Annotated in this window: 52 protein-coding genes and 3 pseudogenes (1 of these 55 running past the window's edge); 20 read left to right on the top strand and 35 right to left on the bottom strand. The window is 69.6% G+C overall.

Annotated features, from left to right (window positions below; genetic code table 11):
• Positions 1 to 993 carry the 3' portion of an FAD-dependent oxidoreductase gene (locus tag BJF85_RS09870; protein ID WP_075846751.1) on the top strand. 177 nt of this gene lie to the left of the window's left edge, so only the last 993 of its 1,170 coding nucleotides appear in the window; its start codon lies off the left edge, out of view; it ends in the stop codon at positions 991 to 993.
• A 364-nt stretch (positions 994 to 1,357) separates the two neighbouring features.
• On the opposite strand, the gene BJF85_RS09865 is transcribed toward BJF85_RS09870, so the two are convergent.
• The gene (locus tag BJF85_RS09865) at positions 1,358 to 1,780 is read right to left on the bottom strand and encodes an ArsR/SmtB family transcription factor (protein ID WP_369822134.1); all 423 of its coding nucleotides are present in this window, start codon (positions 1,778 to 1,780) and stop codon (positions 1,358 to 1,360) included.
• A 158-nt stretch (positions 1,781 to 1,938) separates the two neighbouring features.
• Here BJF85_RS09865 and BJF85_RS09860 point away from each other — a divergent pair, with 158 nt between their 5' ends.
• Positions 1,939 to 2,919, top strand: coding sequence for a cation diffusion facilitator family transporter (locus tag BJF85_RS09860; RefSeq protein WP_222844500.1), 981 nt, complete (start codon positions 1,939 to 1,941; stop codon positions 2,917 to 2,919).
• 307 nt (positions 2,920 to 3,226) lie between these two features.
• Here BJF85_RS09860 and BJF85_RS29925 read toward each other — a convergent pair.
• From BJF85_RS29925 to BJF85_RS09845, 3 genes and pseudogenes are all read right to left on the bottom strand, one after another.
• Positions 3,227 to 3,633 (bottom strand): annotated as a pseudogene (locus BJF85_RS29925) (DUF305 domain-containing protein).
• A gap of 413 nt (positions 3,634 to 4,046) precedes the next feature.
• Positions 4,047 to 5,168, bottom strand: coding sequence for a cell wall metabolism sensor histidine kinase WalK (locus BJF85_RS09850; RefSeq protein ID WP_075846749.1), 1,122 nt, complete (start codon positions 5,166 to 5,168; stop codon positions 4,047 to 4,049).
• The gene (locus BJF85_RS09845; protein ID WP_255375520.1) at positions 5,165 to 5,833 is read right to left on the bottom strand and encodes a response regulator transcription factor; all 669 of its coding nucleotides are present in this window, start codon (positions 5,831 to 5,833) and stop codon (positions 5,165 to 5,167) included. The genes BJF85_RS09850 and BJF85_RS09845 overlap by 4 nt, the downstream gene beginning before the upstream one ends.
• Before the next feature lie 142 nt (positions 5,834 to 5,975).
• On the opposite strand from BJF85_RS09845, the gene BJF85_RS09840 reads away from it, so the two are divergent.
• Positions 5,976 to 6,599, top strand: coding sequence for a CueP family metal-binding protein (locus BJF85_RS09840; protein ID WP_255375519.1), 624 nt, complete (start codon positions 5,976 to 5,978; stop codon positions 6,597 to 6,599).
• Between the two features lie 223 nt (positions 6,600 to 6,822).
• Complete coding sequence (locus BJF85_RS09835) at positions 6,823 to 7,224, top strand: four-helix bundle copper-binding protein (protein WP_075846745.1); 402 nt, start codon at positions 6,823 to 6,825, stop codon at positions 7,222 to 7,224.
• Between the two features lie 290 nt (positions 7,225 to 7,514).
• On the opposite strand, the gene BJF85_RS28845 is transcribed toward BJF85_RS09835, so the two are convergent.
• Positions 7,515 to 7,706: a hypothetical protein gene (locus BJF85_RS28845; RefSeq protein WP_222844499.1), complete on the bottom strand. Its 192-nt coding sequence runs from the start codon at positions 7,704 to 7,706 to the stop codon at positions 7,515 to 7,517.
• Positions 7,707 to 8,305: 599 nt separating this feature from the next.
• Positions 8,306 to 8,713 carry a RidA family protein gene (locus tag BJF85_RS09825; protein ID WP_075846743.1) on the bottom strand — a complete coding sequence of 136 codons (408 nt, stop codon included), beginning with the start codon at positions 8,711 to 8,713 and terminating at the stop codon, positions 8,306 to 8,308.
• A 361-nt stretch (positions 8,714 to 9,074) separates the two neighbouring features.
• On the opposite strand from BJF85_RS09825, the gene BJF85_RS29920 reads away from it, so the two are divergent.
• The gene (locus tag BJF85_RS29920; RefSeq protein WP_255375518.1) at positions 9,075 to 9,197 is read left to right on the top strand and encodes a hypothetical protein; all 123 of its coding nucleotides are present in this window, start codon (positions 9,075 to 9,077) and stop codon (positions 9,195 to 9,197) included.
• A gap of 112 nt (positions 9,198 to 9,309) precedes the next feature.
• Here BJF85_RS29920 and BJF85_RS28840 read toward each other — a convergent pair whose 3' ends face one another.
• From BJF85_RS28840 to BJF85_RS09805, 7 genes are all read right to left on the bottom strand, one after another.
• Positions 9,310 to 9,627 carry a zinc-binding dehydrogenase gene (locus tag BJF85_RS28840; protein WP_222844498.1) on the bottom strand — a complete coding sequence of 106 codons (318 nt, stop codon included), beginning with the start codon at positions 9,625 to 9,627 and terminating at the stop codon, positions 9,310 to 9,312.
• An 8-nt stretch (positions 9,628 to 9,635) separates the two neighbouring features.
• On the bottom strand, positions 9,636 to 10,130 hold the full coding sequence (locus BJF85_RS28835) for an alcohol dehydrogenase catalytic domain-containing protein (RefSeq protein ID WP_222844497.1): 495 nt from the start codon (positions 10,128 to 10,130) through the stop codon (positions 9,636 to 9,638).
• A 163-nt stretch (positions 10,131 to 10,293) separates the two neighbouring features.
• Positions 10,294 to 10,719 carry a cupin domain-containing protein gene (locus BJF85_RS09815; RefSeq protein WP_075846741.1) on the bottom strand — a complete coding sequence of 142 codons (426 nt, stop codon included), beginning with the start codon at positions 10,717 to 10,719 and terminating at the stop codon, positions 10,294 to 10,296.
• A gap of 146 nt (positions 10,720 to 10,865) precedes the next feature.
• Positions 10,866 to 11,975 (bottom strand): cation-translocating P-type ATPase, encoded by a 1,110-nt coding sequence (locus BJF85_RS28830; protein WP_222844496.1) that lies wholly within the window; start codon positions 11,973 to 11,975, stop codon positions 10,866 to 10,868.
• Positions 11,972 to 12,667: an HAD-IC family P-type ATPase gene (locus BJF85_RS28825; protein ID WP_222844495.1), complete on the bottom strand. Its 696-nt coding sequence runs from the start codon at positions 12,665 to 12,667 to the stop codon at positions 11,972 to 11,974. Before BJF85_RS28825 ends, BJF85_RS28830 begins: the two co-directional genes overlap by 4 nt.
• Positions 12,625 to 12,861, bottom strand: coding sequence for a hypothetical protein (locus tag BJF85_RS28820; protein ID WP_222844494.1), 237 nt, complete (start codon positions 12,859 to 12,861; stop codon positions 12,625 to 12,627). Before BJF85_RS28820 ends, BJF85_RS28825 begins: the two co-directional genes overlap by 43 nt.
• Positions 12,862 to 12,952: 91 nt before the next feature.
• Positions 12,953 to 13,186, bottom strand: coding sequence for a heavy-metal-associated domain-containing protein (locus tag BJF85_RS09805; RefSeq protein ID WP_075846739.1), 234 nt, complete (start codon positions 13,184 to 13,186; stop codon positions 12,953 to 12,955).
• Between the two features lie 162 nt (positions 13,187 to 13,348).
• Between BJF85_RS09805 and BJF85_RS09800 the strand changes: the two are divergent.
• A pseudogene (locus BJF85_RS09800) lies at positions 13,349 to 13,606 on the top strand (cyclic nucleotide-binding domain-containing protein); the annotation flags it as partial.
• A gap of 42 nt (positions 13,607 to 13,648) precedes the next feature.
• Here the strand turns inward: BJF85_RS09800 and BJF85_RS09795 are convergent.
• A protein-coding gene (locus BJF85_RS09795; RefSeq protein WP_139320556.1) for an IS3 family transposase occupies positions 13,649 to 14,829 on the bottom strand; the annotation gives its coding sequence in 2 pieces (ribosomal slippage) (positions 13,649 to 14,542 and positions 14,545 to 14,829; 1,179 coding nt in all).
• On the opposite strand from BJF85_RS09795, the gene BJF85_RS27215 reads away from it, so the two are divergent.
• From BJF85_RS27215 to BJF85_RS28815, 5 genes are all read left to right on the top strand, one after another.
• Complete coding sequence (locus BJF85_RS27215; RefSeq protein WP_139320555.1) at positions 14,822 to 15,523, top strand: hypothetical protein; 702 nt, start codon at positions 14,822 to 14,824, stop codon at positions 15,521 to 15,523. The two genes, BJF85_RS09795 and BJF85_RS27215, sit on opposite strands and share 8 nt — an antisense overlap.
• Positions 15,520 to 16,275, top strand: coding sequence for a TatD family hydrolase (locus BJF85_RS09780; RefSeq protein WP_075846734.1), 756 nt, complete (start codon positions 15,520 to 15,522; stop codon positions 16,273 to 16,275). Before BJF85_RS27215 ends, BJF85_RS09780 begins: the two co-directional genes overlap by 4 nt.
• Before the next feature lie 901 nt (positions 16,276 to 17,176).
• Positions 17,177 to 18,445 (top strand): helix-turn-helix domain-containing protein, encoded by a 1,269-nt coding sequence (locus tag BJF85_RS09770; protein WP_083666184.1) that lies wholly within the window; start codon positions 17,177 to 17,179, stop codon positions 18,443 to 18,445.
• Positions 18,446 to 18,600: 155 nt separating this feature from the next.
• Positions 18,601 to 19,914 carry a fatty acid desaturase gene (locus BJF85_RS09765; protein ID WP_222844493.1) on the top strand — a complete coding sequence of 438 codons (1,314 nt, stop codon included), beginning with the start codon at positions 18,601 to 18,603 and terminating at the stop codon, positions 19,912 to 19,914.
• Positions 19,830 to 20,525 carry a 2Fe-2S iron-sulfur cluster-binding protein gene (locus BJF85_RS28815; protein WP_369822135.1) on the top strand — a complete coding sequence of 232 codons (696 nt, stop codon included), beginning with the start codon at positions 19,830 to 19,832 and terminating at the stop codon, positions 20,523 to 20,525. The genes BJF85_RS09765 and BJF85_RS28815 overlap by 85 nt, the downstream gene beginning before the upstream one ends.
• 14 nt (positions 20,526 to 20,539) lie before the next feature.
• Here the strand turns inward: BJF85_RS28815 and BJF85_RS09760 are convergent, their stop codons facing one another.
• Both BJF85_RS09760 and BJF85_RS09755 read right to left on the bottom strand, forming a co-directional pair.
• Positions 20,540 to 21,262 carry a trans-aconitate 2-methyltransferase gene (locus BJF85_RS09760; RefSeq protein WP_075846731.1) on the bottom strand — a complete coding sequence of 241 codons (723 nt, stop codon included), beginning with the start codon at positions 21,260 to 21,262 and terminating at the stop codon, positions 20,540 to 20,542.
• The gene (locus tag BJF85_RS09755; protein WP_369822133.1) at positions 21,259 to 22,146 is read right to left on the bottom strand and encodes a saccharopine dehydrogenase NADP-binding domain-containing protein; all 888 of its coding nucleotides are present in this window, start codon (positions 22,144 to 22,146) and stop codon (positions 21,259 to 21,261) included. Before BJF85_RS09755 ends, BJF85_RS09760 begins: the two co-directional genes overlap by 4 nt.
• Before the next feature lie 205 nt (positions 22,147 to 22,351).
• On the opposite strand from BJF85_RS09755, the gene BJF85_RS09750 reads away from it, so the two are divergent.
• Complete coding sequence (locus BJF85_RS09750; RefSeq protein ID WP_075846792.1) at positions 22,352 to 23,269, top strand: NAD(P)/FAD-dependent oxidoreductase; 918 nt, start codon at positions 22,352 to 22,354, stop codon at positions 23,267 to 23,269.
• A gap of 13 nt (positions 23,270 to 23,282) precedes the next feature.
• Here the strand turns inward: BJF85_RS09750 and BJF85_RS09745 are convergent, their stop codons facing one another.
• The 17 genes and pseudogenes from BJF85_RS09745 to BJF85_RS09675 form a co-directional block, all read right to left on the bottom strand.
• Positions 23,283 to 25,256 (bottom strand): condensation domain-containing protein, encoded by a 1,974-nt coding sequence (locus BJF85_RS09745; protein WP_075846729.1) that lies wholly within the window; start codon positions 25,254 to 25,256, stop codon positions 23,283 to 23,285.
• 2 nt (positions 25,257 to 25,258) lie between these two features.
• Complete coding sequence (locus tag BJF85_RS09740) at positions 25,259 to 26,368, bottom strand: trans-aconitate 2-methyltransferase (protein ID WP_075846727.1); 1,110 nt, start codon at positions 26,366 to 26,368, stop codon at positions 25,259 to 25,261.
• 1 nt (position 26,369) lies between these two features.
• Positions 26,370 to 27,722 carry a class I SAM-dependent methyltransferase gene (locus BJF85_RS09735; RefSeq protein ID WP_158056862.1) on the bottom strand — a complete coding sequence of 451 codons (1,353 nt, stop codon included), beginning with the start codon at positions 27,720 to 27,722 and terminating at the stop codon, positions 26,370 to 26,372.
• Positions 27,712 to 29,148, bottom strand: coding sequence for an ABC transporter ATP-binding protein (locus BJF85_RS30900; protein WP_083666178.1), 1,437 nt, complete (start codon positions 29,146 to 29,148; stop codon positions 27,712 to 27,714). Before BJF85_RS30900 ends, BJF85_RS09735 begins: the two co-directional genes overlap by 11 nt.
• Positions 29,145 to 29,948, bottom strand: coding sequence for an ABC transporter permease (locus tag BJF85_RS09725; RefSeq protein WP_222844491.1), 804 nt, complete (start codon positions 29,946 to 29,948; stop codon positions 29,145 to 29,147). The genes BJF85_RS30900 and BJF85_RS09725 overlap by 4 nt, the downstream gene beginning before the upstream one ends.
• Positions 29,935 to 30,816: an ABC transporter permease gene (locus BJF85_RS09720; protein WP_222844490.1), complete on the bottom strand. Its 882-nt coding sequence runs from the start codon at positions 30,814 to 30,816 to the stop codon at positions 29,935 to 29,937. Before BJF85_RS09720 ends, BJF85_RS09725 begins: the two co-directional genes overlap by 14 nt.
• A 32-nt stretch (positions 30,817 to 30,848) precedes the next feature.
• Complete coding sequence (locus BJF85_RS28810) at positions 30,849 to 31,349, bottom strand: hypothetical protein (RefSeq protein ID WP_255375517.1); 501 nt, start codon at positions 31,347 to 31,349, stop codon at positions 30,849 to 30,851.
• On the bottom strand, positions 31,307 to 32,236 hold the full coding sequence (locus BJF85_RS28805) for an ABC transporter substrate-binding protein (protein ID WP_222844489.1): 930 nt from the start codon (positions 32,234 to 32,236) through the stop codon (positions 31,307 to 31,309). The genes BJF85_RS28810 and BJF85_RS28805 overlap by 43 nt, the downstream gene beginning before the upstream one ends.
• Positions 32,143 to 37,062 carry an SDR family NAD(P)-dependent oxidoreductase gene (locus BJF85_RS29905; protein ID WP_255375516.1) on the bottom strand — a complete coding sequence of 1,640 codons (4,920 nt, stop codon included), beginning with the start codon at positions 37,060 to 37,062 and terminating at the stop codon, positions 32,143 to 32,145. Before BJF85_RS29905 ends, BJF85_RS28805 begins: the two co-directional genes overlap by 94 nt.
• Positions 37,063 to 37,097: 35 nt before the next feature.
• Positions 37,098 to 38,981 (bottom strand): annotated as a pseudogene (locus BJF85_RS28790) (type I polyketide synthase); the annotation flags it as partial.
• Complete coding sequence (locus BJF85_RS09700; RefSeq protein ID WP_075846719.1) at positions 38,978 to 43,030, bottom strand: non-ribosomal peptide synthetase; 4,053 nt, start codon at positions 43,028 to 43,030, stop codon at positions 38,978 to 38,980. The pseudogene BJF85_RS28790 and the gene BJF85_RS09700, both read right to left, overlap by 4 nt.
• Positions 43,031 to 43,130: 100 nt before the next feature.
• Positions 43,131 to 43,871, bottom strand: a complete 741-nt coding sequence (locus BJF85_RS09695; RefSeq protein WP_222844488.1) for a Chromate resistance protein ChrB — start codon at positions 43,869 to 43,871, stop codon at positions 43,131 to 43,133.
• Positions 43,872 to 43,928: 57 nt separating this feature from the next.
• Positions 43,929 to 45,224, bottom strand: a complete 1,296-nt coding sequence (locus tag BJF85_RS09690; RefSeq protein WP_083666177.1) for an MFS transporter — start codon at positions 45,222 to 45,224, stop codon at positions 43,929 to 43,931.
• Positions 45,225 to 45,256: 32 nt separating this feature from the next.
• A complete protein-coding gene (locus BJF85_RS28785) occupies positions 45,257 to 45,622 on the bottom strand; it encodes an acyl-CoA dehydrogenase family protein (protein ID WP_255375524.1) in 366 nt (121 codons plus the stop codon).
• Positions 45,619 to 46,473: an acyl-CoA dehydrogenase family protein gene (locus BJF85_RS09685; RefSeq protein WP_222844487.1), complete on the bottom strand. Its 855-nt coding sequence runs from the start codon at positions 46,471 to 46,473 to the stop codon at positions 45,619 to 45,621. The genes BJF85_RS28785 and BJF85_RS09685 overlap by 4 nt, the downstream gene beginning before the upstream one ends.
• A gap of 31 nt (positions 46,474 to 46,504) precedes the next feature.
• Positions 46,505 to 46,969 carry a hypothetical protein gene (locus BJF85_RS09680; protein WP_075846717.1) on the bottom strand — a complete coding sequence of 155 codons (465 nt, stop codon included), beginning with the start codon at positions 46,967 to 46,969 and terminating at the stop codon, positions 46,505 to 46,507.
• Positions 46,966 to 48,087, bottom strand: a complete 1,122-nt coding sequence (locus BJF85_RS09675; RefSeq protein ID WP_158056860.1) for a type I 3-dehydroquinate dehydratase — start codon at positions 48,085 to 48,087, stop codon at positions 46,966 to 46,968. Before BJF85_RS09675 ends, BJF85_RS09680 begins: the two co-directional genes overlap by 4 nt.
• Positions 48,088 to 48,511: 424 nt before the next feature.
• Here BJF85_RS09675 and BJF85_RS09670 point away from each other — a divergent pair, with 424 nt between their 5' ends.
• Together BJF85_RS09670 and BJF85_RS09665 are read left to right on the top strand one after the other, a co-directional pair.
• Complete coding sequence (locus BJF85_RS09670) at positions 48,512 to 50,578, top strand: NADPH-dependent 2,4-dienoyl-CoA reductase (protein WP_075846784.1); 2,067 nt, start codon at positions 48,512 to 48,514, stop codon at positions 50,576 to 50,578.
• Between the two features lie 123 nt (positions 50,579 to 50,701).
• Positions 50,702 to 51,265: a GNAT family N-acetyltransferase gene (locus BJF85_RS09665; RefSeq protein WP_075846713.1), complete on the top strand. Its 564-nt coding sequence runs from the start codon at positions 50,702 to 50,704 to the stop codon at positions 51,263 to 51,265.
• Positions 51,266 to 51,288: 23 nt separating this feature from the next.
• Here BJF85_RS09665 and BJF85_RS09660 read toward each other — a convergent pair whose 3' ends face one another.
• The gene (locus BJF85_RS09660; RefSeq protein WP_255375515.1) at positions 51,289 to 52,230 is read right to left on the bottom strand and encodes a zinc-binding dehydrogenase; all 942 of its coding nucleotides are present in this window, start codon (positions 52,228 to 52,230) and stop codon (positions 51,289 to 51,291) included.
• 142 nt (positions 52,231 to 52,372) lie between these two features.
• Here BJF85_RS09660 and BJF85_RS09655 point away from each other — a divergent pair, with 142 nt between their 5' ends.
• The 6 genes from BJF85_RS09655 to BJF85_RS09635 all read left to right on the top strand — a co-directional run bounded on the left by BJF85_RS09655 (position 52,373) and on the right by BJF85_RS09635 (position 57,138).
• Positions 52,373 to 53,302 (top strand): DUF998 domain-containing protein, encoded by a 930-nt coding sequence (locus tag BJF85_RS09655; protein ID WP_255375514.1) that lies wholly within the window; start codon positions 52,373 to 52,375, stop codon positions 53,300 to 53,302.
• On the top strand, positions 53,299 to 54,168 hold the full coding sequence (locus BJF85_RS09650) for a hypothetical protein (protein ID WP_075846711.1): 870 nt from the start codon (positions 53,299 to 53,301) through the stop codon (positions 54,166 to 54,168). Before BJF85_RS09655 ends, BJF85_RS09650 begins: the two co-directional genes overlap by 4 nt.
• Positions 54,169 to 54,279: 111 nt before the next feature.
• Entirely contained in the window at positions 54,280 to 55,452 is a 1,173-nt protein-coding gene (locus BJF85_RS09645) for an acyl-CoA dehydrogenase family protein (protein WP_075846709.1), read from the top strand.
• Between the two features lie 13 nt (positions 55,453 to 55,465).
• Positions 55,466 to 55,756 (top strand): hypothetical protein, encoded by a 291-nt coding sequence (locus tag BJF85_RS29900; protein WP_255375513.1) that lies wholly within the window; start codon positions 55,466 to 55,468, stop codon positions 55,754 to 55,756.
• Positions 55,696 to 56,643, top strand: coding sequence for an acyl-CoA dehydrogenase family protein (locus BJF85_RS09640; protein WP_255375512.1), 948 nt, complete (start codon positions 55,696 to 55,698; stop codon positions 56,641 to 56,643). The genes BJF85_RS29900 and BJF85_RS09640 overlap by 61 nt, the downstream gene beginning before the upstream one ends.
• Positions 56,644 to 57,138, top strand: a complete 495-nt coding sequence (locus BJF85_RS09635) for a GNAT family N-acetyltransferase (RefSeq protein ID WP_075846707.1) — start codon at positions 56,644 to 56,646, stop codon at positions 57,136 to 57,138.
• On the opposite strand, the gene BJF85_RS27210 is transcribed toward BJF85_RS09635, so the two are convergent.
• Positions 57,065 to 57,671, bottom strand: a 607-nt coding sequence (locus BJF85_RS27210; RefSeq protein WP_187346894.1) for an HNH endonuclease signature motif containing protein, incomplete at its 5' end; no start/stop codon positions are given. The two genes, BJF85_RS09635 and BJF85_RS27210, sit on opposite strands and share 74 nt — an antisense overlap.

Genomic DNA, 57,671 nt, shown 5'->3' with positions numbered 1-57,671 from the left:
CTTCCCGATGGTGGGGTCGTGCCTACTGCCGATACCGTACGCGCCATCGACCCGCGAACCCGAGAGGTTCGTCTCGACTCCGGCGAGAGGCGAGCCTTCGACGCGCTCGTCATCGCCAGCGGAAGCCGGCCTCGCATCCTTGATGAGGAGATCATCGGCCGCGACGAGGCCGTGCGTACAGGTCGCCTGACCACTCTGCATTCGATGGCCGACGGCGTCCGTGTACGTGACCGCCTAGCCCACGCCTCCCCGGCGCGGGTGCTGATCCTCGGTGGCGGCCTGGTCGCTTCGGAGACCGCGTCACTGCTCACCGATGCGGGCCACGACACCGCCCTCATCGCCCGCTCACTCGTACCGGGCGCGAGCGCGATCGGCGAACCCGCCGCCCGGCGGCTGCTCGACCTGCATCAGCCCCAGCACGCCGCCTACCTCGGCCGAAGCGCGCGTTCGATCCGCACTCACTCCGATCGCGTCGCCGTCGTCCTCGACGATGGCACTCGCGTAGAAGGCGATCTCGCGATCGTCGCTCACGGCACCGCGCCTACCGCGCCGGCTCCCTGGACCGGACCCGAGGGCATACCTGTCGACAGTCACCTACGGTCTCTGCATGCCCCGGACCGGCGCATTTACGCCGCCGGAGGCGTGGCGGTGCACCACTATCCCGGGCACAGCGCTTATCGGATCGACCACTGGGACGATTCGACCGCCCAGGGAGCGCACGCCGCGCAGGCGCTGCTGCACGATCTCGGCATGGCCGCTGACCCCCGCACATACCTGCCGGTCTCCACTTTCTCCGTGCGCATCCACGGGCACACCCTCATTGGTGCCGGCCACCCCGCGCTCGGCACAAGCACACGTATCGTCTCGGCCGATCCGCTGCTGGTCGTCCATCAACTTGGCGAAGTTCCCGTCGCACTTACCGGGATCGACGCGACCCGCCTCGTTCACGAGTATCTTCCCGAGCTGCACGCACAGGTGGCGGCACGGCGGTGACCAAAAGTTGGCAACGATTGTGAACACTGGATGATCGGAGTTCCTGATCCAGTGTTTCTCCGCCCCGCGATGAGTCCGAGGCCAAGGGCGTCCGGAACAGTATCCTCGCGGTGGGCGAGGATGAAGACGCGGAGGGGATGGTCAGCTGCTTGCGAGCCAGCGTTGAGCGTCCTGCTGGTTCGCGAACACAACAGAGTCCCCTTCGCTGCCCTCGGGCACAACGCAGGTGCAGCCATCCACCAGTGGAGGGACACGCTGTTCACGTAGCGAGGTGGCGATGCCGTTCGCGAGTCCGAGCGGATCGTCGAAGCCGCGGTGTCGGAGCCTCCAGCGACACCTGGCCGCGAGGACCGAGTTCGGCACCCTATGGCTTCCTTGGCTCTCGGCGCGAGGTCGTCAATTGAGGATCGCGCGAAGCGCCGGGATCTGCGGTGCGAGTGCCGTAGCTGTGGGGGTCCTCTCCGGCGGCAGCCCCGGTGACGTGCTCGGCGTGGGAAAGGGCCTCGGCGAGAAGGCGATGCACGTGCGAGTCCGTAGCGGAGTAGTACGCGAACGTGCCTTCACGTCGGCTCTCCACCAGACCCGCAAGGCGTAACTTGGACAGATGCTGGCTCACCGCCGTTGGCGCGGCGCCAACGAGTTCGGCCAAGACATTGACGCTGGACTCGCCCTCAAACAGCGCCCACAGGATCTTTACCCGGGTGGGATCGGAGAGCATACGGAAAGTCTCCGTGGCGATCCCGGCGTGCTCATCGTCGGGCACAGGACGTACAGGCTCATCATGCACCGTGTCAGTATATCGCAACCTTGTTACCTGCGTAGGTGCGTAGGTACGATGGAAGGGTGGAACCGATATACGACGCCGATGACCATGGCCGAGGGCGTCGCCAGCCTCATGACGACGACGGCGTTCACGAACTCCGCCACCCGCACGTTCACGGTGGAGTGTGGGTCCGGGTCAAGCACGCCCTGGTACCGCACAGCCATGACCACACCGAGGCGATCCAGACCGCCGATGAGGCGACATCGGTGGGAATCCGCGCCGCCTGGATCAGTCTCGCCGGGATGGGCGCCACGGCGCTGCTACAGATCGTCATCGTGTGGCTCAGCGGATCGGTTGCTCTGCTGGCCGACACTCTGCACAACCTCGGGCATCTGGCCACAACGATCCCGTTGATCATCGCCTTCCGCCTCGGCCGCCGCGCCCCCACGCGGCGCTACAGCTATGGGTTCCGCCGGGCCGAGGACCTCGTTGGCCTCCTGATCGGTGCGGTGATCGCGCTCTCCGCCGGGCTCATCGTGTGGGAGTCGTTCCAGGCGCTGGCGACCCAGCGGGACATGACCCACCTCGGCTGGGTGCTCGCCGCTTCCCTCGTCGGGGCGGCCGGCAACGAAATCGTGGCCATCTATCGCATCCGGGCCGGGCGACGCATCGGCTCGGCGGCTCTCATCGCCGAGGGCCAGCACGCCCGCACCGATGCCTTGACCTCACTGGCGGTCGTCATCGGGGTCACTGGCGCCTGGGTGGGCGTGCCGTGGGTGGACCCGGTCATCGGCTTGGTCATCGCCGTCGTCATCGTGGCCGTGCTCATCAGCTCGATGCGCACGGTGGTGCGGCGGCTCATGGACGGCATCGATGCCGGCACCTTGGACCTGGTGGAGGCCACCGCGGCTGAGGTGTCGGGGGTCGTGTCGGTGGACCGGGCACGCGCCCGGTGGATCGGCCACCGCCTCGAAACCGATCTGGACATCGCGGTCGACCCCGCCCTGACCGTCGCGGCCAGTCACGGCATCGCCCACGGCGTCCATGACCGGCTGCGCCGACACGTCCCCCACCTGGATTGGGCCTCCGTGCACGTCAATCCGGCAAAGATGGCCCAGACACCGGATCAAGACACGGGCGCGCCCCCGCCCGCCAAGGGTTGACCCGCAGCTGGCACGCAACCGTGAGCGCACACGATTCGAGAGTATGCCGGAGCGAAACCTGATCCCACAGAACCGCTTCACCCCAAAGCTTGGACAAGAACGGACCCCGTCCTGCTGAGGGATCAACGCCTCGTGTCCATTGCACAGGGCTACGCCCGCGCCCAGTGGAACCTTCGACCCGGTGGCCCAGACTCCGCTGGGTTTACTGCGGAGGTCAGACGGTGGGGCGCTGCATTCGGCAGGCTCTTCGCTGATCTCTGGCTCAGCACCGACTTTCGCCGGGCAATCGGCTTCGAGCGCCACTCCTTCACAGGGTGGCGAGCAAGTCTTCCATCTCGCTGATCTCGGCTTGCTGGTCGTCGATGATCTGCTGCGCCAGCTCAAGCGCCTGGGGATTCTCTCCGTCATCTAGCTGGGTCTGGGCCATCTCGACCGCGCCTGGTGGTGGGCGATCATCAGTTCCAGGAAGCGTCGATCGAACTCGGTGCCGGACAGGCCTTCGAGTTCGGCCATGGCCTCTTCCTGGCTCATTCCCTCCATGTCCATCCCGCCATGGTCCGTATGGTCCATGCCATCCATCGGCATGGTGTCCTCACCCCACGCTTCCAGCCAGGAGGTCATCTGCTCGATCTCCGGTCCCTGGGCCGCAGAAATACCCTCGGCCAGGGGCCGGACCTCCTCCGAGGCGGCCTTCTCAACGGCCAGGTCGGCCATCTCGATGGCGCCCTCATGGTGGACGATCATCATCTGGGCGAACATGGTGTCGGCATCGTTGTGCGCCTGGTCGACCTGCCCGTCCGATGTTGTCGTCCCGGGAGTAGAGGTCGTCGTCTCGGAGGTGGCCGCCCCCGGAGTTTGGGCCGGGCCGGCGTCCTCGGTGGTGCCTCCGCACGCCGCGAGGGTCAGTGCCAGGGCAACGGCAGCGCCGATGGCGGGCAGTGTCTTCTTCTGCACAAGCAGTGTCCTCTCCAAGAACTCCATCACGTCATGAGGGCATGATCCACGCGCCGGTCACTGACCGCTCACGTCACGCGGTCGCCGGGCATGGTGGGACCTGCCCAGAATCAGTTAACGATATCAGCCCGCCCGGCTCCTAACCGACGCGGCCATCTTCATCGACTCTTCATCTACCTCGTGCCGTCAACCCGCGCGGCAGAGACTCTGACGGTGAATGTCGACCCGGCCCCGGGACCGGCGCTGGTGGCGGTCACGGTGCCGCCGTGAGCGCGGGTGATGGCCCGCGCGATCGCCAAGCCCACCCCGGAACCACCGTGAGCGCGGTCGCGGGCGGTGTCGACCCGATAGAACCGGTCGAACAGGTGGGGCAGGTGCTCAGCCGCGATGCCCTCACCGTCGTCGCGGACTTGCACACTCAGCCAGGGGCCGTCTCGGTCTGCGGCCAGCTCGACGTGCCCGCCGGCAGGGGTGTGCCGCAAGGCGTTATCGAGCAGATTGGTCAGGACCTGCCCGAGCCGGTCGGGGTCGACCTCCACCATTGCGTGGGCTGCTGCCGGTGAGACCTCGACGGTCAGTGCCACGCCGCGTTCCCGGTAACGGCTCTCGGCCTGCGCCCGGGCGGTGCTGAGCAGATCGGTGACGGCCACCCGGGTCCGGCGCATGGTCAGCCGGCCCTCCTCGGCGGTGGTCACCAGCGCGATGTCCTCTCCGAGCCGGGCCAGGCGGGTGACCTGGTCGCGCAGCAGGGTCACGGTTTCCTCATCGGCGTCGTGGACGCCGTCGGCAATGGCCTGGAGGTATCCGTCGAGGATGGCCAAGGGGGTGCGTATCTCGTGTGCGAGGTTGCCGAGCATCCGGGTGCGGGTGGCCTCGACCTCGGCCAGGTCGGTGGCCGTGGTGTTCAGCGCCTCGGCCAGTTCATCGAGCTCCCGGCCCATGCCCACATGTGGGACCCGAACCGAGTGCTCTCCCGAGGCCACCGCCCGGGCGGCGGTGGTAGCCGCCGTCAAAGAGACCGTCACCCGGCGGGTGAGGAACAGGCTCACCGCAACCGACGCCACCAGCGCCGCCAGCAGGGCCAAGGAGAGGGACAATGTGGAGGCGTCGCGGAAGGCCCACTCGGCGTGATAGACCACCGGCTCATCCGCTGCCTGGCCGGCGACCATGTGCTCGTGGAAGATCCGCGGGCCGAGGCTCGCGGCGACCAGCCACGCCGTGCCGGCACCGACCAGCACCACCGCGACGGTGGCCAGCAGCAGTCGAGTGCCCAGCCCCCACCGCTGCGCCTTCACCGCCCGGCGCCCATCCGATAACCGACCCCGCGCACCGTCTTGATGAACACCGGATCGGCCGCGTCGTCTCCCAGCTTGCGGCGCACGTGGCCGATGTGGACATCGACCAGGTGGTCATCGCCCACCCAGTCCGGCCCCCACACCTCCTCGATCAGCTCCCGGCGGGTGAACACCACCTGCGCCCGCGTGGCCAGGGCGGCGAGCACGTCGAACTCGATACGGGTCAGGTCCACCGGCGCACCGTCTACGTGCACCTCCCGCCCGGCCACATCCACCCTCAGCGCGCCGACCTCGATCACCGGCTCGTCGGCCTGCCGGGGGCGGCGCAGCATCACCCGGACCCGGGCCACCAACTCCTTAGGACTGAACGGCTTGATCACATAGTCATCCGCCCCGACCAGCAAGCCCTTGAGTCGGTCGGGCTCCTGCACCCGGGCGGTAAGCATGACGATGTAACAGTCCGAGAATGCCCGCACCGCCCGGCACACCTCGATCCCGTCCATCCCGGGCAGCCCCAGGTCCAGCACCACCACGGCGGGGTTCCACCGCCGCACCAACTCCACCGCCATCAGGCCATCGGCGACGCTTTCGACCGCGAACCCGTCGCGTTCGAGGTAGGCGCTCACCAGCCGCGCCAACGGCGCCTCGTCATCGACCACCAGCACCCGAGGCAGCTGGCGATCAGTAGTCATCACCGTCATGCCTCCATTGTCCAAGAACGGCACCCCACCCAGTGCCAGGTAGCCTCAATGCGACAGACAGAGGGAGCGCTGGGGACGATGCAGGACCAAGGGCCTGGGCGGGTAGATGGTTCCGATACGGCAGAATAGGGCGGGTGAGACGCCACCTGATCGCAGCGGCCGCCGCGCTCCTTCTGACCCTTGCCGGCTGCTCCAGCACCGCACCCGAGGCCGACCAGGCGCCGGCCAGCACACCTGTCATCACCACCGATCAGGCCGATTTCTTTGCCGCACACGACCTGGACGGCATGGACGGAACCCAGATCGTCGACCACCTCGACCGGGTACCCGTAACCGAGCGTCCGACCGACCTCATGGCCTCCGTGCGCGCGGACCAGCTTGTCCTCGCCGACGGCAGCGGGAGATCGCGGTCCCACTGGGCGAGGACCGGTTCTACCTGTCCGTTGCCCCCTACGTCGATGAGACCCATGAGTGCTACTACCACTCCCTGACCACCTGCCGCGGCGAGCTGGCCAACGAGGACATCGGCGTGCGCATCATCGACGAGACCGGCGAGGTCCTCGTCGATGAGCAGGTGACCACATTCGACAACGGCTTCGTCGGCTTCTGGCTCCCGCGCGACATCGAGGGCACCATCGAGGTCACCCACGACGGGCGCACCGGCCAGAGCAACTTCTCCACCAGCAAAGAGGGGGCCACCTGCCTCACCACCCTCCAACTCGGAACGTGAGGGGAGGGGACGATCTAGTCTGCCGCGATATCAGGCAGCCGTGAGGATGCGCCGCAGGCAGAACAGCCCGGACAGGCGCCCGAGGGCGGCTCTACCGCGCGGGTCGACCTTTCTTCATGGAACCTTCATGGGTTTACCCGCCGTGACGCCGTAGCGTCGGAAGGGCACCTGCGACGCCGCGGCACGCTTCGGCGTCGCACCCGACCAGACAAGGGAGCAAGCCATGAAGACCGCCGAGATGATGAACACCTACCCCGCGGAGATCAACCTCGACCGAGACCTACTCGCCCGCACCGTCGACACCCTGGTGGCGTGCGCCCAGGCATGTACCGCCTGCGCCGATGCCTGCCTGAGCGAGGAGATGGTGGCCGAGCTGCGCAAGTGCATCCGCACCAACCTCGACTGCGCCGACATCTGCTCCACCACCGCCCGCGTCCTGTCCCGACACACCGGCTACGACGCCAACCTCACCCGAGCCCAACTCCAGGCCTGCGCCCAGGCATGCAAGTCCTGCGGCGACGAGTGCGAGCAGCACGCCGGCCACCACGAACACTGCCGCGTCTGCGCTGAAGCCTGCCGGGCCTGCGAACAAGCCTGCAACGAACTCCTCGCGGCGATCGCATAACCCCTCGCCATCGCCCGCTCGCCGCCCCCATACGGTTCGGAGTAGCGGGCGGGCCTGCGTGACGAATGGCGGGCATCCCGAGGCGCCGACGGCGTATTTGCTCCTGGCAACATGCGCGATCGGGAGGCGGACACGCTCGTCAGCTCCGGCTCCTCCGTGGTCGTATCAACTCAGTCCTCCTGTCGGCGAGAGGCCCGTTGCTCATACATCACCAGCCTTCCCTCGCGTCCAGAGGCTGTGGGCCCGTGTGGTTCTCTCCTCGGGACGTGTGAGCCAACGCGTTGCCGCCGCTAGTTCAATAGATTTCTTGTGTCCTCGTCGGGCGCAACCTTGCGCAACCGAATGGCAACAGCGCTGGTCAAAGCAGCAATGACTGCTGCCGCAGAGTTCGGAATAGCCAAGGCGGTGTCACCGGACGCAATCCCGTAGCTGACCCACAGGCAGAACCCCGGCAACAGAAGCACCAGGTAGCCGATGGACACGTCGTCCGAGGAGCGTCGACCCAGCTCCTGCCTAGTTGGAGCAGTGGGGCGAGGGCCATGACCACGCCCCAAGAAGCGGCGGCCACGGCGAGAACAGTGGTGGGCATGGACACTCCAATCGCGAAGCGCTCATGCCATGGGACGACGCCCTCCCAGTGGAAAGGGGGCGCACGCGCCGTCGAGACGAACTCGTATCAACTTGACCCCTTCCACCGTGAGAGGTCCGCGACGCTCAGGACGGAGGAACGGCCCCGCCGGCTGCCACCCCGCCGACCACACTTCGGTCCTGGCGACGAATAGGCGAACCTCGCCGAGGAGTGGTCCTCTCGCCTCGGATGTTCAGACCCCTTCTTCGAGCCGCCACACCTCTTGCAGATCGAGGGCGAGCATTTCCGCGACATGTGACACGGCCACTTTTCTGCTTTGCCGTCGTCGGTCGCGACGTTCTCTGACGGGGCATCGCCGCACCCGTCCTCGCCAACCCCGTCGGAATCACCGACACTACCCGCGACCCGCTGAGACCGGCTCGCGATCCGCGATTCGTCAAGTTACGTCGCCTCGTGTGAAAGCCTGACCGGCGAGCAAGATGGTCGACACTGTCAGTCGACGACGGCGGCAACCGCTTCGAGTTCGACTAGCTGATCGTCGTATCCCAGCACCGTGACTCCCATCAGCGTGCTCGGCACGTCATGGTCTCCGAACGCATCGCGCACTACTTCCCACGCTGCAACGAGATCAGCCTGCGTCGACGAGGCACCGAGCACACGCGTCCTGATCACGTCCTCGATCGTCGCCCCGGCGGCAGCCAGAGCGCGCCGCATCGTCTCAGTGCACGCAGCCGCCTGCCCCGCATAGTTACCGACCGCTACGGTCTTCCCAGCCTGGTCCAATGGGCATGACCCGGCCAGGAAGATCAACCGAGCGTCCCTCGGTGCGGTTGCGGCGTACGCATACTCGGCGACATCGGACAGGGTCGAGGCCCGGATCAACTGTACAGAACTCGGCATGTCCCAATCCTCTCAGCCTGTCTGTGGGCGTGGCAAAGTCTCCGCAGTCGACGTCCCGCATGATGCCCGCACGCAGCTCGGTAACGCATATCCGCCCACAGGCTCTGTCGTTGTCTGCGCGCTCCGCAAGACCCGCCCGGATGGTCGGGAGGGGTCGTACAGGGTGTTGCGGTCGAGCGTTGCATGCGGCACAGGCAGCGCACATATACCAGGACGGCCGCCGCGCAGTTCCCCAGGTGGACTTCAAGGGTTGCAGCAATAACGAGACGCTGCGACAGCATATTGCGGGTTGCTACCGCTGGCAGCGACAGCGCCGCCAGGTGCATTGCGTTCGAGCAGCGTGCGGGGCTACCGATTATCGGTGCTCTTCGGCAAGGCCGTCGAGGAGTTCGCGCGCTTCGAGGGCGGCCATCAGTTGGGCCTCAGCGCTGGTCACGCCGAGGCACTCACGGATCGCTCGACTGCGTTCGCTCCTCTCCGCTGACTCGACGATGGGCTGAGGTTGTTCCGCAACTGCCGTCGCAGCAGAACAGAAGGCGCCAGCAGGCGTAGTGACTTGCTGTTGTAATCCCGCCGCCGGTCTCTGTTGACCGATTTTAGTCTTGGGGGACCACGATGATCTTTCCGGCGGCGTGTCCGGTCTCCACGGCCGCGATCGCCTGATCTGCCTGATCGAGGCCGAACTGGGTGTCGGAGTGGGGGTTGACCAGCCCGTACTGGATTACCTCGGTGATCTTGACCATGGCTTCATCCGTGCGGGTCAGGGACAGGCCGCCCAGCTCGGCGGCGGTGTCTGGGTCTGCTGCGGAGATGATCCGGGTTCGGTCGGGCACCAGGTCCGCAACAGCGCGCAGCGCATCGCCGCCGACGAGGTCGACGATCAGGTCGGGACCGTCGGGGATGGCCTGCCGCACCCTGTCGGTCACGCCTGGACCGGATTCGATGAAGACGCGCCGGTGGACTCGACCAGTTCCCGCTTGGTTGCGCTGGCCACACCGATGACCGTGAACTCGTGTACGCGACCGATCTGTGCGGCCATCAGTCCCACTCCGCCGCCGGCGCCGAGCAGCAGCAGGGTCTGTCCCGGTTCGAGTTCGACCTGGTGGGTGGCGTCATAGGCGGCGGCCGCGGCCACCGGGATAGTGGCGGCGTCGGTGAACGAGATCTCCTCGGGCTTGGCCACAGTCGTGGAGGCGCGTAGTAGTGTGTGCTCGGCCATCCCTCCCTGCCCAGGTGCCATCAGACCCAGCACCTCGTCACCCACGGCGAAGTCCTCGACTCCGTCGCCGACTTGAGTGACCACGCCGGCGGCTTCGCATCCCATCGGTGCCGGCAGGCTCCAGTGACGCCCCAGGTGGCCTTCCCGGATCTTCCAGTCCGCCGGGTTCACGCCGGCGGCTCGGACTTCGATGGCCACCTCCCGGCCCGGGGATGGGAGCAGGTCGGTCGATCAGCTGCTGGGCTTCGGGTCCGCCGTAGTCGGTGAAGACATAAACCTTCGACATGAATGGATCTCCTTCTGATTTGGACTGGGAGGGTGTCTCCGATGTCCCGCACGGGTTCCGTCGGGACGGTGTGGGTCAGGGCCGGGGCGGTTCGTCCTCACCGGCGGCTTCGGCGGCGTCGGCCTCCTCCCGGGTGGCGAATGCGGCGCCGGCAGCGTGCTCGGGGGGACTGTAGATGGTGTACAGCACCAGCGGCTGGTCCCCGGTGTTACGGAAGTTGTGCTGGGCGCCGGCCGGTACAGCGCACTGGTCACCGGCATCGATGGGGTGCGTGTGGCCGTTGAGGTCGGCTTCTCCGTTTCCGGAGACGAAGGTCAGGATCTGGTCGGTGTGTTCGTGGACCTCGTCTCCGATCTCGCCGCCGGGTGGGATGGTCATGACCACGATCTGGGCGTGCTCACCGGTCCATAGCACCTTCCGGAAGTCGGGGTTGTCCCTGGCCACATCCGCGATGGTGAAATGCTCGACGTTGTCTCCAAGGGTGAAGCTGTTTCCGCTCATGATTCGGTCTCCTCTGGTTCGTGTATTGATTTCGATTGCTGAGGTCTTTGAACTTCCCGGTGCCCGGTGCCCGGTGCCCGGTGCCCGGTGCCCGGTGCCCGGTGCCCGGTGCCCGAGGCCGTGCGCCCGCTGTCGCTCGGCTGGGGTCAGGCGGATACCTGCTCGGCTGCCTGTGGGGTGGTCCGCTCGCTCTTCGGCATGGCTGTGGAGCCTGGGGTGTTGCGCAGCAGTCGCATGGCGTTGGCGATGACCACCAGCACGGAGGCTTCGTGGACGAGCATGCCGATCGACATGGTCACCCCGCCGGCGAAGACGCCTGCCAGCAGCAGCACCACGGTGATCAGAGCGATCGCGATGTTCTGTCGCATCACCGACACGGTCCGCTTGGCCAGGCCGATGGCCTCCGGCAGTTTGAGGAGGTTGTCGCCCATGAGGGCGATGTCGGCGGTCTCCACGGCCACGGCCGAACCGGCCGCGCCCATCGCCACGCCGATGTTCGCGGTAGCCAGAGCCGGGGCGTCGTTGACGCCGTCGCCGACCATGGCGATGGTGTGGCCCTGACGCTGGAGCTGGGTGACCGCATCCAGCTTGTCCTCGGGCAGCAGGGAGGCGTGGATCTCGTCGATGCCGGTGGCCTTCCCGATGGCCTCGGCCACCAGCCGGGTGTCCCCGGTGAGCATGACCACCTTCTCGACGCCGGCGCGGTGCAGGCGGGCAACCATCTCGGGCGCATCCTGCCGGATCTGATCGGCGACGGCGACGACGCCGATCACCGTCTGGTCGACCGCGACGATCATGGGCGTTTTGCCGTCGGCGGCCAGGTCCTGAGCCGTCCGGGTCGCTTCGGCGGCGGCTTCGGCGATGCCGTACTGCTCCAGCAGCGGCGGGTTGCCGACCAGACGACCATCGACCTCAGACACGATCCCCTTGCCGGGGACCGGGGTGACGGTGCCGGGGACGCCCTGCGGGCCTGCTCCCTCGGCTTGGGCCGTCTCCAGGATGGGACGGGCCAGCGGGTGCTCGGAGCCGGCCTCGGCGGCCGCTGCCCAGCGCAGCACCTCGGTCCGCTCCAGCGCGGGGTCCAGGACGACGACATCGGTCAGCCGGGGCCGGCCCTCGGTGAGGGTGCCGGTCTTGTCGACTGCGACGGCGGAGATCTTCGCGGAGGTCTCCAGGAACTCGCCGCCCTTGATCAGGATGCCGTTGCGGGCCGCACGCCCGATGCCGGCCACGATCGCGACCGGAATGGAGATCACCAAGGCACCAGGCAGCCGATGACCAGCAAGGTCAGGGCCAAGACCACGTCACCGGAGATCAGGCCGGCCACCAGCGCCAGCACCATCACGGCCGGTGTGTACCAGCGGGAGAAACGGTCGATAAAAGCCTGAGTTTTCGCCTTGGCGTCCTGGGCCTCCTCCACCCGGTGAATAATGCGGGCCAGGGTGGTGTCCGCGCCGATGCCGGTGGCCAACACTTGCAGGAAACCGCCGCGGGAGACGGTACCTGCGAAAACCTGGCTGCCCTTGGTCTTCTCCACCGGAATCGACTCGCCGGTGATGGAGGCCTCATCGAGGGCCCCGGTGCCGGCGACGACCTGACCGTCCACCGGCACTTTCGCACCGTTCTTGACCAGTACGATCTCGCCCATCCTCACCTGCCCGGCAGGAATCTCCTGTTGCTCACCCTCGCGCACGACGATCGCGGAGTCCGGGGCGACGGCGACGAGTTCGGCCAGTGCCGAGCGTGTCTTGTTCAGTGTCGCGGCTTCCAGCGCGTGGCCGATCGCGAACAGGAACGTGACTGCTGCGGCCTCCCAGAAGTTGCCGATGATGACCGCGCCGATCGCGGCGACCGACACGAGCAAGTCGATGCCGATGACCCTGGCGATCAGCGCCCGAACAGCCTTCACCACGATCCCGTAGCCGGCCACCACGGCGGCAGCCAGCATGAAGACGTCTCCGAGGGTGAAGGCCCCGGCGGTGTGGGTGGCGTGGGCGCGGCGTCGACCCACCACTGGGGGCCGATGGTGATGTTGGCCACCCCTCCGCCCAGCCACTGGATGGCAAACGAGATGACGATGAGCACGCCGGACACGACGGGAACCGACCAGTTCCCATAGATCCATTTCTGGAGCCTGTTCACTTTCGGATACGACCTTTCTGGGCTTCGTGCCGGCGAACCGGCAAAGTGGAATGAGGCACGGCTGTGTGCGCCCCGGCCGTGGCGTCGGCTACTAGAACGCCGAAGGAGCGGCCTTGTAACCGGCCTTGGCAACGGCGGCGACGAGATCATCCACGGAGACGCGTTCGGCGTCGTGGTCGATCTCGATGCGGGCGGAGGCGAAGTGGACCTTCACACTCTCGACGCCCTTGAGGCGGCCGACCTGCTTCTCGATCTTGGCCACACAGGACGGGCAAGAGAATCCCTCGGCCCGCAAGACAGTGTGTGTGGTGGTGGAGGTGGTCATTGTGGCTTTCCTTTCGTGGTGGTGCCCCTCTTGACAACCCTCACGATAGGTTCGTGCCGCCCGGAACTCCTTGACGCAGATCAAGTGCGGGTCACGATTGCCGAGAAGCCTCTGTCAGCGTCGCTACGGTGCCGTCGATGCCGGTTCCGGTAAGCTTGCGCCATGCCCGAGGACGACTTGTGTGTCACTCGCGTGCCGATCTTCCAAGGACTCGCCCACGACCAGCAGCTGCACATCGCCCAGTTTGTCCGTCCGCTGCGCGTCGAGAAGGGCGAGATGGTCTACGGCCCCGGAGACTCGGTGTCGCGTCTGCTGGTCATGCACAGCGGACAGCTCAAGGTCAGCCACACAGCCACCAATGGCCAGGAACAAATCCTGCGCACGGTGACCGACGGCGACGTCGTGGGAGAACGAGCTTTCCTGACGGGCCACGGGGCTGCTGAAGGGAACTGTGACAGTGGTTTAGGCCGCCGGGGTGGCGGTGTGGCTCATGATGGTTTCGTATTCGATGGGGGTCAAGCGGCCGAGACGGGCTTGTCTGCGGCGTCGGTGGTAGGTGCGTTCGATCCAGGTCACGATCGCGATGCGGAGCTCTTCGCGGGTGGCCCATGTGCGGCGGTCGAGCACATTGCGTTGGAGGAGGCTGAAGAAGCTTTCCATGGCGGCGTTGTCGCCGGCTGAGCCGACCTGGCCCATCGAGCCGCGCATGTGGTGGCGCCACAACGCTTGCTGTAGTTTCCGGCTCCGGAATTGGCCTCCACGATCGCTGTGTAGCCGGCATCCGGCGACGCTGCCGCCCCGGCGGGCGACGGCTGACTCCAGCGCGTCGAGGGCGAGCTGGGAGGTCATGCGGTCGGCGATGGAATAGCCCACGATCCGGTTTGACCACACGTCTTTGACCGCGCAGAGGTAGATCTTGCCCTCACCGGTGGGATGCTCGGTGATGTCGGTCAGCCACACCTGGTTCGGCGCCTGCGTGGTGAACTCCCGGCGCACGAGGTCGTCGTGCGCGGGCGGACCGGGCCGGGCCTTGCGGCTGCGGCGTTTCTTACCGAACACGCACCACCACTCATTCGCCGAGCAGATCTTCCACACCGTGCGGTCCGACACCTCGACGCCCGTGGTGGTGATCTCATCGTGCAACAGGCGATACCCGAATTCGGGGTCCTCGCGGTGGGCGTCGAACACGGCGTTGGCCAGATACGCCTCGGTCAGTTCGGCGTCGGTGACCGGGCGGGCCAGCCAGGCATAGTAGTGCTGACGATGGAGCTTCAAAACCCGGCACGTCACCGCCACCGGCACCCGGATCGGGGCGTCCGGGGCGGCCAACTCCCTTACGAGCGGGTAGAGCCTTTTCCCGGCAGATTGCCCTGCGACAGATACGCCGCAGCCCGGCGCAATACCTCGTTCTCCTGCTCCAACAACCGATTACGCCGCTTGAGCTCCCGCAGCTCGGCCGCCGCATCCGACGACACGCCAGGCTTGGTGCCGTCCTCGGCATCGGCCGCGCGCAGCCACTTCTGCAACGTCATCGGGTGCACCCCGAAGTCGCTGGCGACCTGCTCGATCGTCACACCCGACTCGCGGTTGCGCGCGACCCGGACGACGTCCTCACGGAACTCACGGGGATACGGCTTGGGCACAGTGGCATCCTTCCACGCTCACCTCTCAGCAAGCGAACTCAGATGTCACACATCGCTTCAGCAGCCCCTGGCCCTCGGAGTTGCTGTCGCATCAAGCCACCAGGCAACGACTCTCTTCGTACCGGAGAACGGCTTCACCAGCCTGAACCTGCCACTACACCCCAACCGTGCCGGCGCCCTCTCAACCCGCTCCACGCACCCCGAGACCTTCCACCGCGTCAACACGCTTCTCCACACCCTCAGGCTGACCGTCTCGGTGACCAACCCGTTCGCCGACTACACCAAGGGCGAGGAGATGCGCCTCGTTGCCGACAGCCAGCCACCAGCAGGCTGGGAGCACACCGCTGGCTTGACCGTCTCGTGCAGCAAACTCGATGGCGCCCGAATCAAGGGCGGCAACTCCACCCTGAACTGCGGGCTGTGCTACGCCTGTGTCACCCGCCGAGGAGCCTTCATCGGAGCCGAAATAGACGACTCGACCATCTACTTGTCCGACAACCTCACTGGAACCGCACGAAGTGAACTCCTGGAGCGGAGATACAGTGACCGCGCTGCTATCAGCTACGCAACCGCCCGAGGGATCGACGACGATGCGATCGACGCGGGGACATGGCCTCCCGACGCTGACCTCGATGCAATCAGCGACCTTGCCGAACGCGGACTCGCCGAACTCGGGAAGGTGGACTTGACGTGACCAGCGCCGACCTTCCGGCGCTGGACGCCCACGCTCACATTGCTCCCGACGTCACCCGAGACCAAGTCACAGCCCTCGGCGACGCGGTCGTGTTCGCTATGACCAGAAGCCTCCACGAAGCTAGTCAGGTCAAGAACCGGCGCGATCACTCGCTCATCTGGGGGCTCGGTATCCATCCGGCAGTCGCAACCGCCCGAGCCGCCTGGGACCCAAAACGGTTCAAAGACCTCCTCCGCTCCTTCGCGCTAGTTGGCGAGATCGGCCTGGACCGCCGCGGAGGCGACTGGGCTAGGCAGTGCTCCATCTTCCAAGAGGTACTGACCATCGTGCGCAGGGAGCCCGTGCTGGTCTCCATTCACAGCTCCGGAGCGACAACCGAGGTCGTCCAGTACCTCACCGATGCCAAGACCCGCGGAGCGATCCTGCACTGGTTCAACGGAGATGACACCGATGTCAAGCGGGCGATCGACGTCGATGCATACTTCTCGGTCAACGCCGCCATGTCCGAAGATCAGATCCGACGAATTCCGCGGGACCGGGTTCTGTGCGAGACCGACTTTCCCGCACGCAAGGTGCGTTCGCGCAGACCAGCCGACACAGGACGCATCGAGCTGCTGCTGAGTCAGGCGTGGGGTACAAGCCCGCAAGAGGTTCGCGCAGTGACATGGTGGAATCTGCGCACGCTCAGCGAGCGCTCCGGCGCCATCGAGCGCCTACCCGAACCTGTCGCGGACACGCTCTTGTACCTATAGTCGGCGGCACACGCCGAGCGTGCCGCAACCCTGGAAGCCAGAGATAGGGTCCGCAAGTTCGGAGACCCCGCTCTGAGCACGCCGCAATTTCGCTGGCGAAAGCGCACAGCCATGAACAGGGTCGAGGGGGAGGTCTCATCGCTCACGCCCTTGTGGATCGCGGAGCAGTACCCCCGCAACGATCAGATGGTTTCGAACAGTCCCAGCCGAAAATCCGACGCGTGCGCCCACGCGTTCGAGAGACTCGCCGTCGGCATACCGCCGAACCATTTCCTGAACCTCCGCATCCGAGGGAGCCGTGCGACTAAGACGCACACCTCGCTCGCGCAACAGTGACGCCAGCCGCTGCCGACTCACCCCGACTTCCGTGGCTATCGTGCGCAGCGTCTCACCGGCCGCGTATTGAGCCTCTGCCGAAAGGAGCACCTCACCGCTGACCCTGGCCTGCTGCCGGACGTGAGACTCCTCGCGACGGACACCATGCCGCGAACGAAGACGGATTGCGCGATGCATCAAACTCAAGCGGGCCAGCGGCGGGGCAAGTTTCGACAAGCCTCCCGCTAGGTCCACGCATCGGAGGTCCGTGCCCGCGGAGGGCACGGACCTTTTGCGTTTCGCCCATTGAGTCTGGGGGCCGAGCCCCCAGGCCCCCACGGTGCTTGCTCCTCACCTTGCCGGCATGGGGGCGTTGGGTGGGGACCAGCGACCGGTGGTGGGGGGGCGCCTTGCCTCGCCTTCGGCTCGGCTTTGGCTTGCTTTCGAGTGTGCGTTCCGGATCTCGACGGCTTGGTTCCGTACCTTGTCGGTTTCGTTCCGTGCGTCGAGGTCTGCGTTTCGCACCTTGGGGTTGCGGTCAGTGTCGGGAGGGTGGGTTGTGGTGCGGGGGTTTTAGGATCCGGCTATGGGTGCTGGTGCGGGGGAGGGGGTGGAACTTCCTGCGGACGTGGTCGGCGAGCTGCGGCGGATCGCGGCCGCGTTGCTGGGCGACGTGACGGCGTACGCCGACGACATGCTCGCCTACATCGTCGAACGGGTGCCCGAAGCCAGCGCCGACGACGAACTCCGCGGCCTGACCCTCGGCTCGTGCTCGTCCAACCTCGAAGCGGCGCTGTCGATGGTGCGGCACGGCATCGACGTGCGCGCCGCAGCAGCACCCGTCACCGCACTCGAACACGCCCGAGCCATGGCCGCCCGCGGCTACAGCGTCGACGTCATGCTCCGCTTCTACCGCATGGGCCATGCCTACTTCACCGAACGCGTCCTGACCGGCATCACCGACCTCGTGCCCGACGCGCGCCTCGCGGTCGAGGTCCTCGGCTGCCTGCAACGCTACGGCTTCGCCTACATCGACCGCGTCTCCAGCGAGGTCGCCACCGAATACGTCGCCGAACTCGACCGCATCCAGACCCGGGCCCGGGCCGCCCGGACCGATGCGGTGCGCGCGTTGATCGCGGGCGACCCGGTCGACCTGCGCAGCGCCGAGCGCACTCTGTCCCACCGGCTCACCGGATGGCAGACCGGCTTCGTCTGCTGGACCGACCGCGACGACGTCGACCTCACCCGTTCCGGCGCAACCGTCGGAGCCCACCTCGGCTCGCCGCATCCGCTGCTCGTCCCGGACGGAGCCCGCGCACTCTGGGGCTGGGTCTCCACACCCGGCGCCCCCGACGTCACCGCGAACGACCTCACACCCCTGGCCGGACAGCTCCCCGAACCCGTCCGCGTCACCGTCGGCACGCCCGCCCACGGCGCAGCCGGATTCCGCGACACCCACGACCAGGCCCAGCGCGGCCGGCGGATCGTCGAACTGGGTGAGCGCCCCGCACAGGTCACCCCGTACGCCGACATCGCACTCGTGGACACCATGAGTGGCGACCTCGACCTGGCCCGGTCGTTCGTCGCCGCCGAACTCGGCGACCTCGCCGTCACCGGGCGGCGCGAGGACGAGGAGCGACGCGCCCTGCTCGCGGTCCTCGACGCGCAGGGCGGACTGGCCGCGGCAGCCGAGACACTGGGGGTGCACCGCAACACCGTGCTGCAGCGCGTGCGGCGCGCCGAGGAACGACGCGGCCGCCCGGCGAACCAACGGGTCGCCGAACTGCACGCCGCCCTGCGCCTGGCCCAGATGCTCGGCCCGGTCGTGCTCGCCCCGGTGCCGGACCAGGCCTGAGCTCCATGTGCTGCCCGCACACGGGCATGGGCTCGGCACCCCTCGCGGGCCCGCGTCCCCGGTTCGTACCTTCCCGGCTATGCCGCAACCACGGAGCACCGCGCCGCCGCTCGTCACGCGCTCCCCGACCCGGGCGAGAAGGTTCCGACGATCTCGTGGCCCATCGTGGCGATCTTCTGCGGAGCCTCGCACTCTTCGCCTTCTCGACGTGGGCCGTGTTGGGCGGCGTGCTCGCGGCGCCGCTGACGATCCTGCTCAGCGCGACCGCGATCTTCGTACTGTTCACCGTGTTGCACGACGCGGCGCACTACTCGATCAGCACGCACCGCTGGGTCAACGTGGCCTTCGGCCGGGTCGCGATGCTCTTCGTGTCGTCGCTGATCTCGTTCAAGTCCTTCGCGTTCATCCACATCGAGCACCACCGCAACACCAACGACCACGACAACGACCCCGACCACTTCGTCACCGGTTCGCCCTGGTGGCAGGTCCTCTTCCGGTTCCCGCTGATGGACGTTCCGTACCTGACGTTCCTGGTGCGCAACGCGAAACGCCGTCCCCGGGCCGAGCTGGTGGAGACGGCACTGCTGATGGTCGCGAGTGTCACCGTGATCGTCGCGTGCGCGCTGACCGGGCACCTGTGGACCCTGGCGGTGGTCTACCTGATCCCCGAGCGGGTAGCCATGTTCGTCCTGGCCTGGTGGTTCGACTGGCTGCCCCACCACGGCCTCGAAGGAACCCAGCGGGACAACCGCTACCGCGCCACCCGCAACCGCGTCGGCTCCGAGTGGATCCTCACGCCGCTGCTGCTGTCGCAGAACTACCACCTCGTGCACCACCTGCACCCGTCGATCCCGTTCCACCGCTACGTCGCGGCCTGGCGGCACAACGAGGAGGCCTACCTCGAACGGGACGCCGCGATCGGCACGGTGTTCGGCCGGCAGTTGGACGCCGACGAGTACCGCGAGTGGAAGCGGTTGAACGGCAAGCTGGGCCCGCTGCTTCCGGTGCGCGTGCCGAAGCGGTCCTCGGCGCCGGCGGCGGAGTTCCACCCGGTACCGGTCGCCGGCGTGGATCGGCTGACCGACGACAGTGTGCTGATCCGCTTCCATGTACCGGACCGGCTGCGCGAGAAGTTCGCCTTCGAACCCGGGCAGCACGTCACGGTCCGCACCGACCTCGGCGGTGAAGGGGTGCGCCGCACCTACTCCATCTGTTCCGCGGCGACCTCCGGCAGCTTGGAGATCGCCGTGAAGCACATCCCCGACGGCGTCTTCTCCACCTTCGCGAGGGAGCGGCTCCGCGCGGGGGACACGCTCGAGCTGATGACGCGACCGGTTCGTTCGGCACGCCACTCGATCCGCTCGCGCGCAAGACCTATGCGGCGATCGCCGCGGGCAGCGGGATCACCCCGATCCTGTCGATCCTGCGAACGACCCTCGCCGTCGAGACCGAGAGCCGCTGCACCCTGATCTACGGCAACCGCGACGCCGACAGCACGATGTTCCGCGCCGAACTGGACGAGCTGGAGGCGCGCTACGCCGACCGGCTCCGGATCGTCCACGTGCGCTCCCGCGACCCGCGGCACCCGGCGCACCTGCGCGGTCACGTCGACCGCGAGAAGCTCGACCGGTGGCTCGGCTCCGACCTGCCGGTGGGCACCGTGGACGCGTGGTTTCTGTGCGGTCCGGTCGAGATGGCGACCGACCTGCGCGACCTGCTCCTCGACCGCGGTGCCGAGCCGGACCTCGTTCATGTCGAGCTCTTCCACGGCTACCGGCAGCCCGCGGTCTCGGACGACTCCATGTCCGCGGAGGTGTCGGTGCAGCTGCGCGGCCGGCGGCACGAGGTGTCGCTGCGGGCCGGGGACACCGTCCTCGATGCCGCGCTGAAAGCCGGGCTGGACGCGCCGTACGCGTGCCTCGGCGGTGCCTGCGGCACCTGCACGGCGACGGTGCGGACGGGCTCGGTTCAGATGGAGCAGAACTTCGCCCTGTCCTCGGCCGACGTCGAGGCCGGCCACGTGCTGACCTGCCAGTCCCGGCCGACCACCCCGTCGGTCGCGGTCGACTACGACGCCTGACTCCGGTCACGCGCTCAGGTGTGGGTGATCGTGTACACGCCGAGTTCCGGGTCGCCCACCGGTGCGAGAGCCAAGCTGTGTGCGGCGGTTTCGGCTCGCAGGCCGTCGGCGTCGACGAGGTGCCACCGGTAGCTCACGGTGCGCTCGTCGAGTTGGGTGTCACCGTCGAGCGTGCGGTAGGTCATGAACCACGTCAGCGTCCCGTCGCCGGTCGGTTCCGCTGTGGCGCGGCATTCGTAGGTCAGCCTGCCCACCCGGGTCGTCGAGGCGACGGACTCGGGGACGGACACGGGTTCGGCAGGCGGTTGCAGGTTCACCACCGCGACACCGCCGCGGTCCAGGCGCTCGGCCAGCAGCGACCACAACACGTCCCGCTGCGCGGTGTCGAAGTGACCGAGCACGTTCATCGCGATGAACGCGGAGAACCGCTCCGGCAACTCGACGTCGGGGAACGACGACGGCAGGACGGTGACGCGCGTGCGCAGGTCCCCGTCGCCGTGCACGCGCGCCAACAGGGCGCTGCGCAGCCCCTGCGACGGCTCGACGGCGACCACGTCGGCACCGGGCAACGTGTGCGCGAGCAGCAGGGTGCCGTGGCCACTTCCCGCGCCGAGGTCGACCGCGGTTGTCGGGGAGGCCGCGGAGAGAACCTCGGTGAGCACGGGACGCAGCATCGTCCAGAACGGTTCGATGAGCAGGTCGATGAACTCGGCGGACTCGGAGTACTCGTCGTTCATGGGATCCCTTCGAAGGTGACGGTGTCCACCAGCGGGTCGCGGCGGAGGGCTTCGGCGGTGGTCCTGGCGTCGAGGACCTGATCGGCGAAATGCGTGCCGTGCTCGACGTTCTCGTCGAGCACGGCACGTACCACCAGTGCGGCGACGACACCGCTGAGGCGGTACGGATCGGCAGCGCGCAGGGTGACCGCCGCGTCGCCGGCGCGTGCGGTCAGTACGTAGAACGCCTCGTGGGTGCGCAGGTCTGCCTCGGCGGCGGCCGTCAGCGCCGCGGTGTGCTCGGCGAGGAACTCCGGATCGTCCGCCCACGCCATCGCCAGCGCTGTGGGGATCGCCTCCGATACGTAGACGGAGCGGAACGTCAGCCGGGCAGGGCGCAGCTCCTCCGCGAGTCGGATCCCCTCGACGGGAAGGAACGGCATGGCATCCACCGTGCCCGGGAACCCCGGCACGGTCACCCGTCTGCGAGGGGGCAGCGCGTGTCGCGCGACCACTCCGTCCCGCCACAGCGCTCCCGGCTCCCCGAAGTCCGGTCCGCGGGCGAGGAGGATGTCGGCAGCCGACGTCGGCGGTATGGGAACGGCGCCACCGACGTGGACCTCGACCTCGACGCCGGAGGTGGTGACCAGGCGGGGGAGCAGTCCCGTCAGCCCCGGCATGGCGCCGGCGGAGAACACGGCGATCCCGGAACTTTCGCCGAGCGCGCGATGGGCGGGCACGTCGCCCGCGACGTCCACGTACGCGGCTCCGGCCTCGAGCGCTGCGCGCGCGACGGTGTCGAGTACCCGGTACGACGGACCTGCGCAGTTCAGGACCACATCGGCGCCCGCGCAGAACGCGGCCAGCGATCCCGCGTCCGACAGGTCCACAGTGGATGTCTCCACGCCCGGGATCGGCTCCGCGCGCGCCGGGTCGCGCCCGCCCACCCGGACGCGGGCGCGGGAAGGCGGGCCAGGCGGGTCGAGGCGATTCGGCCCACCGCGCCGTGGCCGCCGAGAACGGCGATCCGAGGACTTCTCATAGCCCCTTTCCTTCGCTTTGGATAGCAACGATAATCGTTTTCACCAATACCCCACCAGAGGAGTGTGCGTGTACGACGTGATCGTGATCGGCGGCGGGCCCGCGGGGCTGAGCGCGGCGCTGGTGCTCGGCAGGCAACGCAGGCAGGTGCTCGTCGTCGACGGTGGCGAGGTGCGTAACGCTCCCGCCGACGAGATGCACATGTACCTCAGCCGCGACGGGTTCTCCCCGCACGACATGTTGGCGCTCGGCCGCGACGAACTCGCCGGGTACCCGGGGGTGGAGCGGCGCAGCGCGCAGGTCTCCGACGTCGCAGGGGCCATCGACGAGTTCACCGTGACGTTCGACGACGGTTCGGTCGCGAAGGCGCGGCGGTTGATCCTCGCGACCGGCCTCGTCGACGAGCCCTTCGATGTCCCAGGGGTGCGGGAGCGGTTCGGTAGCAGCGTCTTCCACTGCCCCTTCTGTCACGGCTACGAGACCACCGGCAAGACCCTCGCCGTGTTGGGGCGCGACGTTCCGCAGGTGATGCTGGCTCTGTACGTCGGCGACCGCTACAGCGATGACGTCGTCGTGGTCACCGACGGGCCGCACGAGTTGCCCACCGAGGTCACGGACCGGCTGGAGGCCCACGGGGTCGAGATCCGCACCGAAGCGCTGACGAAGGTCACCGGCGAACTCGACGGGCTGGTCCTGCACTTCGCTGACGGTTCGGTCCTGGAGCGGCAGGCCATGTTCCACCGTGCGCCCACCCGGCAGCGTTCTCCGCTCGCGCAGCAGCTGGGCTGCGAGATGTTCGACGACGGCAGCGTGCGGGTGGACGAGTTCCAGGCCACGACGGTCCCGGGCGTGTCCGCCGCGGGTGACATGGCCCGGCTGCCTGCGCTCCCGGACGCACTCACCCTGGTCAGCCAGGCCGCGGCGGACGGTGTGCGCGCCGCGGTCTGGCTGGAGCAGGGCATGTTCCGCGCCTCGCTGCAGAGCTGAAGACACGAGCGACTCAGACGTCCACCGTGTCCGGCCGGGCCGCCCTGGCCAGCCCGGCCACGGTGGGCGCGTCGAGGAAGTCCCGCACGCGGGCGTTGATCCCGTGTTGTTTCGCCAGAACGGCCAGCACGCGTACCGCGAGCAGAGAATCCCCGCCGAGCGCGAAGAAGTCGGTGGCCCGGTCGATGTCACTGACGTCCAGTGTCGACTCCCAGACTGCGGCGATCGCCTGCTCCGCGTCCCCGCGAGGAGGCCCTGGCTCGTCGCCCGCGTCCTGCTGTTCGTACACCCCCACCCGCGCGGTATCGCCCGAGGGGTCCGCCTCGACCTCGGCAGGGAGATCGACCGTGGATGACCAGGTGTTCGGGTCGGCGAGACTCCGGGCCATCGCGGCGAGTTCGTCGAACATCGCGTCGACCATGGACCGTTCGAAGAGTTCGTCGACCAACGAGAACACCAGGAACATCTCGTCGCGCAGTTCGAACATGCGCACCTCGAGTGCCACCTGCGGGGTTCGCAGTTGCTGGTCGTGATCGGCCATGTCGATGCGGCCGAGTGGGCCCGCGGTCTGCGGCACCTGTTCGCCCATCGCCGCGTCCATGCCGAGGGTGCTCTGGAACACGATGGGCGCCACCGGCCGGTGCGTCCCGCGGCGGCGGCCCAACTCACGGGCGACCTCGACACCGCTGATCAGGTTGTGCGCGGCGGACTCGCTGAAGCTGCGCTGACAGGCCGCGGCCAGCGCCCCGAACTCGGCACCCTCCGCGAGGTCGACCGGGATCAGCATCGTCGAGGCGAACGCGCCGACGATACGATGGACGTCCGGATGCAAGGGCAGGCGGTTGAGCTGGAGCGAGTTCAGCAACATTCGCCGGTGACCCGCCCTGCGGGCGAGCACGACGGCGTACGCGGTGAACATGGCCGCCGACGGCGTCACGCCGTGCGCTGCGCACTGCTCGCGCACCGCGGCCCACGTGCCGGGGTCGATGGTGACCTGGCGGGTGCCCATCAGCGCGGGCCGCACCTCGCGCGGGTCGGCCTGTAGCGGAAGTGCGGGCGGTCGGGGGAAGTCGTCGAGCCGGTCGAACCACCAGTCGCGGTCGGACTCCCACGCGTCGGTGTCGGGCAGGCCCGACACCGCGGTCACGTAGTCGCCGTAGTCGATCTCCAGTGGTGGCAGCATTGCATTCCAGTCCGCGACGAGCGTGAACAGATCGCGATAGAACACGTTCGACGACCAGCCGTCGATGATCAGCAGGCTGACGGCTGCGTGCAGGCGAGCCCGGTCGTCGGGAAGCAACGTGAGACACATCGCGACGCCGGGCCCGTCGACCGGGTTGGGGCCGGTCACCGACATCCGGCCGCGGACGTCGGCGAGCACGTCGTCGATCTCGGCGTCCTCCGAATCCCGCAGGTCGAGGACCTCGAGGTGCGGCACCGCACCGGGGTCGTCCTCGGCGAGGATGCGCTGCATTCCGTCCGGCAGGACCCTCGCGCGCAACGTCGGCTGGTGCCGCACGAGCCGGGCGAGAGCGTCCTGCAGAGCCTCGGCCGCCTCGTCCCCGTCGACGTCGTCGAGTCCGATGTCGACATAGTGATGCGCCGACGAGTACGACAGTTCCCAGCCGTCCTGCTGGCCGACGAAGTAGCCCTGCTGCAACGGAAGTAGTGGGAACGGTGCCGTGGGGTCGGCCCTGCGGGCGACGTCGACGGGGACGCCGCGGTCGTCGTCGGCGCCGGTGCGGCGGCGCTGTACGAGCTCGGTCAGCTCCGCGAGTGTCGTTTCCACCCGCACGTCCGACAGCGCCAGCGCGACGCCGAGCTTGCGGCGTACCAGCGCGGACATCCGTACCGCGAGCACGGAATCCCCGCCGAGATTGAGGAATCCCGTGTCCTGCGGAATGTCGGACGGTTCGAGGCCGAGCAGGTCGGCCCAGATGTCGGTGAGGGTTTCGGCAATCGTCGGTTCGGTCGTCGATTCGGTCATGGTCACCCCTGTTCGTCGGTGGAGCTGCGAGCGGTGAAGACGTGCTGGGCGAGGGCGGTCAGCGGGCTGGTCGGCTCGGGCAGCTCGATCTCGGTGCGGAAACCGTGTGCGGCCAGTTGGCCGAGCCACTCGTCGCGGGTCAGGAAGATCCGGTCCGTTCCGGCTCGGACATCGTCGGTACCGGGCCGAGGCATGCCCTCCCTCGGCGACATGAGGAACTGCATCGATGTCAGCGCCTGGTAGTGCTCGCGGCACGACTCGATCACCACCAGGAGACCGCCCGGGGCGAGCACGGCGTGCAACCGGTCCAGCAGCCTGCCGATGTGCGTGGCGTTGTGCAGGACGTTCGCCGCGAGCACCACGTCGAACGGTCCCGGTACGAGCCGGGCGTTGATGTCGGCGATGGCGTACCGCAGTGAGTCGCCGAAACGGTGTCTTCCTGCGTCGAGGAAGAACTGCGAAACATCCGTGAACAGGTAGTCGACGTCGAACCCGGCCAGTCCCGCCACGGCCGCGGTGGTCGTGCCGCCGACCCCGGCTCCCAGCTCGAGTACGCGCAGGGGAGCTCGGCGCCGGGCTTCGGCATGCAGGATCCGGCCCGCGGCCGCGTTGAGGTAGCGGTTGATCACGTTGTCGCGGTAGGCGCCGTCGGCCGCCGCGAGCTCGCCGTCGCGAAACAGCAGGGTCTGTACCGCGAGCTCGTCGGCCAGCAGCTTCGGCGCGTCGGCCAGCGCCGCGACGAAGAAGTCGCCGATCTCGGCCGGGTAGCCCAGTGCGGCGGCCGCGCCGGGAACGGTGGCGGCCGCCTCGTCGACGTCGCGGCGGCGAACAGGGTGCAGAGCGTGGAACAGCCCGGTGTCCGGGTCGCGCTGCAGCAGACCTTCCTCGCACAGCACCGTGAGCCAGCGGCCCAGTAGCCACCGGTGCCGGGGTGCCACCCGTACGCGGTCGGCGATCTGGTCGCCGCTGCGGCGGATACCCGGACGGAACGGACCGGCACGTCCGACGGCGCGGGCCATGGCGGGCAGCGCCGCCGTGTCGAGCGTCCGCATCGCCGCGGGCAGCGACGAGATGTCCACGTCGTCGACGGCGGCCTCCGCGGCAGCGGTCACCTCACTCCACATCGGACTCTCCGATGGCCACGTCGACGGGTACGGACGGGACACCGGCCCGGCGCAGTTCACGGCGGGCCAGTTCGGTGAGTCTGCGGCGGACGAAGGCCGCGAACGGTTCGTGTGCACGGCCGTCGCCGCTAAGATCGGTCGCACGCCAGGTCCTCGGGCCGGGGGTGGCTGCCTCGAGCAGGCGTGGGTCGTACGGATCGAGCGTCACGACAGCACTCAGCCGCTCGCGCAACTCGGCCGCGGTGGCCCCGCCCGGCCGCAACAGCGCATTCGGGATTCCCGTGACGACTCCGGGACCGGCGGCGAGGTGTTCGCGCGCCGCGTCGAGGGTCGTCCATTCCACGGCGTGCGGAGGCTCGTGGTGCTCGCCGCCGACCCGGAGCACGGCGTCGAAGCGGTACCGCGTCAATTCCGTGTCGGCCCGCATCGTCTTGGCATGCACGGCCAGCTCGACCTCACCGACCTCCTCGCGCAGTCCGCTTGCGATCCCGGCCAACAGCACCGGGTCGAACAGCAGCTCCTCGTCGCGGGCGGCACGGTCGGCCACCACGGAATCGGACACCGCGGAATCGGACACCGCGGCGCCGGCCAGCCAGCGGTGATGCTCGTGGAGCAGACCGCTGTGCCGCACGTCTCCGACGATCACGGTCCCGCCGGGTTCGACCAGCCGCAACGCGTCCTGCACGACGGCCCGCAGATAGGACACGTCGGGAAAACACTGGGTGACCGAGTTGATCAGCACGCAGTCCGGCCGTCCGGAGGGGAATCCGGCGTCGGTGAGCGCCTCGGCGACGCCGGATCCGAGCACCTCGTGTGCGGCGGCCCGGACGATCCGGGTGCCGTCTGGCGCAGAATCCGACAGCGCACGGACCGACTCCGCGGAGACGTCCGTGCCGACGTATCCGTCGAGCTGCGGCAACAATCGGTGCAACAGCATCCCCGTGCCGCAGCCGAGTTCGAGAACCCGCCTGGGACGCGCGGAGCGCACCACGTCGACGGTGTGCCGCAGCCAGTCCGTCATGTGTTCGACCGGATACGGCTCGCCGGTGTCGGACGCGCGCCAGCCGGAGAGATCGAGGTCGGCGCGGTGCCGTTCCGTGCCCTGTGCGTAGGTCAGGTCGTAGACCTCGCCCCACTGGTCGAGATGCTCGGCGATGAGGGCCCCCGGCTCGGGACGGACGGCGAGTGTCTCGGCCGCAGGACGCACGCGTATCGCCGTGTCGTCGCGGCACAACTCCACGTGTTCGACCCACGGGTGTGCGCGGAGCACGTCGGCGGCGCGGTCCGGTGCGGTCGCATCAGCAGCGGTCGCAGCGTCAAGGGGCGGATCGTCAGCGGGCAAGAGCGTCCTCCGATCGGTCGGGTCCATCCGTGTGGCTGTCGTCGAGTCGTCGCTGGTGCAGGCGCAACGTTCGATCGGCCCGCGCGGCGACGTCTCGGTCATGGGTGACAAGCAGGACGGCGAGGCCGTCGGCCCGCAGCCGGTCGAGCAGGTCCAGCAGCTCGTGGGCGGTCGCGGTGTCGAGTGCCGAGGTGACCTCGTCGGCGAGCAGTACTGCCGGTTCGGCGACCAGGGCGCGGGCGATCGCGGCGCGCTGGCGTTGCCCTCCCGACAGTTCTCGGGGCAGCAGGCGGTCCGAACCGGACAGTCCGACGGCGGCGAGCACCTCGCGGGCGCGGGTGCGTGCGGCGGCGCGGGGGAGCCCGTGTGCGAGGCGAGCCGCCCTCGCCACGGTGGTTCCCACTCGATATGCGGGGTTCAGCGCGTCCGCAGGGCTTTGGGAGATCAGTTGCACGGCGCGAAGCTGCTCACGGGTGCGCGCATCCAGGCGCGCGGGCAGGGGCGTGCCCTTCAGGTCCAGACCGCCTTCGTACGGATGGAGGCCCGCCAGGGCACGCAACAGCGTGGTTTTTCCACATCCCGACTCGCCGAGCACGGCCGTCAACTCCCCGGCGTGCAGCGCCAGGGACACGTCCTCCAGCAGAGGTGCTGACGCGGTGCGCGAGCCGTGGCCGGGAACGGTGAGCCCGCGGGCCGACAACACGGCCGACCGCGGCCGGTTCCGTGCCGGGGCAGCGGTTGTCGGAGCGGGGCCGTTGCTCGCGGCGCGGCCGATCTCCCCCAGGACGAGAACGTGGTCGGTGATGCGGTCGGTGAACTCCCGGTCGTGGGACACGACGATCGTGGCGGTCTCGGAGCGCAGGACGGTGAGCAGGTCCACGACGAGGTCGAGCGTGGCGCAGTCGAGCGCGCTCGTCGGTTCGTCGAGGATCAGCAGTCCCGGGCGACCCGCCACGGCACGGGCGAGTGCGACGCGCTGGGCCTGCCCGCCGGACAGCTGGTGCGGACGGCGTCGCCACAGTGCGTCCGCGTCGAGGCCGAGCAGCTCGAGCGTGGTCCGGATCGTCGTGTGGTCGGGTGAGCCGGGCCCTTCCGACACCAGACGGTGCACGGGCAGGGCGGGGTGCAACGCCGTCGCGGGGTCCTGGCCGAGGAATCCGACGACGCGTCGGCGCCACCGGCGTGCCGCCGTTCCCTGCCCAACCGTGCTTCCCTGCCACGAGACCGTGCCCGCCGTTCGGACCAAACCCTGCGGAAGCGCGTCGAGTACGGCGCGCAGCAGCGTCGACTTCCCACACCCCGACGGTCCGGCCACCGCGACGACCTCGCCCCTGCGCACCCGCAGCGACGTCGCGGGAACCACGGGTGTGCCCGCCTCGTCGTGGACGGTGAGGTCGTCGGCGATCAGTCCACCGTCGTCGTTCATGCCCGCTCCCTCGTGCCGGTCCGGTGCCCGAGGTAGGCGGCCGTGGCGGCTGCCCCTGCGGCTGTCACGGCCAGCGCCGCCGCGGGGACGAGCACACTCGCCGCGTTGAGGCCGGAGCCCGGCAGGTTCTCGTGAATCATCAGCGCCCAGTCGGCCTCGGGCGGAGCGGCGCCGAATCCGAGCAGGCTCAGCGCGGAGGCGAGCTGGATCGCCATGACGAACCGCATGCCGAGATCCGCCGTCACCAGCCCGCTCAGCGAAGGCAGGAGCTCGCGCACCAATAGCGTCGGACCGCGTTCGCCCAGGCCACGCGCGGCTTCGACGAACCCCGAGCCACTGAGGGCGCGGGTGGCATCAGCCGTGACGCGCAGCGTCAACGGAGCTCCACCGCACACGGTCGCGATGACCACGGCCGCAGGCCCGGGCACGGCGACGGCCACGACCAACGCGATCAGCAGTTGCGGAACCGCGAGCATCACATCGGCCGACGAGGCCAGTACGCGCGAGGCTCGGCCGCGCCACCACCCGGTGACGAGTCCGCCCACGACCCCGGCCGCCGTGGCGATCACCGCCGCCACCAGCGAGATCAGCACGAGGCCGGTGCCGCCGGACAGGACACGCGAAAGCACGTCGCGGCCGAGCGTGTCGGTGCCGAGCAGACCTACCTCGCCCGGCGGTGAGTACGGGGCGGCGACGACGGCCGCCGGGTCGTGCGGGGCGAACAGCGCCCCGCCACGGTGAGTGCGAGTGCCGCAGCGAGCAGGCCTGGTACCGCCACCAGCCGCCTCATCCCCGCCCACCCCTCACCAGGTCTGCGGCCGTGTTGCCGGCGATCACCACGCAGGCGCCGAGCAGGGCCACCGCCTGCACGACAGGAACATCCCTGGCGGCCACGGAACTGACGAGCAGCTCCCCGAGGCCGGTGTAACCGAACACGGTCTCGACGACGGTCGTCGCCGCGACGAGTCCACCCGCGATCACCGCCGTGATGCGGACGGTCGGGGCCCACAGCAGCGGGAGCAAATGCCGGGTGGCGACGTGCCAGGGCCCGATCCCGCGCAGGACGGCATCGTCCACGTGCGGCCGCCCGCGGACGTCGGCGACCACACCGGACAGCAGACCCGCGCCGTAGGCGGTGGCGGGAAGCGCCAGCGAGAGCGTCGGCAGGACGAGTGCTTCCGGCGCCGACCACGGGGACGCTCCCACGGGCAGCAGGGACACCCGCGGGAACCAGCCGAGCAGACCGGACAGCACCGCGACCGCCGCCGCGGCGACCACGACCTGGGGGACCGCCGCCGAGGCGGCCAGCACCCCGCCTGCGTACGAGCGCCTCGCTCGGGCGCCCGCCCACCAGGCGAGCGCGAGCATCAACGGAACGGTCACGGCGAGCGCACAGCCCGCCAGCGTCAGCGTGGCAGGAAGTCGCTGCGCGATCAGCGTCGTCACGGGCCGGTCGCTGAGCAGCGATGTCCCGGCATCGCCGCGTAGCAACGACCATGCCCACATCGCGAACCGTTCCCACACCGGACCGTCCAGTCCGGACTCCTCGCGCAGACGTGCCAGCTCGGCCGCGTCGGCACCGCCGCGGGTGCGGGCGAGCGCGGCGTCCCCGGGCAGGACGTCGGTCACCAGGAACACGCCGAGTGCCACCGCGCAGGTCGTGAGCACGGCACGCCCGATGGCTCGTCCCGCGACGACGATCACGGGGATTCGAGGCGAACCCGGTCGATGAACAGGCGCTGGAACCCCGGCCCGGTCGGCAGTCCGGACACCTCCGGCCTGGCCAGGTCGAGGCCGTCACCCGCGGCCCACACCACGTAGCCGCCGTCGTCGGCCACCTCCCGCTGCAGCTCGCCGAGCGCGGCATTGCGTGCGGCCTCGTCCTTCTCCGCCATGGCCTGATCGAACCGATCGCCCCAGCCGTTGCCGCCCCAGGCGGTCTCGTTGGTCGGCGAATCGGGCAACAGCGCGACCCGCGTCACGTCGAGGAAGGAGATACCGCCGAGATAGCTGACGTAGAACGGAGCCTGTGCGTAGACCTCGGTCCAGAAGGTGTCCTGTGACACCACGTCCACGGTGACGTCGATGCCGACGGGTTCGAGCTGGCGAGCGATCACCGTGGCGGCGTCGTCCATGCCGGGATACGCGGTGGTGGTCTTCAGCGTGAGTTCGAGACCGCCACCGTGGCCCGCGTCGGCCAAGAGCTGCCGGGCACGGTCGAGGTCCCGCGAGCGGTCGGGAACGTCCGGAGCGGTCGGGTCGCAGGGGTGAGCAGATCGCCGGCGAGTCGGCCCTGCCCGAGGAAAACGGTGTCGAGCAGCTGTTCGCGGTCGACGGCGAGTTTGATCGCCTCCCGAACCCGGTCGTCGTCGAACGGTGCCGTGTCGAGCCGCATCACCAGTGGGTAGACCGTCACACCCGGCCGGTGGACCAGCTGCAGCCCGTCCTGCTCCGCTGTCCGAGCGGCGGCCGGGTTGACACTGCCCGCGACGTCGGCCTGGCCGGAGGCGACGGCGTCCGCGCGGGCCTGCGGGTCGGCGATGGCGCGGATCTCGATGTGGCTGAGCGGTGGGCGCGTGCCCCACCAGTCGTCGTTGCGGACGAGCACCGCCGCCTCGGCGTCCCCGGATTCCATGCGGAACGGTCCGGACCCGGTCGCCGGCCGCCTGAAGTCCTCGGTGCCCTCCGGCACGACGAAGGTGGCCGATTCGAGCGCCTGGCCGACCTCGGCGAACGGCTTGTGCGTGACCAGGCGCAGGGTGTGGTCGTCGACCACTGTGGACGCGTCGAGATCGAACATGCCCATGCGCCCGTAGTTCTCCGCCGCCTTCTCGTGCATGCGGCGCAGCGAGAACAGCACGTCGGCCGCCGTCACCGGAGTGCCGTCGGAAAACACGGCGTCGTCGCGCAGCTCGATGCGCCACGTGGTCAGGTCGTCGTTCGGGGTCCACGACGTGGCCAGTCTCGGCTGCGTGCCGTTCTCGCCGGGCACGGTCAGCACGTCGTAGAGGAGGGCGAACCGCATGGCGTCGGACTCGTTGCCGAGACCGCCGTGCGGATCGTGGCTCGCCGTGGCGGGCGCTCCCACGGCCGCGTACCGCAGCGTGCCCGCCCGGCCCTGCCTCTCGGAGTCGGGAGCGCTGCAGCCCGCGGCCACGAAGGCCGCGACGAGCGTGCCTGTGCCGAGGAGGAACTGTCGTCGGTGCATCGGTGTCCTTGTCGGTGTGTCGGTTCGGGTGGGGGTTCAGTGCTGCGGACGCGGTGTCTCCGGAGGAGGCCCGGCATCGCCGGCATCGCCGGTGAGAGCACGGGAGAGCGCGGCGTTGAGTTCGGCGGCCACGTGCGGCAGTGCGGGGCCGCGGAGCATCGAGTAGTGGTGCGCGTCGATGTCCACGACGTCGCAGCGGTGGCGAGGTGTGCGGCCCAGCCGAGGTCGGGAACACCGGCGGGCACGTCGTCGACGCCCATGCCGACGCCGGAGTTTCGGGGCGAACGTCGAATCGCCCGCAACAACAGCACCGGGGTGTCGGCGTCGAGGCGTTGCGGCGTGTAGGCCGCGAGCGCACGCAGGTGCCGTGCGAACACGTCAACGCGGGTGCGTGCCGTGTCGTGGCGGCTCAGCAGCCGCTCGGCGCGCAGGCGCGCGTCGAGTTCCTCCCATGACGGGGCCGGATCCGCGCTGCCGAGCTCGGCGCCGGTGAACGCCTCGAGCGCTCCGAGATATCGCTGCACGAGCGTGTCGCGAACGACGTCGGGGCCGCCGTCGACGTCGGTGATGTAGCTCGGATCGTTCGAGTCGAGCATGGCAAGCAGGGCGACCCGGTCTCCGGTGCCGGTGAGGTTGCGAGCGACCTCGTGGGCGAGGTCGCCGCCCATCGACCAGCCACCGAGCAGATACGGGCCGTGGGGTTGGGCACGACGAATGAGGCCGGTGAACCGTGCGGCCATGTCGGCGACGTGCTCCGCGCCGCGCCCACCCGCGAGTTCGGGGTCGGTCAGTGCGATCACCTCGACGCGCTCGTCGAGTAGCCGCGCCAGTTCCGCGTAGCAGACGACATCGCCGCCCGACGGATGCAGCAGAAACAGGGTGTGTTCGCCGGCGCCCGCGCGAATCGGCACCGCGATGTCGTCGTCCGTGAGTCCGTCCTCGACGAGGCTTTCGCCGGTGGCACCGTCGTCGGTGAGGCCGTCGCCGGAGTCGTCGTCGACGGCACGTTCGTGGGCTGATCCGCCGCCTGCGGACGTCTCCTCCCACGGCTCGTCGAGGAGGGCGTGGACGCGGGATACGTAGTCGTCGAAGACCTTGTCCACCTCGGCCGACGGCAGGGCCGGTTCGAGGGTGTCCCACTGCAACAGCAGGCGGCCCCGCTGCTCGAGCACCTGATGGTCGAGCAGCGTCTGCGGGGTCTGGCTCAGCGCCGCCACCTGATGTCCCGCCCATTGCGGGTCGTGGTCGCCGCCGATGACGTCGTCGAGACCGAGCGCGCTGGTGAACACGACCGGAATCGGGCTGCGTTGCCCGTGTCGCACGGACTTCTCGGACAACACGTCCAGAGCCGAGAAGTCGCGGTGGTCGAGGTCGGTGAACAGCAGCCGTTGCGTGGCGCGGGCACGGTCGGCGAACGTGGCGGGCTCGGTGCGGTCGATCTCGTGCAGGACGAGCGAGGTGAAGTCGCCGACGACGCCGGCGACGTCGGGATGGACGTCCGGTCGGTCGAAGAGGGTGAGCACGACGGAGAACCGGTCGTCGCCGGTCCATGCGGCGAGCGCATCGGCGTACGCGGTGAGCAGGACGGCGGTCGGCGCGACGTGGTGGCGCGCCGACCGCTCGCGCAGCGCGCTCCACGCGTCGCCGTCGAGGGTTGCCGATCGCCGCACGAAACGCGGGTCCACCGCTTCGTGGTCGACCGGGAGGGACGGTGCTTCCGGTAGTCCGGCGAGTCGCCGGCGCCAGTAGGCCGCGGCGCGCTGCCATTCGGGTCCGTGGCGTCGCCGTTCCAGCGCGGCGACGCAGGCGGGGAATCCGACGCCGATCTCCGGAAGTTCGGCGTCCGGAGCAGTGTAGAACTGGCGGAGCTCGCGGTCGATGATCCACCAGCTGGCTGCGTCGCAGATCAGCACGTCCACGCCGATGAACAGCCGGATCCGTTCGCCGGGCAGCCGGGCGGCCTGGATCTGTACGAGTGGCCAGCGGTCCGCCGGTCCCGGCTGCCTGCTGACGCGTTCGCGCAGTCGCTCCAGGCGCTGTGCGCGGCGTTGTTCGGTCAGGTCGGTCAGGTCGTGGGTGCGGATCCGGTAGGGCGGTACCTCGTGGAGGATCTGGGCCCTGCCCTGGGGCGTGATGATCGTGCGCAGCAGCGGGTGGCGGGAGATGACCCGGTTCCAAGCGTGTTCGTACGCGGTGACGTCGAGACCGTCGCAGTCGTACTCGAGGTAGAAGTGGCAGGGAACGTCGCCCCATTCGTAGCCGCCGTCGCGGCCCACCCAGTACGCGTGCTGGACGCGGGTCAGCGGGAACGTGCCGTCGGCGTCGATGCCGTCGTCGACACTGCCCTCGGCGTCGCCGGTCTCGGGACGCGCGGCGTCGAGGGGGTCGGACACGGTGTGGCGGTCCGTACGACGGACGAGCGCGGCGAGAGTGGCGACCGTCGGGTTGGCCAGGACGTCGCGCAGGCGCAGTTCGACACCGAAACGATCCCGCAGCTCCGCGAGCATGCGGGTGGCCAGTAGGGAATGGCCGCCGAGCGCGAAGAAGTCGTCGTCGGCCGAGGCCACCGGGGTGCCGAACAGTTCACTCCACAGCGCGGCAACCGCGTTCTCGGTCGGATCCTCCAAAGAGGACTGCTCGGCGGATGTGGCGGCGCGGACGGTCGCCGCCGCCCTCATACGGGGTCCCAGTCCCGTGGACGAGACGGCCACGAGTGGTGGCGTGTCTGCCTCCAGCAGACGTGCGAACGCCGCGGTTCCGGTCGCGGCGTCGAGGGCATGGTCGAGCACCACGGTGCGTTCGCGTCCGAGCGGGCCGGCGCTCCAGCCGTCCCATACGGCGCTGACCCACCGGGTGGGACCGTCCGCGTCGGCGGCCGCCATGGCAATGCCGTCGAGGACCGCGTTCGCCGCTGCGTAGGCGCCCATGCCGATACCGCCGACCAGCGTCGTCGCCGACGACATGAGGACCACGACCCGCGGTCGGCGGTCGAGGGGGAGGACCTCGACACCCGCGCGCAGCGCGGACGCCCCGCCCGCCTTCGCACGTAACTGGTGGTCGGCGTGCTCACCGTGGGTGTCCCGCAGCGTCCGTGCGCCGTCGGTGGCGACCACGCCTGCGGCGTGCACCACCACGTCGAGTCCGTCGGCGGCGAGTTCGTCGAGCAGGGCCGCTGTGGCCTCGGCGTCGGCTGCATCGAGTGCGCGGACGTCGATGTCGGCGCCGTCGGTGGTGAGCTCGTCGAGCGCGGCACGGCGTGGGCCGTCGTCGGGCGTTCCGGACCGGGAGGTCAGGACCACGCGTCGTCCCGTCCCGGTGAGGTGACGTGCAAGGGTCAGACCGACGTCACCCAATCCGCCGGTGATGAGCGCCGTGCGTCGCCCGCGACCTGCCTCCTCGACCGGCTGCCCGTCGTCGCCCGGCGGATGCCACGGGACGAACGTGCGCGCGAGCCGTGTGCCGCCCCGGACGGCGACCTCGAGTCCGGAGCCGACGTCACCGGCGAGATCAGCCAGTTCGTCGGCGATCGCGCTCACCCCGCGGTCGTTGCCGGGCGAGGCGGGCAGGTCGAGGGTGCGCCACCGGAGTCCGGGCACCTCCTGGGCGAGGATGCGCGGCAGCACGCCGGCGGCCGCGGCATCGGGCACCGTGTCGTCCCGGTCGTCGAGCCGGTGGGCGCCCACCGTGACCTGAAGCACCACCGGAGCGGTGTCCGCACCGGAGAGCATGCGGGCGAGCTCGGCGTACGTGCTGACGGTCGAGGCCGCGGACGGCTCGCCGACCAGCACGACGCCGGCGAAGTCGGACGGGTCGGTGTCGTGTGCCAGGCATTCCGTGCCACGCGCGGTGAGGCCGGCGCGAACGGCTGCGGCGTCGACGGAGTGGCCCGATGTGTCCTCGGGCCCGACGACGAGCCATCGCCCGGCAACCTGCTGCGTCGCGTTCAGCGGGGGCAGCTGATGCCATCGGGGGATCTGGAGCGGTTCCGCCGTGCTGGGGCCGGAGCCGTCGCCGGAGTCGTCGGGGAACGATGCGGGGCGGTCGTCGGCAGGAGGGTTGATCCACAGTGGACGACGTTCGAAGGCGTAACCGGGTGCGGTGATGCGCCGACGGCTCCCGTGTTGGTGGGGGTCGAAGTCGACGGCGAGGCCGTGTGTCCACAGTCGCCCGACCGCGTCGTGGAACCCGATTGCATCGTCCTCGTCGGTGGGGAACGTCGCGATCGCGTCAACCATCGACGCGATCCGGTTGCGGCGCGCGAGTGTGGCGAGTGCACTGCCGGGGCCCGCCTGCACGACGACCGCGGGCGTTTCGTCGTCGGTGTCGCCGGCGGCGGCGTGCAGCGCCGAGGCGAACCGCACGGGTTCGCGCAGCTGGCGAGCCCAGTGGTCGGCGGTGAACAGTTCGTCGCCGGCTACCGATCCGGTCACGGTCGTGACCATCTCGGTGGTGAACGTGCGGCGCGGCAGATCCGCCGCGGCCGCGCGAACGGCGGGCACGGCCGGGTCGACCAGGTGGGAGTGCAGTGCGGCGTCGACGTGCAGTTCGGCCGCGCGCTCGCCGCATTCGGCGGCGAGCGCGGAGATCGCATCGCGGGGCCCCGACACGACGCACGCCTCCGGCGCGTTGACCGCGGCGAGGTCGACACCCGGATGCCGCGCGAGCAGGGCCTCGACCTCCGCTTCGGGTAACTGCAGGGAGAGCATGCCGCCGCCGGCGGCGCGCGGGAGGCCTCGGTGCACCGCACTGCCACGAGCCGGGCGGCATCGTCGAGGCCCAGAGCGCCGGAGACCACGGCGGCGGAGTACTCGCCGAGGCTGTGGCCCACGACGACGTCGGGTCGAACGCCCCAACTCTCCAGCAGGCGTGCGGTCGCGACCGATACGGCGAACAGAGCGGGCAGGCCGAAGCCGGCGTCGCGCACCCGCTCGACCGGAGCCGCACCGGTGATCGCCTCCCGGACGTCCGAGCCGAGCAATGGTGCCAACAGCTCCGCGCACTCATCCACTGTGGACCGAAACACCGGTTCTTCAGCGTAGAGCCGGGATCCCATGCCGCGGTACTGGCTGCCCGCTCCGGGAAAGGCGAACACGACCCGCGGTGGTGTGCCCGACGCCCGAACGGGCGCGACATCGCGCAGGGCGTCGGCTGCCCCGCCCGGCCGTACCGCCGCCGCGACGCGGTACGGCAACCATGCCCGTCCGGACTGCAGGGTGTGGGCCAGATCGGCCGATACGACGGAGCCGTCGGCGATGGCCGCAGCCGTCGCCGCCGCGGCGGACCGGGTGTGCGCCGAGGCGAGCAGTATCTGCGGGCGGTTGTCCTCGGCACTCTCTGGCGGTGCAGGCGGTGGGCCGAGCACGACGTGGGCGTTCGTGCCGCCGATGCCGAACGAACTGACGCCGGCGTGTTCGGGTCCGGTCCACGGCCGTGTCTCGGTCACCACGTCGAACGGGGATCCGTCCAGCGCGAGCAGTTCGTTGAGCGGCTCTGCGTGCAGCGAGGCCGGAAGCGTCCGGTGCCGGATCGCCAACGTGGTCTTGATCAGCGCCGCGATGCCCGCTGCGGTGTTGGCGTGGCCGATGTTGCTCTTGACCGAGCCGAGGCCGCACCATGCGGGGCCGGATTCCCCGAACACCCGCCGGAGCGCAGCGGTTTCCACCGGGTCTCCGAGGCGGGTCGCGGTCCCGTGGGCCTCGACGTAGCCGATCTGCTCGGGCGTGACCCCCGCGACGGCCTGTGCCTCCGCGATCACCCGGGCCTGCCCGCGCATCGACGGTGCGGTGAACCCGGCCTTGGCGGCGCCGTCGTTGTTGACCGCGGTGCCGTGGAGCACCGCGAGCACCGGGTCGCCGTCGCGGACGGCGTCGGACAGCCTGCGGAGAACCACGACTCCCACGCCTTGCGAATAGACGATTCCCGTGCCCTCGGCGGAGAACGGGCGCACCGTACCGTCCGCCGAGTAGATCCCGTCGGCGACGTGCAGATATCCCTGACCCTGAGGGACGATCAGCGAAACGCCACCCGCGAGCGCCGTGTCGCATTCCTCGTCGAGCAGCGACTGCGCGGCGAGGTGGACGGCGACCAGCGACGTCGAACAGGTGGTGTTGACCGCGATCGCCGGGCCCGTGAGATTCAGCCGGTACGCCACCTGCAGCGGCAAGTAGTCGGTGTGCGTCGACATCGCGGTCTGCAGGCTGCCGAGGGGATCGGCGCCTCCGCCCGTGGGACTCCAGCGTCCCGCGAGGTTGCTGGTGAGGTAGGCACTGTGGCCCGCCCCGGCGAACACGCCCACCGCGCCCGCACCGACGCCGCCGCCGTGGCCGGCCTGTTCGAGGCCCTGCCACGCGGTTTCGAGGAACAGGCGCTGTTGCGGGTCCATGAGCGCGGCCTCGGCCTCGGTCAGGCCGAACGGCACGGGGTCGAACAGGTCCTGCCCGTCGATCAGCCCGCCGACCGGGACGTAGTCGGCGCGCTCCCGCAGCGAACGAGGCACGCCCCGTCCGGCGAGGTCGTCGGCGGAGAACCGGGTGAGACCGTCGCGGCCGTCCACGAGTTGTCGCCAGAAGGTGTCCGCGTCGGGTGCACCGGGGAACCGGCACGCCACGGCGGTGATCGCGATCATCGGACCAGCTCCCGTGCCTGCGCGCGAGCCCTGCCTCGTGCTCGTCCCGTGTCCGGCAGCGGCGATGGCGGAGACTCCGGAGGCTCTGCTGTCGTCGATGGCGGTGTCTCTGACGTCGTGCCGTGCGGTTGTGCGGGCTGAGCCCCGGCCGCGCCGAGGTGGTCGGCGATGACGGTGGCGAGGTCGTCGGCCGTCGCGTTGCTCAGCAGGTCGACGACGGTCAGGTCGGGGTCGAGCTCCGCGCTGAGCCTGCGCTGTGCCTGAACGAGCGTGAGCGACGTCGCGCCGAGCTGGAAGAACGGTGTGGCGCTGTCGATGTCGGTGTGCAGGAGTTCGGCGAACACCCGTCGAACGGCGTCCGCGGCCCGCCGTCGCACTGCGGCGTCCGGCCGTGCGCCGGTGGTAGGCCCCGCTGTGGTGTCCGGTTCCGCAGACCGGTGACGCGATTCCGCCGCCGGCTGGGTAGGTACGGGGCCTGCGTGCCGCGGTTCGGACGCGTCGGTGGTCACGACGAGCTCGACGAGCACGCCGTCGCGCAGCCGGGCGTGTGCCTGAAGTCCGGTCGATGCAGCCGCCTCGATGAGTCGTCGGGTCTGTCGTGCGGCCGCGGCGAGCCCGTCCACCGGTGGCAGATCGCCGGTGCGCAGGACGAGCGTGGCCTCGAGTCCACTGTGGACCGCCTCGCCGAGTGCGGTCTCGAACGCGCCGGACGCTCCAGCCGTCGTTGCCGGGACGACCGACGGTGGAACGGTTGCGGATTCGGCAGGTTCCTCGAGGAGTGAGACGTCCGCATCGGTGGTCGTCACGTCCGATCGCCCGGGTTGAGGAGGCGCGACCGCGGAGCGGGTGTACGGGTTGGCCAGCGCGGCGTAGTCGATCTTGCCGTTCACGGTGACGGGGAACTCGTCCATGAGCACGAACCGGCTCGGCACCATGTACTCCGGGACGTGGGCTCGCAGCCGGGAACGCAGTTCCTGGTCGTCAGGGGTGCTGTCACCGTGGCCGACGACGTAGCCGACCAGTCGCGGTCGGTCGTCGGGGCCGGGCACCGACAACGCCACCGATTTGCGGATCTCGGGCAGCCGGTCCAGCACGGACTCGACCTCGCCCAGTTCGATGCGGTGTCCCCGGATCTTCACCTGCCGGTCGAGTCGGCCGAGGAACTCGATGGTGCCGTCGTGATGCCAGCGGCCCATGTCACCGGTTCGATAGAGCCTGCCGAGTTCCGGGTGGGTGATGAACCGTTCGGCGGTTTGGCGCTCGTCGCCGACGTACCCCCGAGCGAGACCGCCGCCGCCGATGTGCAGTTCTCCCGGCTCTCCGGCCGGTTGCGGGGCGCCGTTCTCGTCCAGGATGTGAAAGCTCTGTCCGCGCAGGGCACGGCCGTAGGGGATACTGCGCCAGGCGTCAGGCACCTCGCCGATGGGATGGCAGATCGACCAGATGGAACCCTCGGTCGCGCCGCCGAGACTCACGATCGTGGCCCCCGGCGCCAGTGCGCGGATGCGGTCGGGCAGGGTCACGGGAATCCAGTCGGCGGACAGAAAGACCAGGCGCAGCGATGCGAACGCCTCGTGGGCGAGATCGGGGTCGACCTCGGCGTACTCGACCAGCATCTCCATCAGTGCCGGCGCGGTGTTCCAGAGCGTCACGCGATGCTCGCGCATGAGGTCGAGCCAGTGCCCGGGATCTCGCTGCCGCTCCGCCTCGGGCAGTACGAGCGCGCCGCCGACGCCGAGGACACCGAAGATGTCGTGCACCGACAGGTCGAAACTGAAGGCCGACAGGGCCAGCATGCGATCGTCGGCGTGGAGCGGGAAGCGGTCGACGAGGTCGTCGATCGTCGTGCGTGCGGCGCGGTGCTCGATCGCGACGCCCTTGGGTTTGCCGGTGGAGCCCGAGGTGAAGATGACGTAGGCGAGCTCATCGGCGGCCGGTGTGCGGCGGCCGGCCTGGGTGGATTCCCGAGGGACGGCGTGGGGGCTCGCGGCGATGCTGCCGTCGGGTCGAAGCTCGTGCACCGTGACCGTGTCCGGCCATGCGTCGGCGTCACCGTCGGAGACGAGGGCGTGCCGGATTCCGGCCTGCTCGCACACCGACGCGATCCGGTTCGCGGGCCACGACGGCTCGACGGGTACGTAGCCCGCGCCGCTCGCGCAGATGCCGAGCATGGCGGCGATCTGCGGGGCGCCCTTGTCCGCCGACACCGCGACCAGGTCGCCCGGGCCGAGTCCCAGTTCGGCCAGCGCGGCCCCGCTGCGGTTCACCACGGCGGCCAGCTCCCCGTGGCTCATGGCCCGGTTCGGCGCAAGCAGCGCATCGGTGTTCGGGCTCCGCTCGGCGGCAGCGCGCAGCGGGTCCGGCAGTAACGGTCCCGCCTCGGGGAACGGCGTGACATCGAGCGGTTCGGTGGGAAGGAACGACGGGTCCCAGCCGAGCAGGCGATCGGTCCACGCCTGCGTATCGGTCGCGAGTCTGCGCAGAAGTCGCAGGTGCGCGGCGAGCATGCCCTCGACGAAGCCGTCCGGGAACGCTCCTTCCACGGTGTCCCAACAGAACGTGAGCGTGCCGCGCTCGACGTAGACGATGTGGTCGAACAGCACCTGCGGCGTCTGCGAGATCCCGAACACCTCGTCACCGAGCCAGTCCGCGGGGTCGTCGGCGGTGTCGAGTCCGAGCCCGCTGGTGAACACCACCGGATACCGCGGTGTCGTCTCCCCGGCCGCGCGCAACGCCTCCACGCCGGAGACCGAACGGTGGTCCATGTCGGTCCAGAACTGCCGGTTGGTGCGCCGGGCGTGGCCCGCGAATCCGTCCCACGTCGTGAGGTCGAGCGACGGCATCTGCACGAGGACGGTCGAGGTGAAGTCTCCGAGCACGGATGCCAGCTCGGGTTCGTCCGGGCGGTCGAACAACGTCGCGTTGAGACAGAACGGTTCGGTCGCACCCCAGCTGTGGAGGGTCAGGCCGAAAGCAGCGAGAAGGAGGCCGGTGGGACTGAGTCCGTGTTCGGAGGCGCGTGCGCGCAGCTGCTGCCACTCCTGTTCCGGCAAGCGGGCCTTCGCGCGGGTGAAGCGGTGCCCGCGCAGATCGTGTGCGTCGTCGGTCGCGGGCAGGACGGGGCCGGGTGGCAGTGTGTCGACCCGGGCCGCCCAGTACGCGAGATCACGCTGCCTCCGACCCTGCTCCTCGGGGTCGGATTCGCGTCGTCGCACGATCTCGGCGAACGTCGTCGGCTGAGCCGGCAGTTCGACGTCCGGATTCTGGACGAGTGCGCCCCATTCGCCGAGCAGCCGCAGCCATCCGGCGAAGTCGACGGCGAGGACGTCGATGCCGAGTTGCAGTCGTGTGCGCCCGTCGGGAAGGAGAACGGCGCCGAGGTCGAACAGCGGCCAGACATCGGTGGGACGTACCTGGTGCGAGCGCTCGTGCCGAAGGTTTTCCGCTCGCTGCTCGGCATCCGCGTGCGGCAGGTGCCTCAGGTCCGTGACGTCGATGTCGTAGTGCGGGACGTCGTCGAGCACGTGTTGGCGTGCGTCCGTGCCGACGACCATGCGCAGCACCGGGTGTCGCCGGACCAGCCGGTTCCACGCGGACGTGAGCGCTTCGAGATCGGCTTCTGCGGGCTGCTGGGGCGTGCGGTCGTACTCGCGGTAGAAGAACGTCGCTACTCCACCCAGGGGGAAGGCGGGCTCGCGGCCCACCCAGTAGGCGGCCTGGATCGGGGTGAGCGGGAACGAGTCGCCGGTCGACGCGGAGGTCGCTGAAGCCTCGGCTGTCTCCGGGGCGCCCTCGTCGCCGTCCGGGTCGGTGATGCCGTGGGCGACCGAGCGGATCGTGGCTGAGCCGAGGAAGGCGGTCAGGGGCAGATCCTGGCCGAAATCCTCACGCAGACGACGACGCAGTCGGACGGCCGTGAAGGACTCGAGGCCCAGTTGGGGAAGGGGAGTGTCGGCATCGAGCGTTCCGGGCGCAGTACCGAGCACCTCTTCCGCCGCCGCTGTCACATCGTCGAGGTCGATAGGTGGCACCGACGGCGTCGAGCTCATGATCCTCCTTGCGCCCACGAACAGTCATGGAAACGAAAATCGTTTCCATTATTTCGGGATCTAACTCGTCCGTGTCAAGGTCAATTACTGGCTGTGCGCGTCAGTCAGGTGCCTGGCTATGCCCCGCGTCGGGTCGAGCTCTGCCTGTCGGCAGGGGTTTTGTCCTGCCAGGGCGGCAACCGTGGTGGTGAGGACGCTCTACGCAACGTGAGTTACGCAGGGCGGAGTTCGCGGGTGAGGGTGCGTGCGCGTCGGAAACTGATCGTGCGGTGGCGACGGAACGTGTCGACTCAGGGGCCGTCTTCGGCCAGGTAGACCTTGTTGGCGAAGACGTCCAGGGTGCTACGCAGTCCTGCAGCGCCGCCTTGGCCTCCGCGCCGCGGGCGGCGTCGAGCGAATCCCGGAGCTGGACCTTCTCGAACCAGCGCCGGAGCTTCGTGAGGTCCTCGTCGTTCTCCTCGAGCTCCGCATAGGTGAACTTCTCGGCCGCCGTCTCCTTCTCGATCTCGGCCAGGAAGCCGCGACAACGGTCGATGATCTCCTCGTACTCCTCGTCGCGCGCGGCGTTGTAGGCCGCGACGACATCGGGATTGCCGGCCAGCACGTCGCAGCGCATCAGCTGGGCCGAGCCGCCCAGCTCCTCGATGTGCTTGCGCAGCGACCGCAGTGACCGTTCGTGCACGGGCGAGTCGGGCAGGACGGCCACCGAGTTCTGCAGGTACACCGCTCCGGCGGCCTTCAGCTTCCGCCACACGCTCGCGCGCAACCGTGTGGGTTCGCGGGGGATGCGGTAGACGAGCAGCAACCACCCCTGCCCCGTCTCGTGATCGGAGAAGTCCATGGTCACCTCCGACAGCGTGCCATCTCGCGGCGGCGCATGTCTCGTACGGCGTTGCACTCAGTTGCGGGGCCGGGCCGCCGGAACCTGCCGGTGCGGTTTGACCGCGAACGCTGCCGCCGCGACCAGGAGGGGCAGCACGGACAGCACGAGCAGGGCCTGCTGGTAGGAATCCGACCACGTTCTGGCCAGCGCGAGCACGACCGGACCGAACGCGGACGTGCCGATCACGACCGAATGCACCGCCCCGCGCAGCGCCGCGAGATGCCCGAGCCCGAAGGAGTCGCCGAAGGCCACCCCCTTCAGGGTGCGCACGGCACCCGTGCAGGCGCCGAGCGCCACGCCGTAGGCGACCGCCGTCCAGCCCGGACCCACCCACCCTGCGGTGAGCGTGGTGAGTGCGAGCGCCGCCATCATGGTGACGACGAGTGTCCGGTCGCCGATGTGATCGGCCGACCAGCCAACGAGGAGGCTGGCGAGCAGCCCGGCGATCAGTTGCGGGACGAAGTTCGCGGCGGCCTCGGTCACGTTCAGACCACGTTCCCCCAGCAGCGAAACCTGATGAAACATCAGTGCCGTCGTGATCAGGCTGCACACGCCTCCGCCGCTGAGCACGACCCAGAACACCGGTGTCCGGCTCGCGTCCCGCAAGGTCCAATCGGCAGCGGATTCCCGTGCCGGCGTCCCGGACTCGGCGTCGTGGCCCGGTGCGAGGTCGGCCTCCCTGCCGGAGCGGACGCGGCGCGGAAGCACGAACAGCGCCGCCGGAATGGTGATCGCGAGAACGGCCCACCCTTGCAGCTGCAGGACGGTGCGCCAGCCCAGGTCACCGATCAGTTGCTCGAGTGCCAACGGCGCCAGTGAGATCGCGGAGGTGCCGATCGCCGTGACGATTCCGGTCGCCAGCCCGGTGCGCCGTTGCAGGTACAGGGCGACCACGGTGGTCGCCACGAGGCTCAGCGCCGCCTGCCCGCCGACGCGAATGCCGACGAACGCCGAGGTCAGGCCGACGAACTCGGTGACGGTGCCGGCCGCGAGCAGCGTCGCACCGAAGCAGAGTCCGATGGCCGCCATGACACGGCGCGGTCCGAAGCGGTCCAGCAGCTTGCCCAGCAGCGGAACCACCAGCGCACCGGCCAGCGAACCGATCGAGTAGGCCAGGGCCACCGATGAGTGGGACACGCCCAGCGAGGTGCTCAGCGGGTGGACGAACAGTGCGATGGCCGCGGTCTGCCCCGGGGCGGTCATGGCCAGCGCCACCGAGGCCGAGCCGACCACCCGGGTCCGGTAGCCGGCCGGACCCCGGTGCCCGCTCCTCGCGCGCGCCGATGTGGACGGAGTGATGCCGATCGACACGAGACCTCCCGCGCGTGGTGGTGGGAGGGCGGTCAGGGCTTGAAGAACGAGGAGTCGTGGGTTTCACCGAGCGCTGCGCGCCCGATCGTGGCGAGGACGTGGTCGTCGTTGTCGTGACGTGCGTAGAAGGTGAGGTCGCGCAGGATCCGTTCCACCGGGCTGGGACGAACCAGGCTGCGCGCCCCGCAGGCGCGCACGCAGTGCTCGACCGTTTCCAGCGCGAGATGTTCGACCAGATGGCGTGCGCTGCCGCCCGCACGCCGCGCCCCGGCGCGCCGGCCGCTGTCCCAGAGCTGTGCGACGTGGGCCAACCACAGGTGGGAGGTCTCGATGTTGACCTTCATCGAACCGGCTCGTTGCTGCACGTAGGGGTCCGCGGTCTTGTTCTGCCGGGTCAGATACTCGAGCGCGTAGTCGAAGGCGCCCTCGGCCGCGCCGAGGAAGCTGGCCGCGTAGTGCGGGGTGAAGGCGCTCTGCCAGCCTCGTGCAGGTAGGCACCGGGTGCTCCGACGAGGTTCTCCTCGGGCAGGAACGTCTCGCCGAACTCGACGACGTGACTTGCCGTGGCACGCATGCCGATCGGGTCCCACCACGATTCGTCGACGGTGACGGTGGGATCGGAGAGGTCGCACGCCAGCAGGAGCAGACCGTCGGGCGGGGCGTCCGCGTGCCGGGCACCTCCGGGCCCTGCGGTGTTGACCAGCAGCAGGGCCCAGTCCGCCCCGGTCGAACTCGTCGCGAACGCCTTGGTCCCCTCGAGCACCCAGCCGCCCTCGACGGGGGTGATGCTGGTGCCGAATCGCGTACCTTCACCGGGCTTGCGCGCTTGCGGTTCCCCGCTCCACGCCACCCACTTCTCGCCCCGGTGGACCACTCCGTCGAACCAGCGCTGCTGCTGTCGTTCGGAGGCCAGTGCGTGCAGGAGCACGAGCGAGTTGGCATGACCCTCCCAGCACCGGCCCAGCGAGAGGTCGGCCTTGGCCAGCTCCTTGGTCATCAGCCACAACGTGAGTGTGTCCCCGTTCAACGGGCCGAGCCCCAGCCCGCCGTGCTCTCGTGGGACCGCTGCCGCGTTCAGGCCCGCGGTGGCCAGATCGTCGAAGTCTTCGCCGGGAAAGGTGCCCGCGCGGTCGTGCTCGTCCGCGCGCTTGGCGCACTCCCGTGCGACCTGGGCGACCTGTTCGAGCAGTGCGCGGCTGTCCGGACCGAGGCTCTGCAGCCACGTCGCTTCCGAGCTTGCGAGGTCCACGCTTGATCCTTTCTTCCTGCTGTTCGGGGAGTCACGTGCCGGGAGTCAGCGATGCCGGCGCCGCACGGTCTCGTCGTGCGATACGGGCGGCGTGCAGCAGCGCCCGCGTCTGTTCGGTGGGCAGGTGCCGGCCGGTCATGAAGTGGAACTGGCAACCGGCGTCGGCGAGCAGTACGTCCCACCCGTCGATGACCGTGAGTCCGCGCTCGCGGGCGGCCGTGACGACGGAGGTCTCCTCGGAGCCGTAGACCATGTCGACCACGACCGGGTCGTCGACGAGCTCGACCCGGAACGGCACGTGATCGGTCACCGGTGTCGCATGCACGAGCACCGCACAGCCATCCGGGCGGAACGCATCGAGGGGTGTGAAGTCGAGACCGAGCGCGTCGGCGACAGCCCGGCCGCGGTGGGGATCGCGGTTGACGAGCACCGGGTCGGCGCCGCATGCGGCCAGCGCGAGGGCGGCGGCGCGGCCGGCACCGCCGCAGCCGATCACGGCGCCTTGCGGCCGGATACGGGAACGCCGACGTCGGCCAACGCCCTGCTGATCGCGGGACTGTTCGACGTGTCGCCGAACCAGGAATCGCCGCGCCGGACGAGCGAGTTCGCCGACCCCGACCTACGCGCTGCGTGGCTGGTCGTTCGCGCCGTGGTGAGTGCCGCCTCCTTGTGCGGGGAGACGACCGTGACGGCCCCCAGGGGAAGGCCGATTTCGGAGAGACCCGAGTCGGCGACCTCGTTCCAGAAGGAGGAGAAATCCTCGACCTGGAACGGTACGTACAGCGCCGGGACGTCGAGTGTGCGATAGCCGGCGTTGTGCACGCGGGGTGATACCGATTTCAGGACCGAACGGCCGACAATTCCGTTGACGGAGTGCACGGGACGCAGGTCCGGAAAACCGTAGTCCGCCACGAGCCGGCCGACGGTGGGCACGGCGGCGCCGCCGTCACCCACGGTGCCGAATACGACCGGCGCACCGAGCCGGGGAGCCAGCAGGCGACTCCAGAAGCCGGCGGGCCCGGTCCCGAACGCCGTGACATCCGAGCGTGCCACGTCGTGGAGGAACCGCAGTGGAGCCAGCGCCTGTTCGGGCCGCGACACGTCGGTCGTGAGGAGGTAGAGACCGGCGCCGACCGTCGCCATCCGGTCGAAGCGATCGCGCAACACGGCGTGGTCCGCGGCGGTCCCGTGCCAGGAGATCCGGCGCTGTGGCACCGGAATGCGGTCCAGCACTTCCGGAATCAGGTCGCGCTCGGCCTCCAGATCGACGACGTCGTAGTGCTCGGCGGCGGCGAGCAGCCGGGCGTGCCGTTCCTCGGCCGAGCCGTCGAAGACGCCGCCGTGGTCCCGGCTGCGGAGGCAGTACACCAATCGGCCGCGGATGTGATTCCGCACGTGCGCTGCGACCTCGCCCACTAGATCCGCACGGATCTCGACCAGATCGGCCCGGTGCCCGAGCGTGTCCGACTCGACGTCCGCAGGCGACAGCGGCTCGGTGACTACCGCGTTGATCGCAGCGGTGGGCCACGGTGGTTCCGAACTAGTGGCGCGTAGCAACATCGCCTCCCGGTTTTGCGGACAGCAGAAATCGGTCGGTGCATTTTTCGGCGGCATGCCCGAAGTGGTCGCACACATCGCCGGAGGAAATGTTCCGAAACGATGGTGAGTCCGTTTCGTCGTTTCTCGCATCTGCCGTAAATATGTTGATCGACTGCCGTGGTCGCATCAATGGTCGAGTGACGGGCGGTTTACCGTGCGTGACGGCCGGGCGGATTCGTTCAACGGGCGGTCTTTGTGGTTCGGTTTCGAAGTCGAAATCCGCATTGGACCGGCAGGTGTGCAAAAAATGTAACCGCGGTTAGGTCAATTGTGTGGCGACAACAAAGTCGGACCGCAAGAGGGCTTCTGCTGCCGACCGTGTCGTCCGCGCCATGGGCGCGCGGAGGGCTGTTCGACCGTGCTCGCTTATGACGGGCTTCATAGCTACTGGGTAGTAGGTTAGAGTCGGGGCGGACGATCCTTGCGGTGAGGAGTGCAGATGACGGCAGGCCCGGCGGAGCGCTATCCCCACCTGTTCACGCCACTCGACCTGGGCTTCACCACGCTGCCCAACCGGGTGCTCATGGGCTCGATGCACACCGGCCTCGAGGACCGGCCCAAACACGCGGGCCGACTGGCCGAGTTCTACGCCGAACGCGCCCGCGGCGGCGTCGGGCTGATCATCACCGGCGGATACGCCCCCAACCGCACGGGTTGGCTGCTCCCGCTCGCCGGGAAGATGACCAACCGGCGCGAGGTCGACCGGCATCGCGCCATCACCACCGCCGTGCACGACAACGGCGGCCGCATCGCCCTCCAGCTGCTCCACGCCGGCCGCTACGCCTACCACCCGCTCAGCGCCACCGCCTCGCGATCGAAGGCGCCCATCACCCCGTTCCGGGCACGCGGGATGACCGGCCGCGAGGTCGCCCGCACCGTGGACGACTTCGCCCGGGCCGCCGTGCTCGCCAGGGAGGCCGGCTACGACGGCGTCGAGATCATGGGCTCCGAGGGCTACCTGATCAACCAGTTCCTCTCCGAACGCGTCAACCGCCGCACCGACCGGTGGGGTGGCACGCCGGCCAACCGGCGCCGGTTCGCCACCGAGATCGTCCGCAAGACCCGCGCCGCGGTCGGCGACGACTTCGTCGTCATCTACCGCCTGTCCGTGCTGGACCTGGTCGACCAGGGACAGACGTGGGAGGACACGACCGCCCTCGCCAAGGAGATCGAGGCCGCCGGCGCCACGCTGCTCAACACCGGCATCGGCTGGCACGAATCCCGCGTGCCGACCATCGTCACCTCGGTGCCCCGCGCAGCGTTCGCCGACCTCACGGCGCGGGTGCGCGACGAGGTGTCCCTGCCGGTCGTCGCCTCCAACCGGATCAACATGCCGGAAACCGCCGAGGAGCTGCTGGCCCGCGGCGACGCCGACATGATCTCCATGGCGCGGCCCTTCCTCGCCGACGCCGACTGGGTCGCCAAGGCCGCCGACGGGCGCACCGACGAGATCAACACCTGCATCGGCTGCAACCAGGCATGTCTGGACCACGTGTTCGCGCACAAGACGGTGACCTGCCTGGTGAACCCACGAGCCGTCCACGAGACCGAACTCGTGCTGAGCCGCACGCGGCGGGTCAAGCGCGTCGCGGTCGTCGGCGCCGGACCGGCCGGTCTGGCGGCCGCGACCACCGCCGCCGAACGCGGACACGAGGTGACCCTGTTCGAAGCCGCCGACGCCATCGGCGGCCAGTTCCGGCTCGCCCGCCGCATTCCGGGCAAGGAGGAGTTCGCCGAGACGCTGCGCTACTTCACCCGGCGACTCGAGGTCCTCGGCGTCGACGTGCGCCTCGGCCACACCGCGACCGCCGACGAACTCATCGGAGGCGACTGGGACGACGTCGTCCTCGCCACCGGCGTGACCCCGCGCGCGGTGACCATCCCCGGCAGCGACCGACCCAACGTGCACAGCTACGCCGAGGTCCTCACCGGCGCCGTGCAGGTCGGCCGTCGCGTCGCCGTCGTCGGAGCCGGCGGCATCGGCTTCGACATCTGCGAGTTCCTGACCCACAGCGCTCACAGTGCCGAGATCCACGACCTGGAGGTCGGGCAGGAGGCCCCGTCGCCCGCGGCGTGGATGCGCGAATGGGGCGTCGACCCCACGGTCGCGCGGCCCGGCGGGCTCGCGGTCGCCGAGCGGCCGGAACCGCCGCGGCAGGTGTATCTGTTGCAGCGCAAGAAAAGCCGCGTCGGCGCCGGCCTGGGGAAGACGACCGGCTGGGTGCACCGCAAGACCCTCAAGGAACGCGGCGTCGAGTTCGTCCCGGGTGCCGCCTACTCGCGCATCGACGACGAGGGTCTGCACGTCACCGTCGGCGACCGTTCGCGACTGCTCGAGGTCGACGACGTCGTGATCTGTGCCGGCCAGGAGCGCCGCCGGGAGCTGTACGACGACCTGGTCGCCGCGGGGGTGAGCACGCACGTCATCGGCGGCGCCGACGTGGCCGCCGAACTCGACGCCCAACGCGCCATCGCCCAAGGCACCGACGCGGCGGCAACCCTGTGACGGCTGCCGTGTCAGCACCCCACGTCGCCGTGTCAGCACCCCACGCGGGCGTGTCAGCATCCTGCGTCGCCGTGTTGGCATCTCGTGTGCGGCCGGCGCGGGCGGCCCGGATACGCTCGGCGCATGGCACTGTCGGTACGGCTCGCGGCGAGTGACGATCGGCCCGCGATCGTGGAGCTGCTGCGGTCCTGTCACGAGGACGTTGTGGCCGAGAACGAGCGCGGCACGCAGGGATTCGTGCAGGGCGACTGGGACGAGTCGATCCTGGCGGAGCTGGCCGGCGGACCGGGGATCTTCGTCGCCGAGGAGAAGGACACGATCGCCGCGGTCGTCCTCACCGCCGACGGTGCCGATCGGGAACGCTTCACCGGCCCGGCCCGCCGCACTCTGGACATGACCAAGAGCCTCGAGGGCCCGGTCCTGCTCTACGGCCCGGTCGTCGTCGCCCCGACGTTCCGCGGCCGGGGACTCGTCCGCACCCTGCTGTCCGGGATGTCGCTCATGCTCGCCGACCGATACCCCACGGCGGCGCTGTATGTCGACAACACCAACGAACGCGCGCTGCAGGTCCACCGTGGACTCGGCATGAAGAAGCACAGCCGGTTCACCCTCGACGAGCGCGGCTACACGGTCCTCACGTTCGCGCCCAACGACTTCCACCCCCGCCCGGTCAAGAAGCGGAAGTGACGCCGGCTCGCCGAGCGTTGCGGTCACGGCACGAGGACGACCTTGCCCGTGGTCGTGCGGTTCTCGAGCGCGCGGTGTGCGTCGGCGGCGCGGGCGAGGGGGAACGTCGATCCGACGACCGGGACGCGGCGGCCGTCGGCGGCCGCGGCGAGGGAATCCCGTTCGAACGTCTGCAGCCGTTCCTGCATCCACGGGCCGAGCAGGTCGCGGACCTCGGCCGTCCCCGGATAGTCGTCGCGATCGCCGCTGAACCGGACCATGCGCCCACCGGCGGGCAGAGCGGCGTGGAGACGTCGGCCGATGTCCCCGCCGACCCCGTCGAGCACGACCGTGAGACGCGGTTCGGCGGCGACGAGCTCGTCGAGCCAGCCGTTGCGCCGGTAGTCGACGACGGTCTGCGCGCCGAACCCGCGCGCGACCTCGAGCCGGTCTGCGCCGCCCGCCAGGCCGACGGCCCGTGCGCCGGCGCCGCGCACGCCCTGCAGCAGGACGGCCGCCATCCCGCCCGCCGCGGACGTGACGGCCGCGACGTCGTCCGGTCCGATGTCGCCCGGTCCAGCACGGCCGCCGCCGTGCGCCCGGTGCCGATCGCGGCGACGCCGGTGCGCGTGTCGACCCGTCGGCAGTCGGTAGAGCCGGCCGACATCGGCGACGGCGAGCTCGGCGTACCCACCGCTGCCGCCGGGGCCGAGGTGGGTGACCACGGTGACGCCGATCCACGCCGCGTCGACCCCCTCGCCGACGGTGTCGACGACCCCGGCGACCTCGCGTCCCGGGGTCATGGGCAACGTCGGTTCGTGCCCGGGCGGGAAGCCCGTACCGGCGCGGAGCGCCCCGTCGAGCCGGTGCACACCGGCCGCCGCGACCCGGATCCGCACCTGCCCACCGGCGGGAACCGGGTCGGGCACCTGCTCGAGGCGTAGGACGTCCGGACCACCGAATTCGTGCTGTCTGATCGCGTGCATGAGCCCACCGAACACCCTCCAGTGCACTCGAGGTCAACGGCCGGCGCGCGGCCGAACGGTGCTCGGGGGAGCTCGGCGTACCGGCCAGTCGATACCACTGAGGGTTTCTCAGCGATGCGATGGCTACTCTGGAGTGGTGAGCATGGAGATCGGGACGAGTGGGTCGGTAGGGGAGAGCGCGGCACAGGAGGGTGCGGTGCTGGACAAGCAGGCCCCGGAGGTCACGGCAGGCGATCGGGCGGCCGGCGATGCCACCCGCGAGACGCCCCGTGACGCCACCCGCAACGCGGCACCGGCCACACCCGAACCCGCATCCTTCTCCGGCAAGCCCGCGCCGGGGAAGGCCGCCCCGGCGACCCGGCGTGCCAGGGCGTTGTCGCTCGTGGCCGGTCTGCTCGCCGTGCTGGGCATCTTCGTGCTCTTCCGCTCGATGCTGGCGATGACCAACCTCTTCGTGACGCACGCGGGTGAGCTCGACCCGTTGTCGCGGGCCATCAGCTACTACGTGTTCGTCGAGCACGCCGTGGAGACGTTCAACGCGACGCTGATCGCGGTGTCCGTGGCCACCGCGACGATTCTGCTCGGCATGGCGCAGCTGCGCGTCCGGCTCGGCGTTCCGGCGCTGTCCTGGTTCGCGGTCTGGTGCGTCGGCCTGGTGCTCTGCGTGGTGTTCCCGGTCGACAACTCGCCCTACGTCGAGACCGTGTCGGGCTGGATCCACCAGTTCGCCGGCGGTTCGCTGTTCATCAGCTTCCCCCTCGCCGGCTACGCGCTGGCCAAGCGGCTCGGCACGCAGCCGGACTGGGCCCGTACCGGTCGGGTGGTCCGCAAGTTCGCCGTGACGACCACCGTGATCGCGTTGACGTACCTCGCGATGCGCCTGCCGGACATGCTGCACTGGTGGGAGTTCCCGGCGGCCCTCGACTGGCGCGCCCTGGGCGGGCTGGCCCAACGTTCCATGTTCGCGGTCGCCCTGGTGATGCTCCTGGTGTTGGCCGTGCAGCTGCTGCGCGTCGCCTGGCGGCACCGCCGGGCGGCCGTTCCCGCCGAGAGGGTCGGGCAGACGCCGTGACCGTGCTGGCCATCGTGTTCGCCGTACTGGGCGCGGCATGCAGCGCGGTCGGCGTCCGATGGCAACACGACGGCGTGCGCGCCGAAACCGGGGGCGGCGGGCTGGCCCTGCGCAATCTCGGCGACCTGGCCCGCAACGCGACCTGGTTACGGGGCTTCGGCATCCTGTTCTGCTGCGCGGTCCTGCAGATCCTTGCGTTGACGTTCGCCCCGGTGACGGTGGTCGCGCCGATCGTGGTGCTGGCGTTGCCGATCATCGCCCTGCTCAACCCGCGCGGACTCGACGTCGCCGGCTGGCTGGCCGTCGCGGCCACGACCCTCGCCGTGACCGTGTTCGTCTGGCGCACCGCCGACGAAGCGGTGCACGACGCCGTCCCGGCGAACGCGGTCCTGTGGGCGGGAGCGCTCGTCGGCGGGACCGCCGCCGTGGCGGTCCTGGTCGCCACCATGACCAGCGGACTGGCGCGTTGCGGCGCGCTCGCCACCGCCGCGGGCCTGGCGTACGGGCTCGTCGTCGTGTTGGTCCGCGACGTCACGTACGCGGTGCGCACCGAGGGGCTCGCCGCGCTGCCGGTGCTGTCGCTGCTGGGGCTGGCGGTGGCGTTCCTCGCCGGTTCGTGGCTGGTGCAGCTCGGCTACGCCAGCGGCCCACCCGACCTCGTCCTGGGCGTGCAGACCCTCGTCAACCCGGCCGTGGCCACCACCATCGGGATCGGCCTGCTCGGGGAGACCGGCGGCATCGACGCGGCGTTCCTCGGGACCCTCGTCGGCTGTGGCGCCGTCGCCGTCACGGGCGTCGCCGTGCTCGCCCGCCACCACCCGGACGCCGCCGCCTACCGCGCCAGGCTGGCCACCGAACGGTCCTGACGCGGGTATCGCGTCGGCGCCCGTCGGCCTCTATGTTCGTAGGGTCAGCTGATCAACGTCCGCGACCCCACCGTGCGGGTCGACCGGGTGTGGAAAGGACATCGACGTCTTATGGATCTGGAGCTGTCCGACGAGGACCGCGCATTCCGGGATGAGCTGCGGGAGGTGTTCCTGCGGGACATCCCCGACGACATCCGCCGGCGCAGTGCGCTGGGGATGACGACGCGCGACGACATCGTCGCCAGTCAGCGCATCCTCAACGCCCGCGGCCTCGCGGTGCCGCACTGGCCGGGCGAATGGGGCGGCCGCGACTGGACGCCGACGCAGTCCCACATCTACGCCTCCGAGATGCAGCGTGCGGGGGTTCCGCAGCCGCTGGCGTTCAACGTGAGCATGGTCGGGCCGATCATCGCCGAGTTCGGCAGCGAGGAGCAGAAGAACACGTTCCTGCCCGCCACGGCGAATCTCGACATCTGGTGGTCGCAGGGCTTCTCCGAGCCCGAGGCCGGTTCGGATCTGGCGTCGTTGCGCACGACGGCGCGCCGTGAGGGCGACGAGTACGTCCTCAACGGGCAGAAGACGTGGACCACGCACGGCCAGTACGGCGACTGGATGTTCGTGCTCGCCCGTACCGACCCCGACGCGCCGCGCAAGCAGCAGGGTCTGTCGTTCCTGCTGCTCGACCTGACGACGCCGGGCATCGAGTACCGGCCGATCAAGCTCATCGACGGCAGCGTCGAGGTCAACGAGTTCTTCTTCGACAACGTGCGTGTGCCGGTCGAGAACCTCGTGGGCGAGGAGAACAAGGGCTGGAGCTACGCCAAGTTCCTGCTCGGCAACGAGCGCAACGGCATCGCACAGGTCGGCACGAGCCAGCGCATCTACGCCGATCTCGCCGCGGCGGCCGCGTCGATCCCCACGGACACGGGGGTGCTCGCCGACGACCCGCAGTTCCGCACGTCCATGCACCGCGCGAAGACGACGTTGCTGGCGTTGGAGGCGACGCAGATGCGGGTGACCGCGGCGTCGGAGAACGGGCAGGCGAGTCCGGTGTCGTCGTTGCTGAAGATGGAGGGCACACAGGTGATGCAGGACCTGACGGCGCTCCGCAGGCAGGCTGCCGGACACGATTCGCTGCTGTTGGAGGCCGGGTCGCCGCTCGCGTCCGACGAGGCGGCGAGCGTGGCCGCGGCCCAGTATCTGAACTACCGCAAGCTGTCGATCTTCGGTGGTTCGAACGAGATCCAGCGCGGCGTGATCGCGAAGACGATTCTGGGACTCTGAGGGGATTTGTGCGATGAAGCTGGAACTGAGCGAGGACCAGAAGCTGTTGTTCGAGACCGTCGACTCGGCGGTCGGCCGCGGTTACGCCGGTGGTGGCCGCGAGGAGGCGACGACGTCGGAGCGCGGGTGGAACGACGCGGTCTGGACCACGTTGGCCGAGATGGGCATCGCGGGTCTGGCGGTGTCGGAGAAGCACGGCGGCGCGGAGCGGGTCCGGTCGAGGTGTACGCGACGCTCGAGGCGTTGGGTAAGCATGTCGCGGCGGAACCGTTGCTGGATGCGGCTTTCCTGCCGTCGTGGTTGATCGCCGCGTTCGGCACCGACGAGCAGGTGGCGGAGTTGTTGCCGGCGGTCGCGGAGGGGACGCCGTTCGCGGTGGCGCATGCCGAGCCGGGCCGCGCGTGGGGTGCGGCGCCGTCGGTGACGGCGTCGGCCGGTGCGGACGGCGCGGTGACGTTGACGGGCGTGAAGTCGCCGGTGCGGCATGCCGATCAGGCGGCGACGCTGCTGGTCACGGCGGTGGCGGACGGTGCCACCGGGGTGTACGTCGTCGACGCCGGCGCGGCGGGGATGACCCGCACCGACGGGCGTAGCGCGGATTGGAGTCGGGCGGCGCAGGTCGAGTTCGCGGGTACGCCTGCGGTGCGGCTCGGTGGTGGTGTCGGTGGTGTCGATGATGCGGCCGCGTTGCGTGCGGCGTTCGCCCGGGCGCGCGTGGCGGTGTTGGGTGAGGTCGTGGGTCTGATGGAGACCGGCCTCGCGTTGACGGTGGAGTATTTGAAGACGCGGAAGCAGTTCGGTGTTCCGTTGTCGACGTTCCAGGCGTTGGTGCATCGTGCGTCGGATTTGTATGCGCGGGTCGAGTTGGCCCGGTCGATGGCGCTGTGGGCGACGGCCACGGTCGAGGCCCACGACAGTGGCGCCGTCGGGGCCGACGAGTTCGATTCGGTGGCCGACGATGCGTTCGTGTTCGTGGGTGATGCGGCGATCGAGGCGGCCGAGGAGATCGTCCAGTTGCACGGTGGCATCGGCATGACCTACGAATCGACCGTTGCGCACCACGCGGCACGGTTGACGGCGATCACCGAGAGCTTCGGTGGTGTCGCCGCCGCTCGTCGCCGGGCTGTCGCGTCGGATGCGGTGTTGACGCCGCCGAGTGCGTTGGTGGGCAACGTCGCCGCGGATGCGTGAATGACGGACGAGCTGTGGGCCGTCGAGCCCGAGCCGGTGGGGGCTCCCGAAGCGGCGGCGCTGCTTCGGGAGTTCCACGCCGACGTCGCCACCAGGCGCCGGTTGTCGCGTGAGGGCACGCGCGCGTCGGGCTCGGAGCTCGAGCGCGAGTTGGCGGAGCTGTCGACGGACGACCTGGAGCCGCCGGACGGCGTGTTCCTTGTCGGCAGGTGCGAGGGTGACGCGGCGGGCTGCGCCGGTGTCCGTCTGCTCGGCGCGCGTACGGCCGAGCTGATCGCCGTGTTCGTCCGTCCACTGTGGCGGCGCAGCGGCGGCGGCCTGCACCTCCTCGCCGCAGCCGACCGGGCCGCCGTCGACCTGGGCGCGGAGCGCATCGTCGTGCAGGCGCGCGCCGACCTGGTCGAGGCGCAAGGCCTGTACGTCAAGCACGGTTACGGCGAGGTCCGGCCCGCGACCGCCGAGTCCGACGCCTGGTACGGCAAGGACCTGCCGTAGTACGGCGGCGGTGAGCGTTCGGGACGGGCGCGTTGTCGGTTTCGGACGATCGGGGTTCGAGGACGGTTTCGCGTTTGTCGGTGTAGGTCACGCCGAGGGGTGTGGTGATCGACGAGGTGCCGTGGACGGGGTCGTAGTGGTGGGCCCAGCCGGGTGCGTTCTTGAGTCGGTGGTGTTTGCGGCAGCGTGGTGCGGCGTTGTCGACGGCGGTTGAGCCGTTGTCTTTGGCCCACTGTTGTTGGTGGTCGAAGTCGCAGTGTCGGGCTGGTCGTCGGCACCAGGGGACGATGCACATGCGGTCGCGGACTTCGACGACCTTGCGGATCGTCGAATTCGGACGATACGACGATCGGCCGAGGTCGACGGGGCTGCCGGTGGCGGGGTCGCAGAGCACCTTGCGCCAGACCGACTTGGGGTTGGTCATGATCTCCCGCGCGTACGCGGCGGGGATCGGTCCGATCCCGTCGATCGATGCCCCGGTCTCCGACATGGAGAGCGCCGTGTCGATGGGCATGTGCACGTAGACCATCGCC

Origin of the sequence: Saccharomonospora sp. CUA-673, assembly GCF_001942305.1 — a bacterium.
Classification (GTDB): domain Bacteria; phylum Actinomycetota; class Actinomycetes; order Mycobacteriales; family Pseudonocardiaceae; genus Prauserella.
This window is presented reverse-complemented; position numbering and strand designations above follow the sequence as displayed.

Bases quoted from the DNA above. Each gene is read 5' to 3' on its own strand.
- BJF85_RS09840 (WP_255375519.1), top strand. From the start codon at position 5,976: ATGGTTCCGATACGGCAGAATAGGGCGGGTGAGACGCCACCTGATCGC.
- BJF85_RS09835 (WP_075846745.1), top strand. From the start codon at position 6,823: ATGAAGACCGCCGAGATGATGAACACCTACCCCGCGGAGATCAACCTC.
- BJF85_RS09825 (WP_075846743.1), bottom strand. From the start codon at position 8,713: ATGCCGAGTTCTGTACAGTTGATCCGGGCCTCGACCCTGTCCGATGTC.
- BJF85_RS09815 (WP_075846741.1), bottom strand. From the start codon at position 10,719: ATGAGCGGAAACAGCTTCACCCTTGGAGACAACGTCGAGCATTTCACC.
- BJF85_RS28825 (WP_222844495.1), bottom strand. From the start codon at position 12,667: ATGCTGGCTGCCGCCGTGGTGGCCGGCTACGGGATCGTGGTGAAGGCT.
- BJF85_RS09805 (WP_075846739.1), bottom strand. From the start codon at position 13,186: ATGACCACCTCCACCACCACACACACTGTCTTGCGGGCCGAGGGATTC.
- BJF85_RS09770 (WP_083666184.1), top strand. From the start codon at position 17,177: ATGGGTGCTGGTGCGGGGGAGGGGGTGGAACTTCCTGCGGACGTGGTC.
- BJF85_RS09760 (WP_075846731.1), bottom strand. From the start codon at position 21,262: ATGAACGACGAGTACTCCGAGTCCGCCGAGTTCATCGACCTGCTCATC.
- BJF85_RS09745 (WP_075846729.1), bottom strand. From the start codon at position 25,256: ATGACCGAATCGACGACCGAACCGACGATTGCCGAAACCCTCACCGAC.
- BJF85_RS30900 (WP_083666178.1), bottom strand. From the start codon at position 29,148: ATGAACGACGACGGTGGACTGATCGCCGACGACCTCACCGTCCACGAC.
- BJF85_RS29905 (WP_255375516.1), bottom strand. From the start codon at position 37,062: ATGCTCTCCCTGCAGTTACCCGAAGCGGAGGTCGAGGCCCTGCTCGCG.
- BJF85_RS09700 (WP_075846719.1), bottom strand. From the start codon at position 43,030: ATGAGCTCGACGCCGTCGGTGCCACCTATCGACCTCGACGATGTGACA.
- BJF85_RS09695 (WP_222844488.1), bottom strand. From the start codon at position 43,871: ATGGACTTCTCCGATCACGAGACGGGGCAGGGGTGGTTGCTGCTCGTC.
- BJF85_RS09675 (WP_158056860.1), bottom strand. From the start codon at position 48,087: ATGCCGCCGAAAAATGCACCGACCGATTTCTGCTGTCCGCAAAACCGG.
- BJF85_RS09670 (WP_075846784.1), top strand. From the start codon at position 48,512: ATGACGGCAGGCCCGGCGGAGCGCTATCCCCACCTGTTCACGCCACTC.
- BJF85_RS09665 (WP_075846713.1), top strand. From the start codon at position 50,702: ATGGCACTGTCGGTACGGCTCGCGGCGAGTGACGATCGGCCCGCGATC.
- BJF85_RS09660 (WP_255375515.1), bottom strand. From the start codon at position 52,230: ATGCACGCGATCAGACAGCACGAATTCGGTGGTCCGGACGTCCTACGC.
- BJF85_RS09655 (WP_255375514.1), top strand. From the start codon at position 52,373: ATGGAGATCGGGACGAGTGGGTCGGTAGGGGAGAGCGCGGCACAGGAG.
- BJF85_RS09645 (WP_075846709.1), top strand. From the start codon at position 54,280: ATGGATCTGGAGCTGTCCGACGAGGACCGCGCATTCCGGGATGAGCTG.
- BJF85_RS29900 (WP_255375513.1), top strand. From the start codon at position 55,466: ATGAAGCTGGAACTGAGCGAGGACCAGAAGCTGTTGTTCGAGACCGTC.
- BJF85_RS09635 (WP_075846707.1), top strand. From the start codon at position 56,644: ATGACGGACGAGCTGTGGGCCGTCGAGCCCGAGCCGGTGGGGGCTCCC.